We start from the raw sequence: 57,671 nt of genomic DNA on the forward strand, positions 1-57,671 counted from the left end.
TCGCCTACATCGAGGTGGTGCGCGGCACCAACGATCCGCGCTACGGCCTGCACAACATCGGCGGCAACTTCAACATCGCCACCCGCCAGGGCGGCGACTACCAGGACCTGCGGCTGAGCTACGGCAGCTTCGCCACGCGCGCACTGCAGTACGCCGTCGGCCATGAAGCCGGCGGCCTGGCGCAGAACTATTTCGTCGGCGCCCAGGCCACACAAGGCGAGCGCGCGCACGACAGCGCGCGCAAGTACACGCTCGGCGGCAAGTGGTTCTACGGCGAGGACGACGACACCGCACGCATCGGTTTGATCGCCCGCGCCTACCATCTGAAGGCCGATGCGCCCGGCTTCCTCACCGCCGCGCAATGGGACGACGACCGCGACCAGTCGCCGCCACAGAATGCCAACGACGGCGGCGAGCGCACCCTGCGCCAGGCCAGCGTGCATGCCGACTTCAAGCTCGGCGACGGTGTGCAGCTGCGCAACACGCTGTACGTCAACCGCTACGACGAGGAACGCCGCGTCACCTTCACCCCCTACCCGGTCGGCAACGCACCGCGGCAGCGCCGGCAATGGGACGAAACCCAGACCGGCCTGCTCAGCACCGTCACCTGGCAGGCCAGCGACCTGCTGAGCGTGGAAGGCGGCCTCAACGCCGAGCACCAGAACAACCGCTATCGCCGCTACCGCTATGCCTACGCGGTGCCGACCGATTTCTGGAGCGCGCCGGCGCGCGTGCAGAACGACGACCGCTACACGCTCGACAACTTCGGCCTGTACCTGCAGGCGGTATTGCAGCCGACCGACGCGCTGAAGATCGTGCCGGCGTTCCGCGTCGACCGCTTTTCCGGCGACACCACGCTGCCCGGCGGCGTGCACGCGCCGCTGCAGCGCTACGGCTGGATCGACCAGCCCAAGCTCAGCGTGATCTACGCGCTGACGCCGCAGCTGAGCGTGTACGCCAACTGGGGCCGCACCTTCCAGATCCTCACCGGTTCCACCGCGCCGGCCTACCTGACGCCGGGCCAGCCGGGCGTGCGGCCGTCGATCAACACCGGCAAGGAACTGGGCCTGAAACTGCAGCCAGCCGCCGGTACCGAGGCGCGCGTGGCGGTCTGGCGTCAGGACGCCACCGACGAGGTGGCCAACAACGTCAGCTCCGGCACCACCGTGGGCCTGGGCCAGACCCGGCGCCAGGGCGTGGACCTGCAACTGAGCACGCAACTGGGCGAGCACTGGATGCTGTGGCTGTCGCAGGCGCTGCAGGAGGCCAAGGTGGTCAGCGCCTACAACGCCTCGGGCGAATCGCTGCGCGGCCGCGAGGTGTTCTCGGTGCCGCGCTACATCAGCAACGCCGGCGTCGACTACCGGCCCGATGCGCGCTGGACCTTGGGCGTGCAGGCGCGCGCGCAAGGCGACTACTACATCGACGAGCGCAATGCGCAGGGCAAGTACGGCGGCTTCCGCGTGGTCGATGCCAGCGTGCGCTATCAGCTCGGTCCGCGCACCAGCCTCGACCTGCAGGTCAAGAACCTCACCGACGCTCGCTACGCCTACGTCTGGTACGACAGCTTCTTCTGGGGTGGCAACAATCAGGCGATGTTCTCGCCAGCGCCCGGGCGTTCGGCCTATCTCGGGTTCGAACTGCGGCTGTAGGGCACCTCGCATCACCTGCATCCGCCACAGCGTGCTGCGCAGGCGCGGCTTCAACCGCGACGGGCTTCACGGGAACGCCCCTGTCACGGCTGAAGCCGCTCCTTGTATCTGGACATGCCCCCGGCGAGATGAGAGGTGCCTGTCACGGTGTTGCCTGGCCAAGGACGACCGTAAGTCGCCGGACGCGGCGTCCGCCGCGCTGTGGTACGGTTCCAGGCGTCGCCAGCCTTCGCGCAAGCCTCCCGCTCGTTCACAGGAGTGCTTTGCGATGATCTCTCCCGCTTCGCTCGACCACGGCGTCTTCCGCTTCCGGGAGACATCGCCATGACCGACTTCGTCACCGATGCGATGCAGCTGCAGGACTGCGTGGGCCGCCTGCCCGGTCCGCGCGACCTGAAGGTGATCGACCACCTGGACGCGCATGCGCTGCGCTGGCTGGCCGCCAGCCCCTTGCTGTTCGCCGGCTTTGCCGGCCAGCGCCTGGCATTGAGTGCGGGCAGCGGTACACCCGGCTTCGCGCGCGGCGATACGCCGCATCTGCTGTCGATCCCGCTGCAGGCACTGGACACCGCCCACGCGCACGTCGGCGCCGGCTTCGGTTCGCTGTTCCTGGTGCCCGGATTGGGCGAGACCCTGCGGATCAATGGCCGCATCGCCGGCGACGACGGCACCCGCTTGTTCGTCGCCGTCGAGGAATGCTATCTGCACTGCGCCAAGGCCCTGCTGCGCGCCGACTGGTGGCACGCGGAGGCACGGGCCGGCGCCATGCCGCCGGAGACGCCGGAAGAATTGCTCGCCAGTTGCCGACTGCTGATCCTGGCCACCGCCGATGCCGAGGGCCACGTCGATGTCAGTCCGCGCGGCGATCGCGCCGGGGCCTTGCTGCAAGCCCACCGCGATGCGTGGTGGTTCGCCGACCGGCCGGGCAATCGTCGCGTCGACAGCCTGGGCAATCTGCTGGCGCGGCCGCAACTCGCGCTGCTGGCACTGCGCCCCGGCAGCGCACGCTGCGTGTGCATCGAAGGGCTCGCCCGCCCCAGCACCGACGAGGCGATCCGCAGCGCGCTCGCCGTCGATGGACGCGTTCCGCATCTGGCGGTGCGGGTGCTGCCGGCGCTCCTCGAAGAGACGCACAGCCGCGCGCTCGGTCGCTTCGACCGTTGGCCGCCCGCCGCCATCGCACACGACTTGGACCCGCCGGCGATCTTCCGCGACCACGTCCGGCTCAGCGGCGCGCGCGGCGCACAGGCCACGCTGATGCGCGCGGCGGTCTCGGTGCCCGGCGTGGTGCGCAAAGGACTGCAGGCCGACTACAAGAAGAACATGTACTGAGCATCCAACGCCACCGGCTCACCCGGCGGCGTCGGTCACGCCGGGCGCGCTGAGGTGATGCACGGCATAGCGGTGTGCGGCGGCGTCTTCCGGCGGCAGATCGCGCCACAGGTGAAAACGCAGCCGCGTCCATCCCTGCGGTTCGTAGCCGCACACCGTGGCCAGCACGCGTTCGTCAGGCACGTCCATGTCATCGGTGTCGTTTCCGCAGGCAGGCGATGGCGCCGGAAGCGCGCGGGTGGCGTAGCGCGCCGAGCGCAGCGCCGCGGACGTCCACGCCGTGCCGACCATCCACGCCTGCACGGTCGGGCGTCCGAAGGCCTCGCACAGCGCGGCGAACGCGGGGCCGGCGAGGAACGCGTGCATCGCCGCCGCATCGCGCCACAGATAGAACGGCGCATACAGGTTCTGCCGGCCGGGCAGCAGCGGATCGCTGCGATCGGCGACCAGGTAGGCCTTGAACTGCAACCCCGGCAGCGTGTCGAGCAACCGGCCTTTGTCGGCGATGCGGCGGCGGATGATCGCCATGTCGTAGTCCGCCGGCAACGCGATGCTGTATTGCATGGCGATCATGCCGGCACTCCGCGGGCCGTGATGCCGGCGCGGCCGCCGCCGAACGACCAGTCCTGCGCCGCGGTGGTGACGATGGTGACCATCACGTCCTCCGGCGGAATTCCAGGCGCGATCGCCAGCAGCTCGACCAGGCGCCGATAGAACGCCTGCTTGCAGGCAGCGCTGCGTTCGCGGCCGGCGGTGATGGCGATCAGCACGAAACGATCCGAGCGCGGCCCGCCCAGGTAATGGCGGTCGAACACCAGTTCGTCCGGGTCGTGCTGATGGATGACCTGGAAGCAGTCGCCGGCCGGCACCTCGAAGGCGTCGTGCATGGCCTGGTAAAGGCTGGCCGACAGCGCGCGCAGGTAGGCGGACGCGTGGCCGCGCAGCAGCGAGATACGGGCGTACGGCATCAGCGCGGCTCCGTCATGGCCGGCCGCGCCGCGGCAGCGGTGCGCAGCAACGGCAGCGCGGACGCCGCACACGGCCAGCCGGCGTAGAACGCCAGGTGGGTGATGGCCTCGGCCAGGGTGTCTCGGTCCAGACCGCTGTCCAGTGCGCGCGCCAGGTGCAGCGGCAACTGCTCCAGTCGCGACAGGGCCACCAGTGCCGCCACCGTGATCAGGCTGCGCTCGCGCGGCGACAGCCCGGGGCGCTGCCACACCTCGGCGAACAGCACCTCGTCGGTGAGGCGGGCGAAGGCCGGCGCGATGTCGCCGAACGCGGCCTGCGGGGAAGGAAACGGCGTGGATGGGTCGGACATCGGAAGGTCTCGCAGGGGGAACGGGCACAGCCTAGTCGCGCACAACCTTTCGAAAAATCGGAAAATATCGAAACGACCGTCCGGAAAATCAGGATCGACCGATGCGCCCCATCACCTTCGACCTCGACGCGCTGCGCAGCTTCGTCGCCGGCGTGGAGTTGGGCAGCTTCGCCAAGGCGGCCGAGCGCCGCGGGCGCTCCACCTCGGCGATCAGCGCACAGCTGAAGAAGCTGGAGGAGCAGGCCGGGCAGCCGGTGCTGCGCCGCCAGGGCCGCGGCCTGGCCCTGACCGAGGCCGGCGAAGCCTTGCTGGGCTACGCGCGGCGGCTGCTCGAGCTCAACGATGAGGCGGTCGTGGCCCTGCAGGACACGGCGCTGCAGGGCTGGGTGCGGCTGGGGCTGCAGGAGGACTTCGGCGAGCACATGCTGCCGGACGTGCTCGGGCGTTTCGCCCGCGCCCACCCGCAGGTGCGGATCGAAGCGCGCATCGCCCGCCACCAGGAACTGCTGGCGCGGGTGGAGGCCGGGCAACTGGATCTGGCCCTGGCCTGGGACTCCGGCGCGGCCTCGGCGCATCGGCAGGCGCAAGCGGCGTGGCCGCTGCGCTGGATCGCCGCAGGCGACCGCAGCGCGCCGGACGTGGCCGACTGGAGCGGCGCGGCGCCATTGCCATTGGTGATGCTGGAAGCCCCCTGCCTGCTACGCACGGCCGCGACCACCGCCCTGGACCGCGCCGGCATCCCATGGCGCATCGCCTTCACCAGCGCCAGCCTCGGCGGCGTATGGGCGGCTGTCCGCGCCGGATTGGGCATCACCCTGCGCACCCCGGCCGGGGTGCCGGCCGGACTGGCCCTGCTCCCGCCCGGCGCCGGCGGCCTGCCCGCGTTGCCGGCGTTAGGGCCGAGCCTGCATCGCGCGGCCGCCGTGCCGCCGCCGGCGGTGGCGCGGCTGGCGGAGATCCTGCAACAGCGCCTGCAGGCGGCGCATGCAGCGCTGGTCGGGGATGGCTGAGACGTCCCGCGCGCTTACTTGCCGCCCTTGCAGGGCATCCTCCTGGCGATCAGGACGCCGGCGAGCATGTGGCGCCGCCGCTGGCCACGGTCTTGAGGGATTGCCATCGCTCTTCACCGGGACGTGCCGCGCGGATCGGAAACCGTGCGTTCAACCATGCGCGGTCGCGACAGCCGCGGCGCCGCGCCGCTCGCGCAGGCGCAGGAACGGCCGCTCCACCGCGTAGTGCAGGACAGCCGCGAACAGCAGCGCCATGCCGGCATAGACGGCGAAGGCGAGCGGTCCACGCCCGTCCAGCAGCGCGCCGAACCACGCCTGGGTCAGATGGAACGCCGCCTTGTGGCTCAGGTACAGGCTGTAGGACACCGCGGCCAGCCAGGCCGCGCCCGGCACCCGGCAGCGCCCCAGCCATCCCTGGGTGGAGGCGCCGGCGCCGACCAGCAGCGCCAGTCCCAACGACAGCACCGGCCAGCCGATGGCATTGCCGAGCAGGCCGGTGCGGTCGCGGAACAGCCACATCGCCAGCGCACAGACCACGATGCCGGCAAGCGCCACGACGCTGGCGTGACGCTGCAGCCGCTGCCAGTGCTGCGGCCGGAAGGTCTTCAGCACCGCCAACGCCACCCCCGCCAGCAGGCCGTCCAGGCGGTTCCAGGTCGGGTAGTAGAGATCCTCGATGAACCAGTTGCGCTGCAGCCCGGCACCGATGCGATCCAGCGCGCTGTCGTGCATCCAGATCGCACTGCGCAGGCCGATGCCGGCCAGCACCACGGCCACGCACAGCGCCACGAAACGCGGCGCCGATGGCCGCCGCAGCATCCACGCCGCCAGCAGCGGAAACACCAGGTAGAAGTGCTCTTCCACGCACAGCGACCACGCATGCGAGAACGCCTGCTGGTTGGCGTAGTCGATGCCCAGGTTGAGGGTGAAACTGGCGAACAGCCACCACGGCGCGATCCCGGGCGTTTCGCGGAACCCGGGCCATGCCAGGTACAACGCCAGCACCACTGCGTACGCCGGCAGGATGCGGTAGGCGCGGCGCCGGTAGAACTCGCCGTAGCGCAGCCGCTCGCCGCGGGCCAGCGGCGCCAGCACCTGGCCCCCGATCAAAAAGCCGCTGAGCACGAAGAACAGATCCACGCCCATCCAGCCATAGCGCGACAGCCACTCCCAATCCGGGCCCAGCCCACCGACCACGAAGGAGTGGAACAACATCACCCAGACGATGGCGGTGGCGCGCAGCAGGTCGAGGCCGGGATAGCGCATCGCAGGGGTTGGCGGTGGGGAGCGAGCAGCTTACTGGCTGCATCGCCGGTTGCGGCGGCGGGCGTCTATCGACGCCCAAGCGATCGCGCCTGGAAGATGCAAGCCGCGGCACCAGGCGGCCAACCCCAAGATTGCGTGCACGGGCGTACCCTCACCCCAACCCCTCTCCCGGGGGGAGAGGGGCTTGCGTGGGTCGCCACTGTCAGCCCAGCGGTTCGTCCGACAGGTAGGTGTAGCCGGTCAGGCCGGCCTCGAGCGCGTCGGCCAGTTCCGTGGCCTGCGCGGCCGGCAACTGCGCGGCGGCGACGCGTTCGGCGTAGGCGGCGCGCAGGTCGTCCAGGCGGTAGCCGACGTAGTCCAGCATCACGTCGGTGGTATCGCCGCGGCGCTGCTGGGCGATGCGGTAGCCGTCGCCATCCACCGCCACTTCCACCGCGTCGGTGTCGCCGAACAGGTTGTGGATGTCGCCCAGGATCTCCTGGTAGGCGCCGACCAGGAAGAAGCCGATGCGGTAGCTTTCGCCCGGGCGCAGCGCGTGCAGCGGCAGCGAGCTGTCCAGGCTTTCGTTCTCGACGTAGGTCTTGACCATGCCGTCGGAATCGCAGGTCATGTCGCAGACCACGCCGCGCCGCGCCGGCGCCTCGTTCAGGCGCTCGATCGGCACGATCGGGAACACCTGATCGATCGCCCACACGTCGGGAATCGATTCGAACACGCTGAAGTTGACGAAGTACTTGTCGACCAGACGCTCGTTGAGCTCGTCCAGCACCGGACGGTGGCTCTTTTCCTCATGGCTCAGCCGCGCCCGCACGCCATGGGCGATGGCGTAGAACAGGTCGTCGATGCGCGCGCGATGGGTCAGGTCGATCTGGCCCAGGGCGTAGCCGCTGAGGCCTTCGGCATGGAAATGCTGCGCCTCCTGGAACAGTTCCACCGCCGGGCGCTGGTCCAGTTCGGCATGGATCTCGCGCAGGTGGCGGATCGCCGCCGGTTCGTCGTCGTGCGCGTCGGGCACGCGGCCTTCCGGCGCCTGCTCCACCTCGGACACGTTGGCGATCAGCACCGCGTGGTGCGCGGTCATCGCACGCCCGCACTCGGTGACGATGCGCGGCGGCGCCAGGCCGTGCTCCTCGCAGGCGCTGGCCAACGGCTGCACGATGTTGCTGGCGTAGGAGTGCAGGCCGTAGTTGATCGAGCAATAGCTGCGCGAGCGGGTGCCTTCGTAGTCAATGCCCAGGCCGCCGCCGACGTCGACGTGGCTGATCTTCGCGCCCAGCTTGGACAGCTCGACGAAATAGCGGGTGGCCTCGCGCATGCCGTTGGCGATGTCGCGCACGTTGGAGATCTGCGACCCCATGTGGAAGTGCAGCAGGTTCAGCGCGTCGGCGTATTCGGTGTCGCGCAGGGTCTTCCACAGGTCCAGCACCTGCCGCGGCGACAGCCCGAACTTGGCCTTGTCGCCACCGCTGTTCTGCCACTTGCCCGCGCCCAGCGAGGCCAGGCGCATGCGCACGCCCAGGCCCGGCTTCACGTCCAGCGCGCGCGCCTCCTCCAGCACCAGCTTCAGCTCCGAGGGCTTCTCGATGACGATGAAGGTCTGCAGCCCGAGCTTGCGCCCGATCAGCGCCAGACGGATGTACTCGCGGTCCTTGTAGCCGTTGCACACGATCAGCCCGCCCGGCCGCGACAGCGCCAGCACCGCCATCAGTTCCGGCTTGCTGCCCGCCTCCAGGCCGAAGCCCTCGCCCTGGTGGCTGGCCAGGGTGCCGGCCACGCCGCGGTGCTGGTTGACCTTGATCGGGTACACGGCGGTGTAGCCGCCGCTGTAGTCCCAGTCGGCCTGGGCCTGGGCGAAGGCGGCCTGCAGCTTGCCCAGGCGCTCGCCGAGGATGTCCGGGAAGCGCACCAGCATCGGCAGCTTGGCCCCGGCCGCGCGCGCGGCGTCCACCACCTCCGGCAGCGCGATCGCCACGCCGTCGGCGCCCTGCGGCCGCACCACCACCCGGCCGGCCGCGTCCACGTCGAAGTACCCGTCGGCCCAGTGCGGGATCGAGTAGGTCTTGCGGGCTTGGTCGAGGGACCAATCGCTCATCGTGGCGGCTCGGCTGAGGGAAAAAGGGCGTGGATTGTAACCCCTGCTACGCGTGGGGTCCGTTACAATCCGCGCCGTTCCGACGCCCTCGGCTCCTGGTGGAGCCGGGCCGGGTTCGCGGGCGCCTGGCGTGGCTTCAGTGCGCGAGGCCGCGTCCGGAGGGTGCGGCGACAGCATCGGGTAGCTCGGCTGCACGTGCTGCGCCCGACCCTCATCCGGGGAGGTGTCGTAACAGCCTCGTGTGACCTGGCTGCATGAGGCTGCGCCCGACCCTCATCCGGCGCTACGCGCCACCTTCTCCCGGGGGGAGAAGGAATCGTCGCTTCTTTTCTTGCTTTCCTAGGACATCTGCATGAGCGCCAACGACAACTGGTACATCGAACACTTCCAGCCCACCGGCTCGGCCATCGGCTACCGCATCACCGGCAAGCTGGACGAGGTGCAGTCGCCGTTCCAGAAGATCGAGATCTACGACACCACCGACTGGGGCAAGCTGATGGTGATCGACGGCGCGGTGATGCTGACCACGCGCGACAACTTCTTCTACCACGAGATGATCAGCCACCCGGCGCTGTTCACCCACGCCGCGCCCAAGCGCGTGGTGATCATCGGCGGCGGCGACTGCGGCACCCTGCGCGAAGTGCTCAAGCACCCGGGCGTGGAAAGCGCCACCCAGTGCGACATCGACGAGCAGGTCACGCGCATGGCCGAGAAGTACTTCCCGGAGCTGTGCGACTCCAACAACGACCCGCGTGCCGAGCTGCTGTTCGACGACGGCGTGGCCTACATGGCCAACTGCCCGGCCGGCAGCGTGGACATCGTCATCGTCGACTCCACCGACCCGGTCGGCCCGGCCGAAGGCCTGTTCAACAAGGCCTTCTACGAGAGCTGCTTCAAGGCGCTGAAGGACGACGGCATCCTGGTGCAGCAGTCCGAATCGCCGCTGGCGCTGCTGGACCTGATCAAGGAAATGCGCGCGGAGATGGGCAAGGCCGGCTTCGCCAGCTTCCACACCGTGCCGTTCCCGCAGCCGTGCTACCCGACCGGCTGGTGGAGCGTGACCATGGCGCGCAAGCAGGGCGGCTTCGACTTCCGCCAGGACGACGCCGCGGCCAAGCCGTTCGCCACGCGTTACTACAGCGCGCACCTGCACACCGGCACCCAGGTGCTGCCGCCGTTCGTGGCCGAGGCGCTGGGCGGCTAAGCCCCCGGTCCTCTTCGGCATCGGCGCGCGCCTGACGTGCGCCGATGCCGCGGATCGCCGGCGCAGTCGGGGCCCTCGGTAAGGCCGGCCCCCAACGCGTGCGCATCCGAATCGACAGGCGCGCTGCATCGCGCATGGCATCGCCTCGCCGGTTGCCGCGATCGCGCGCTGTAGGCGCCAAACGATGCCGCACGCCATGGCCGGCGCGTGCGACGATGCGCCGGCCTCCATCGCACACACCGCGAGCCTGCCATGCGCTCCCAGACGACGTCGCCGTGGACCCTGTGCGCGCTGGCCGCGATCGGCTTCGTCGTCGCCTGCGTCGCCCACGAAGCGGTAGGCCATGGCCTGGCCTGCCTGGGCAGCGGCGGCACCGTCCGCTGGCTCACGTCGGTGTACTTCCGCTGCCAGCCTGGGCGCCCCTTCGTCGATGCCGCCGGCCCGCTGGCGAATCTATGCGTGGCCGCAGTGTGCATCCTGGCGGCACGCCGCCGTCGCGCGGACACGCCGCGCCTGGCGCTCGCGCTGATCGCCGCCTTCAACGGACTGTGGGGCGCCGGCTACCTGCTGTTCTCCGCGGTCACCAATGACGGAGACCTCGCCTTCGTCCTGCGCGATCTCGCCCTGCAGCCGGCCTGGGCCTGGCGGCTGGGGATGGGACTGGCCGGCGCCTGGCTGTATCTGCAGGTGCTGCGCGCCATCGCCCCGTGGCTGCCGAAAGGCAGGCCAATGCTGGCGGCCTACGCCACTGCCGGCACGGTGGCCTGCGTGAGCGTGCTGTTCCATGCCGGGCCGGTGCTGCCGGCACTGCGCGAGGCGGCGCAGGAAGGCCTGTTGGCACCGATCGGCCTGGTGGTCATCGCGCTGTCGCGCCGGTCGCGCGCGCCACTGCCGCTACCGTCCAGCCGCGCCACGGTCGTCGTGGCGGTGCTGGTGGTGGCGACGTTCTGGCTCACCCTCGGCCGCGGCTACGGCGGCGTCTGAGTCGGCGGCTGACGCGCAGCGTGCCTGACCTATCCAACGGGCCCGCCACGCCTGCAGGGGCGGCTTCAGCCGCGACAGGTTCTATCGGGAACGCCCATCGCGGCTGAAACCGCTCCTACACGACACCATCCATGCCACGGCGATGCAGGCGCGGTGACTGCGTTACAGCGCGTCCGCGTCCAGTTCGCCGGTGCGGATCCGCACCACCGTGCCCAGGTCGTAGACGAACACCTTGCCGTCGCCGATCTTGCCGGTGGCGGCGGCCTTGACGATGGCCTCGACCACGCGCTCGACCTGGTCCTCGCTGACCGCCACTTCCAGCTTCACCTTGGGCAGGAAATCGACCACGTACTCGGCGCCGCGATACAGCTCGGTGTGGCCCTTCTGCCGGCCGAAGCCCTTGACCTCGGTGACGGTGATGCCGGCCACGCCCTGCGCGGCGAGCGCCTCGCGCACGTCGTCGAGCTTGAACGGCTTGATCACGGCCATGATCATCTTCATGCGGCGTTCTCCAATCACAATGGCGTCAGGATAGCGCGGTTGCGCGATTCCCGGCCGTCGGGTTCAATGGCCGCGCGCCCCCAACGCCGGAATTTTCCGACAGCGCGCCGCGTCCGATCCCGATGGTCCCGACCCGCCGGATACCGCAGTCTGACGCCACCTGCCGGAGCACAGCCATGATCGACCTCAACCATCTCGACGACCTCGCCCGCCGCCTCAGCGATCTGGTGCCGCCGGGCCTGCGCCAATCCCGCGACGAACTGCAGAGCACCTTCAAGAGCGCGCTGCAGGCCGGGCTGGGCAAGCTCGACCTGGTCACCCGCGAGGAATTCGAAGTGCAGCGCGCGGTGCTGCTGCGCACCCGCGAGAAGCTCGAAGCGCTGGAGCGCAGCGTCGCCGCGCTGGAAGCGGCGCGCAGCGGGCAGTCGCCCAGCCCCACCGCCTGATCCACCCGCCACCATGAGCCTGGCGCTGGTGCACAGCCGTGCCCGCGCGGGGGTGCTTGCGCCTCCGGTTCGGGTCGAAGTCCATCTGTCCGGCGGCCTGCCGACCACGCAGATCGTCGGCCTGCCCGAGGCGGCGGTACGCGAATCGCGCGACCGCGTCCGCGCCGCCCTGCTCTGCGCGCAGTACGAGTTCCCGGCACGGCGGATCACGGTAAACCTGGCCCCGGCCGACCTGCCCAAGGAGGGCGGCCGCTTCGACCTGCCGATCGCGCTGGGCATCCTCGCCGCCGCCGGCCAGCTCGACCCGCAGGTGCTCGGCCAGTACGAATTCCTAGGCGAACTGGCCTTGACCGGCGAACTGCGTCCGGTCGACGGCGTCCTGCCGGCCGCACTGGCCGCCGCCCAGGCTGGGCGCACCCTGATCGTCCCGGCCGACAACGGCGCCGAGGCCGCGTTGGCGCAACACGTGCAGGCCTACACCGCACGCACCCTGCTGGAAGTCTGCGGCCTGCTCAACGGCAGCAAGACCCTGCCCGCGGCCACCGCGCCGCCCACGGTCGCCGCGCCCTTTCCCGACCTGAGCGACGTGCGCGGCCAGGCGCAGGCGCGGCGCGCCCTGGAGATCGCCGCGGCCGGACATCACCACCTGTTGCTGATCGGCAGCCCCGGCTGCGGCAAGACCCTGCTGGCCTCGCGCCTGCCCGGGATCCTGCCCGCGGCCAGCGAAGCCGAGGCACTGGAGAGCGCGGCCATCGCTTCGGTCAGCGGCCGCGGCGTGGACCCGGCACGCTGGCGGCAACGCCCCTACCGCGCACCGCACCACACCGCCAGCGCGGTGTCGCTGGTCGGCGGCGGCACTCATCCGCGCCCGGGCGAGATCTCGCTGGCGCACCACGGCGTGCTGTTCCTGGACGAACTGCCGGAGTGGAACCGGCATGCGCTGGAAGTGCTGCGCGAGCCGCTGGAATCGGGCCAGGTGACCGTGTCGCGCGCGGCGCGCAGCGCCGAGTTTCCCGCGCGCTTCCAACTGGTGGCGGCGATGAATCCCTGCCCCTGCGGCTGGGCCGGCGACCCCAGCGGTCGCTGCCGCTGCAGCGAGGACGCGGTGCGGCGATACCGCGCGCGCATCTCCGGCCCGCTGCTGGACCGCATCGACCTGCACGTGGAAGTGCCGCGGCTGCCGCCACAGGCGCTGCGCGCCGATGCGCCGCCCGGCGAAGCCAGCACTGTCGTGCGCGAGCGCGTGGAGCAGGCGCGGCAACGCCAGCAGGCCCGCGCCGGCCGGCCCAACGGCCAGCTCGGCCACAGCGAAACCCTGCGCGACTGCCGCCTGCAGCCGCGCGACGAGGCGCTGCTGGAACAGGCCATCGAGCGCCTGCGGCTGTCGGCGCGCTCGCTGCATCGGATCCTGCGCGTGGCCCGCACCATCGCCGACCTGGACGCCAGCGAGCGCATCGCCACCGCGCACCTGACCGAAGCCATCGCGTACCGGCAACTGGATCGTGGCGAGCCAACGGCGAGCGCCGTGGGTCCGACGCCACCCGGGGCACGCCGCCTGGCAGGTTGACGCCGAGCCGCAGCCGGCGTGCGCCGCATCCAGTCTGCACCCAGTCGTGCCCGCTGAGCGCAGCACTCTGCCGTACGCGCTCAGCTCCTCGCCGCAGCGTGCACCCACTCGGCGATCAAGGCATTGCACCGCCTCGCATGGGTAAAGGTCATGCCGTGCGACGCCCCGCCCAGCACCTCATGGCGTGCATGCGGCGACCAGGCCGCCAGCGCGGCGGCGTTGTCGCGGTACTGGGCCGGGCTGCGTTCGCCGGCGACCAGCAACACCGGCATCGCCAGGGCAGCAGCCTGCTCGGGCCGGTACGCCGGCAGCACGTCGGCAATCTGCGGCACCAGGGTCTGCGCGTTGTCGCGCACCATCTGCCGGAAGCTTGTGCTGCTGCGCGCCCAGGCGCCGGGCTGGCTGACCGAATCGACGAAGCATTCCAGGCCGGCCTCCACCTGGCCAGCTTGCAGCAACGCGATCGCTTGCGCGCGGACCGCCTGCACTTCGGCCGGCAGGCCCTGCGGCTGCGGGCCGCCCGGATCGAACAGGGTCAGGCTGGCGATCGCGTCCGGATGCAGCAATGCTGCCTGCCAGGCCACGGCGGCACCACGGGAATGGCCGACCAGATGCACCGGCCGCGCTTCCTCGGCGATGAAGCCGGCGAGCTGCTGCGCATGCCAGCGCCAGCCGAACGCATGCCGCGACGCCGACGGCAGTCGCGGGTAGTACTGGCCCAGGCTCAGCGCGCTGAGCTGAAAGCGGTCGGCCAGGCCGCGCAGCTGCGGCGCCCAGTAGCGGTAGTCGCACAGGGCCCCGTGCACCAGCAGCACCGGCGCGCCCTCGCCCACCCGCAGATAGGCCAGCGCGTCGTCCGCGCCGAGCCGGCGGACGGCCGGCTTGGGCAGGGGCGTGCGCGAACTGCTCGGCGCGATCATGCGTGCGACACCGCGACTACCGCCAGCGACGCCGACAGCCAGCGGCCAACAACACCATCGCCGCGCAAGCAACACGCCGTTTGCGTCGAAAGGGAAGTGGGGAAGCGCTCGGCATCCCGATACGATAGCCGTATCGCCCCGGCGCGGCGACACTGCAGCGATGGGCGGCACAGCATCGCGCTGGCCGCGCGGCACATGCGCCGGAACGGCGGCGGCAGCCTCCCACCCACAAGGCTGCCAGAGCACACTCCCGCATGAGGGCTTGTGCGACGCAGGGTCGCGCTGTGTCGCACCCTGCATGCATCAGGCAATGACACCTCCAGAATGTGGCGCATCCGCGGCGCGACGATGGCGAGGCGATGACCTTGATCTCACCGCAAGGGTGCTCCGCGCTTGCCACCATCGCACCGCGGACGCCGCTGCCTCCGCTTCAGGCGCATCACCCGCGCCGAGACGGTCGAACCCGGCCTGGCCTTTCCCCCGATCAGCCAGGCCGCCGGGACGCAGAGGCGGCAGCCGCCCCTGTGTCCCTCGCCACTCCGTCAGTCGACGAAGCTCAGCACCAGCGCGCGCACCTGCTGCACCGACACGCCCGCCTGCTGTTTCAGCGCGCCGAGCGCGTAGGCGCTGAGCGTTTCGCGGTCCATGCGTGCGGCCGAACGCGGCGCCACCACGTGGAGCGTGCCGTCTTCCAGCAGGGACAGGCGCAGCGTAGCGTTCTCGTCCGCATCGACGGCCACACTGGTCTGGGCGCTGGCGCGAACGTTCTGCTGCAGGTTCGGCGCGGTCGGCGCGCTGCCGTCCAGCGGGTGCAGCGCCAGGCTGCTGCCCAGGTCTTCCACCCGCAGGCGGCCCAGCGCACGGCCTTCGCCGTCGAACACCGTCAGCACCGCCACTTCAGGCTGCGCCAGGGTCTCGCCACCGGTAGCGAGGCTCACGCCGGCACCGTTGCGCAGCACCTGCTCCATCGCCACATCGCCCGGGGCACCGCCGCGCTGGCCGGCACCCTGGCTTGCGCCGCCAGCACCGCCCTGGGCATCGGCGACGTTGCCTGCGCCGTTGCCACCGGCATTGGGGACCGCCGAGCCGGTGGCACCGTCGGCCGCGGTGGTCCCGGTGCCCGTGCCGATCGCAGCGCCGGCAGTGCCGCCGGCACCGCCCGAACCACCGACGATACCGCCAAGGCCGCTACCGCTGCCGCCGGCGCCGCCACCCGATGCCGTGCTGCCGGCGCCGGTCGGATCGAGCGAGGTTCCACCCAGCCGCGGTTGCGCCGATGCGCCCAGTTCCCCCATCGCGCCGGCCGCTGCCGAAATCGCGCCCGCCGCCGTCAACGAATTGCCGTCGGCGGTGCCGCCCGGCTGCGTGCCGTTGCCCCCCATGCTCGGCTGCGAGACCGCGTCCACCGCGTTGCGGCCCGGCAGGTCCTCGATGCCGGCGACGGTCTGCTGACGCGCGTCGGTCAGGCGGTAGTTGCCCGCGTCGGCACCGCTCAGGGCCAGCGCGATCTGCACCGTCTTGCCCGCCGCGGCCGAGGCATTGTCGTACTGACCCCGACCCTGCAGCGCGACCTCGTCGCCAGCGACCACGCCACGCAGCGGCGGCAGTACCAGCACCGCGTCGCTGCCGCCGTCGAAGCGCTTGTCCAGCACGGCCACATTGCCGACGGTCAGCTCCTTCGCCGCCACGTCGCCGCGCGACTGCAGGCTGGTGTTGACCAGGCGATAGTTGCCGGCATCGCCACCGCGCAGGCCCGCGGTCACGTCCACCCGCTTGCCGGTGCCGGCGTTCTTGGTGTCGTAAAGGCCCTGCAAGATCAACGCCACGTCGTCCCCACCGACCGTGCCGACCAGGCCGCTGCTGCCGACATTGGCGGTGCGGTTGCCGTCGTACACCTTGGCGGTCACGCTCAGCGTGCCGGCGTCGATCGTCTTGGGCGTGATGTCGCCGCTGGACTGCAGGCGCGTCGCGAGCAACTGGTAGTTGCCGGCATCGCCACCGCGCAAGCCGGCCGTCACGTCCACCCGCTTGCCCGTGCCGGCGTTCCTGTCGTCGTACTGGCCTTGCAGGACCAGCGCCACGTCGTCCCCGCTCAGCGTGCCGACCGGGCCGTTGCTGCCGACGTTGGCGGTGCGGTTGCCGTCGTACACCTTGGCCGTCACGCTCAGCGTGCCGGCGTCGATCGTCTTGGGCGTGATCGAGGCGGTACTGCCGCGCGGCGTCGAGGTGGCCACGTCCATGACGTAGTTGTCGGCATCGGTGCCGCCGAGTTGTGCGGCGACCACGACGCTCTTGTTGTCGCCGACGTTCTTGTCGACGAACGCGGCCTGGGTGGCGACGGACACATCGTCGCCGACGACGGCATTGCCGAGCGTGGCGTTGCGCACCTGCGCGCCGATCCCGCCGTCGTACACCTTGCCGGCGATGTCGACCGCCACCGTCAGCGTGCGCTTGGCGATGTCGGCATAGGCCGTGCTGTCGACCAGGTAGTTGCCTGCATCGCTGCCGCCGAGCGCGATGCCGGACACGGTGACCTGCTTGTTGACGCCGGCGCGTTTGTCGGCGAACACCGCGCCGGACGCACCGGCGAAGCGCACGTCGTCGCCGCTCACCACGCCGCTCAGGGCCGCCGACCCCAGGCTGGCGATTGTGGTGCCGTCGTAGACCTTGCCCTGGATCGAGCCGGCCCCCAGCTGCAGCGTCTTCTGGCTGATCGTACCGATGTTGGCACTGGCGCTGATGCTGGCCAGACCGTAGCCGTACACGCGCACCGCGCCGTTGCCGGCGTGGTCCACGCTCAGGCCGTCGACGGTGACTGCCTTGCCGTGGCCGACGTTCTTGCTGTCGTAGTGCGCGGCGGTGCCGGTGACGACGACCGTATCGCCGTCGATCGCACCGCTGCTGGCCGTGTAGCCGATCCCGCCCAGTGCGGCAGCGGCATTGCCGTCATAGGTCTTGCTGGCTGCGCCGGTGAGGGCGACGGCAACGGTCGGAGCGACGCGGTAAAGGAAACCGCTGCCCGCATCCAGCACGGTGCTGCCGGTGCCGGCGTTGTACTGCTTGAACTGCGGCGTCAGACCGCCGCGGGTGTCATTGAGCGGCGAGATGGAATACACCAGCCAGCGGCCATTGCCGGTGCTTACGGCGCTGCTGCCTGCCTGATTGATGAAGTTGCGGCCGGCCGCCAGCAGCACGCCGGTCTGTCGCTGCGCGGCATTGCCCGCGCTCACCGCCTGTTGCAGCGTCAGGTCCGCGCTGGCGCCGGTCAGGCGCACGTCCACCGCGCCGGTGGAGGCGATGCCGGCGAGGCCATCGACACTGCCGACCAGCAGGCTGCCGTTGTTGCGGAAAGTCAGGTCGCCGCTCTGCGCCGCGATCGCGTTCACCAGGGTACTGGCGGAGGTCAGCGACACCGCGCCGCTGGAGCGCAGCGCCAGTGCCGCGGCGGTCAACGCGCCGCTGCCCTGGATGCCGGTGCCGGCGACGTCGTTGAGCGACAGCGTCTGCGCGGCGCTGATGCCGTGGTTCAGGCTCAGGCCGCCCTGCGCGGCGCTGAGATAGAGGCTGCCGCCGCTCACGCCGACGTCGTCGGTCTGCTGCAAACGACGCGCCTGCACCTGCATGCGGTTGCCAACGGCGACGTTGAACGCCCCCATCGTCACGTCGTTGCCCGACGCATCCACGCGCAACGTGCTCACGCCGTTGAAGCGCGACAGCATGCTGCCGCTCAGGACAGTGCTGCTGCCGCCGAACGCGAACGGGTTGCCGCCGGACACGGCGAAGGCCACGGTAGCTGCCGTCTGATTGCTCAGCGTGGTGCTGGCCGCATCGAAACCGGTGCCGGCAGTGGCGGCGAGGGTGGCGGCGCTGTTGTTGAAGTTGATCGCGCTGTTCAGGCCCAAGGTTGCTGTCGCGTTCAACCCCACCGTCCCGGTGGTGCCGGCGCGCACATTCAAGCCGGTCAGTGTGTCGGCGAGACCCAGGCCCCAAGTGGCGCTGGAACTGGCGATCTGGGTGGCGCCGCCCACGTCCAGCGCCAGCGTGGTGAAGTTGAAGGTACTGTCGCTGAGGGTGGCGCCAGCGCCGGCGGTGACCGCCAGTTTGGCCGCAGATACCCCGCCGTTGACTCCCAAGACGCGTTGGCCGCTCTTCAGGCTCACGGTGCTGGCGCCAGTGACGATGTCGCTGTCGAACACCAGGTCGCCGCCGTCGCTGCGGCCCACTTCCAGCGTGGCCGCGTTGACCTGGCCGATCGTCGCGTTGCTGAGCCCGGTGCCCAGATGCAGGGCGTTGGCCGCGGTCATCTGCCGGATCGTGACCTTGCCGTTGCCGCCGTTGGCGGTGACATGCTGGCTGAGGTTGATGGTGTCACCGGTCAGGATCACGTCGCCGGTGCTGTTGCTGAGGCTGCCGGCGGTGATGTCCAGGGTCTTGTCGAGCAGTTCGAAGCTGCCGCTGGCGTTGAAGTTGTAGTTGCCGGAGACGCTGATGGTGCCGGTGCCGTCGGCGCGGCCGATGGTCAGGTTGCGGATGCCCGGCAACTTGTTCAGCGTCGCCGCCGAGGCGAAGCCGTTGGCGTCGCCCAGCACCATGTTGACCGAAGGATCGTACGGCTCCAGGCGCATCGACGCGGTGCTGAGGTTGTTGAGGGTCGACGAGCCCCAGTCGATCTTGTTGGCGCGCAGCACCAGCACGCCGCTGCCGGTATCGAGATTGACCGGTACGTTGCCGAACACGATGTTGCCGCTGGTGTAGATGCTCGCGTTGCCCTTCATGGTGAAGGCGGTATCGATGTTGAAGTCCCCACTGGCGTCGATCAGGCCGTTGAGGATCTTCTCGCCGCTGGTGTAGCTGCCATCGGCCTTGAACAGCACGCGCCCGGCGCCGAGGGTCATGTTGGAGTTCAGCGTCACCGCGCCCTGCCCGGTGGACAGGTACACGTTGCCGCCATTGCTGAAGATCGGCGAGTTCAGGGTCAGGTCGCCGCCGCCCATGTTGTCCGAGTCGCCCCAGATGCGCACGTAGCCGCCATTGGTGGTCAGCGCGCCGCTGACCGAGATGCCGTCGGCGCCGTACAGGGTGATCGAGCCGGCGCCCGGGGTACCGTTGCCGTTCTGGGTGACGTCGTGGGTCGGCAGCGTGCCGGGATTGGTGCCGGAGCCATGTGCGATCAGGTTGCCGATGCTGCTCAGGAAGCCGGTGTTGGTGCGTCCGCTCTGCATGTAGATGCTGCCGGTCCCGAACACTTCCACCGTATTGGTCGGATTGGCGAAGCTGATGGTGCCGTTGGTGTTCTCCAGACGCAGGCTGACATTGTTGGCCATGCTCAGGCGGCCGTTGCCGCCGTTCAGCGACAGGTCGCCGAAGGTGATGCCATTGTCGGCCACCAGCATCACGTTGGCGTTCTGCGCCTGCAGGTCCCGCACGTATACCGTGCTTCCGCCCAGGGAACCGATGCCGGTGCCGCCGCCTTGGATGCTGATGGTGTCCGGATCCAGCAGCAGGTCGCCCATCGCGCCGCTGGCCGCGCTGGCATCGGTGCGACCGCTGTAGGCGAGTTGCTGCTTGCCGGAGACTTCGGCGCGACCGCCGTTGCCGCCTTGCGCGCCACCGCGCACGGCGATGCTGCCGGCGAACCGGGTGTCGCCGTCGGACCAGACCACCGCTTCGCCGCCGTTGCCGCTGCTGCCGGCGCTGGCGTCGAGCACGACGCTGGCATCGGCCTCCACGTGGGTGGCGTTACGCAACGCCGGATCGTGCCCCTGCCAACCGCCGCCGACGTGGATGGCGCCACCGCCGGTCGCGCCGCTGGCGTCCAGGCGCGCGTCGCCGTCCAGGCGTAGCTGTTGGCCGAGCACGTCGATGCGGCCGCCCTGGCCGGCCGCCGAACTGGCGTCGAGGCGGCCGCTGACGTGGACCTGGCCGGCGTCGCCGCCGTCGAGCAGGATGCGACCGCCATGCGCGCCCAGCGAGGTCGCTTCGACCACGCCATCCATGTTGATGACGCTGGAGCGCAGCGCGCTGGCGCCGGCGGCGCTGAGCACCACGTTGTTGCCGCGGATGGTGCCGCTCTGCGCCAGTTCCGCCTTCAGCGCGTCCTGGGCGACCGCCAGCGACAGCAGGCCGTCGCTGCCGAAGTCCACCGCAACGCGATCGCCTGCGGCCAGGCCGACCTGGCCCGCCGCGATGCTGCCGGTGTTGCTCACCGCCGGCGCCAGCAATGCCACCACGCCGCCGTTGGCGCGGATCGCGCCCTCGTTGCGCACCGCGCCGGCCGCACCGCTGGCGGCGAAGCGCGCGTGTCCGCCCAGGAAGTCGCTGTCGCTGATGCCAAGCGAGCTGACCAGCAGCCCGCCCACGTCCACCTGCGCGCCCTTGCCGAAGTACACGCCGTTGGGATTGACCAGCCAGACCTGGCCGTTGCCGCTCAGTTCGCCCAGCACCTGGCTGGGGGTACCACCGAGCACGCGGTTCAGCGCGATGGCGGTGCTGTCGGGCTGCTCGAAGCGCACGCTGGCCTGGTTGCCGATGTCGAAGCTGTTCCAGTTCAGGATCAGCCGCTGGCTGTCCTGATGCACGGTCAGGTTGGCGCCGTGCTGGTCCAGGTGCGCATTGCCGGCGGCGATCTGCGCGCCGTCGGGCAATGCGCCAGGATCCACGGCATAGGCCGACAGCGGCACGCTGCCGATGGCGATCGCGGCGGCGGCAGCGCGCACGACGGTGCCGCTGCGCTTGCCGCGGCGGCGGGAAATTTCGGCGGCGACAACGTAGGCGCCACGCAGTTCGTCCCAGATCAAACGGTAGATGTGATTCATGCGAATCGTCCTCAGAAGGCGTGGAGTGGCGGCGTCAGAAGCGCAGGCTGGCCTGCAGCCACAGGTAGTGGTCGTCGCGCAGGCCGTCGGCGTTCAGGCCGGCGGCGCTGCGGCCGGGGTTGTCGCCCAGCCGGTGCGCCCAGGCACCGCGCAGCGACCAGCGCTCGCCTTGCAGGTTCAGGCCGATACCAGCGCTGGACAGGTCGTACGCATTGCCCGACCACGGCATCACCGACCCTGCCCACGGATCGATGTGCTGGCGCACGTGGCCGTGATCGGCGAACAACAGCGCCTGCGCACGCACGTGCCTGGCGACGAGAAAATCGCGGCGCAGCTCGGCATTGACCAGCCAGCCGTTGTCGCCGCTGCCTTCGCCGACCGCATGCCCGCGCACCCCGGACGGGCCGCCGAGCAGGAACTTCTCCGACGAATCCAGGTTCTTGCTGGCGAACTGGCCATTGGCACCCACGTACAGGCCCCAGTTGCTCAAGCCGCCCAGGCTCTGATTGCGCTCCACGCGCCAGACCAGCTTGTTGTAGCTGCCGCGGGTGCGCGCGCTCAGCCCGTCGGCGATGCGGTCGGCCGCGTTGTCCAACTCCACACGGCCGGCGACCCAGCCCAGGCTGGCGCCGAAGTAACCGCCGCCCCACCAACCGTCCCAGGCGTTGCCGCTGAGCATGGTGGTGAGCCGGTCCAGATTGCGCTCGCGCAGGACCTGGCCCAGCGCCTTGTCGACCAGCTCGCGACGCTCGGCGTCCATGCTGATCCACAGGCTGCGCTTGCGCGTGCGCAACAGCGGATAGCTGAGGCCGGCGCTGACGGTACGCGCGCTGCCGCGCAGGTCCAGCGGCTTGAACTCGGCGCCAACCGCGTAGTGCATCGACGAGGCGGCGACGTTGGCGCGCAGACCCGACGGGGTCAGGCCGATGGCGTAGTTCAGACCCAGCAGATCACTGCCGCTGCTGTGGCTGAGGTTCACGCCGAGCAGGTCCTCGTGCTCGAACGGCCGATTCACCGCGCCCCAGGCGCTGCTGCGCCACGCGCCGGTGTAGCGGTTGGCGAAGTTGTCCACGCTCGCGCCGCCGATCCACGCCGGCGCACTATCGGCACGGATCAGCAGGCGGCTGCTGCCGGGCTCGGCGCCCTTTTCCAGCGTCGCACGCGCGCTCACGCCTGGCACGTCGTTGATCAACAGCAGCGCGCGCTCCAACTGGTCGTTGCGCACAGGCCCTTCGGGCAAGGCCGCATCGGCGATGCCGGTCGCGCGGGCGCGCAGCGCGGCATCGTCGGACAGCACCTGCACGCGGCCGGGCGCGTTCTGCAGACGCCCGATCATGATCGCGATCTCCAGCTCGCCGTTGCTCAGGTCCTGCCGCGGCAGATAGGCGCGCGCCAGCAGATAACCCTGCGCCTGCAGCGCGGCACTGACCCGCTGCGCCAGCGCCTGCAACTGCGCGTGGGTCAGCGACCTGCCCAGCGCATCGGCAACCACCGCCTGCAGCGCCTGCGTGTCGATCGCGCCCTCGGCTCCGCTGAAGCGGACGCGGTCGATGCGTGCGCTGAAGCCGCCATCCGGCGCATCGGGCAACGGCGCCTGCAGCAACGCGGCCGCATCGTCGGCCGGCGGCTGCAGCCGTTCCTGGCGCTGCTGCTGGTTGAGCAGCGAACCCGCGTCCGGCGGCGCCGTCTGCGCAAGAGCCAAATTGACAGCGAGTGGCAACGAGCCGAGGCCAAGAAGCTTGGCCAGCCGCGTGGTATTCATGCAATGTCCCCGTGTGGTGCGCAGAACGCGCCCTTGTTGATCGGCGCCATTCTGGAGATCACGAGGGTGTGAAAACTTACGAGTTCTGACACGCCCGCGTAACGTCAGAAGACCGCATACGCATCCCGCTCGCGCCGCAGAATTGCAGGCTTTTTCGGCGGATTTTTGGCGCACTCAAACGGTCGGCGCCCGGCACGCCACCCTCATCGGCGGCGGAATTCTGACGCGCATCGCCGGCGCCACAGCGTGCGCGCACTCGATTGCGCAAGATCGCCATCGCACGCTCGCCTTACGGTGTGGCGCAGTCACTCCACACGCACGGGCTCGGTCGTCAGGTAGCCGCGCGCGTGCTCGGTGCGGATCGGCAGTTCTTGGCGGCAGGCGTCGCGGCAGCGCCGACGCAGTCGGCTGATCAAGGTGTCGAGGCGACGCTGGTCGAAGGACATCCAGTCCCAGCCCAGCGCCTCGGCCACCTCGCGGCGGCCGGCCATCTCGCCGGCGCGCACGGCCAGCACCCGCAACAGCGCGAACTCGCGCGCGCTCAGTTCCAGACGCGCATCCTCCGGCGTGTACAGGCAGCATTCGCTGGCGACCAGACGCCAGCCGCGCGGCAGCCGCCGCAACAGCGCACGCACGTGCGCCGCCAGTTCCGCCAGGCGCACCGGCTTGACCAGATAGTGGTCGGCCCCGTTCTCCAGGCCATGGATGCGGTCCTCGCTGGCACCGCGTGCGGTCAACATGATGATGCCGACGCCCGGGGAGGCGCTGCGCAGGCGCTCCACGATCTCCAGGCCATCGGCATCGGGGAGCCCGCGATCGAGGATCACCACGTCGAAGCGCAGCCCGGCACTTGCGGCGAAGAAGGCCGCGGCCGAGCCAGCGGATACCACGCGGTGTCCGGCGCCGACCAGATAACTCTGCAGTTCCTCGCACAGATCCACTTCGTCTTCGAGCAGACCGATCAATGCCATGTCAGCGTGCCTCCCCGGCGCGGCGGCGGCGCGCGACGCCATGCCGTGCGCCGCATGTGCGGTGCGTGCGCATGCTCACCGCCCCTCCGCGGCGACGGCCTGGGGCAGGCGCAGGCTGAAGGTCGCGCCGCGGCCGTCGCTGTCCAGGGTCAATTCGCCGCCCAATCGCAGGGCGATGCGCTTGACCAGGTACAGCCCCAGCCCCGCGCCGGCAGTGCCGCCGCTGCCGCTGCCGCGCGCGAACTTGCGGAAGATCCCGGTGTGCTCGTGCTGCGGAATGCCGGGACCCTGATCGGCGACGCCGAGGATCAGGGTCTGCGCCTGCGCCGTGGCCGTCAGCCGTACCGGTTGTCCCGGCCCGGAGTACTTCAGGGCGTTGCCCAACAGATTGTCCAGGGCGATCCGCAGCAGGCCGCGGTCGCAATCCACCCGCAGCGGCGCCTGGGCCAGTTCGACCCGCACGCGCTCGCGTGACGGATCGAGCGCGCCCAGCACCTCGTCGATGAGCGCAGGCAACGCAAACACCTCGCGCTTGAGCGCGCCTTCGTCCGAGAGCACCTGTTCATCGTCGAGGAAACGTTCGATCAACTCGGACATGCGCTCCACCGATCGCTGGATCTTCTCGATGCGGCGGCGTCCTGCCGGTTGCAGCGCGGTCTCCGTGTCCTGCAGCATCTGGCCACTGGCATGGATGATCGACAAGGGCGTGCGGAACTCGTGCGACAGCAACGTCACGAATTCGCGCTGCTCCTCGCGCAGCCGCTGCTCGGCGACCAGTGCCTGCCGCAATTGCGTCTTGCTCTCGCGCAGGCGCTGCTCGGTGGCCTGACGCTGCACGATTTCCTCGGCCAGTTCGCGGGTGCGTTCGCGCACCTTGTGCTCCAGCGATGCCTCGGACTGCTGCGAGAGTTCTAGCGCCAGGGCCAATGCATCTTGGCGCTGCTTCTCCAGCGCGTAGAAGCGTTGCGCGAAACTGAAGGTCAGCAACAACAGGTGCAGGGTCAGGCCCACCGCCAGCGGCGCGCCATTGCGCAGCCACGGCGTGTTCGGCAGCAGGCCAAGGTTGATCAGGAAGCCGCGGAAGAATGCGATGTACAGCACCAGGAACGCCACCAGGTACAGCTTGGCCATGGCCTGGCCGCGCCAGCTCAGGTAAGCCGCCACCAGCAGCAGCAACGGTACGCTGACCAGGCTCAGCCCCTGCACGAACGGCATCACCGTGCCGAACCTGCCAAGCAGGAATCCGCTGCAGGCGACGCCGATCACCAGCCACACGAAGGTTTCGTAGGCGCGCGACAGCCGCGGGAAATGCGTGTGCAAAGCCATCAACCGCACGCTGAAGGACACGGCGATGGCCACGCTGAGCGCCAGCACCACGCCGAGTACGGTGTCGCCGCCGTCGTGCGTGTCCAGACGAAAGAACGGGCCGACCAGGCCCCGGGTCTTGTACACGCTGTAGCCGCTGGTGGCGATGTAGGCGACATACCAGCGCACCGGCCCCACGCCGCTGCGTCGCCAGATGAAGGTGCCGGCCATGCACAGCGCGAGGATGAAGCCCAGGAAGATGCTGTCCTGGCTGGCGGACAAGGCCTCGTGGGCGAGCAGCGCCTGCGGCTCCCACAGCTTCAGCGCCACCGTCATCGCATTGCGCTCGGTCAGGCGCAGGTAGACCTCCGGATAGCGTCCATCCGGCGCTTCCAACTGGAACACCGGCGTCCGCAGCAGGTAGGGGTACTCGCGCCGCGACACGTCCTCGCCGCGACGCAGTTCGCGGAAGCCACCGCCCGGCTGCGGCACGTATAGGCGCACGGTATCGGCCAGCGGCGCGTCCACCTGCAACATCAGCACCCGAGGCAGGCCGGTCATGCGATCCAGGCGCAGGCGCAGCCAGACCGCATCAGGGATGTAGCCGAGACTGAACTCCGGCGACGTCGGCTGCAGGTCGCCGCGCGCCGCCACCGCGTGCACGTCGAGCGTGCCGGCACGGTCGCGCAGCATCTGTACGTGCCCGTTAAGGGCAATGGAGCGGCGGCCCTGCTCGGAGACCGACTGGATCCCGCCGCACCCGCCAAGCAACAGGACGATCAGGAGCAACAGGGGCGTGAGCGTCGAGCGGCGGCGCATGAAGAACCCGGCGTTGTATCCGAACGTGTGCGTATGCAGGTGGCGGGCGTCACTGAAAGCACTGCGAGCGGCATCCCCATGCCGGCCCTGTGGCGGACACTACCCTGGCCGCTTCGAAATTCTACACAGGGAGACATGTAATGTGAAATTCATCAACCTATGACGTTGCGCAACACCTCGTTCCGTGCGTTTCGGCGCACGTCCCGTCTCCGAACACGCACGCACCCATGCCACGTACCGCAGCCAGTACCACGCCTGGCGCCCTGCTCGGACACCGCGCAAGCGGCTCCAGCAGAGCACGCCGCGCACCATGCTTCTGGGAGCGGATGGGACGCTGGCCAAGCGCTGGCACAAGGTCGGGATCGCGCGGGCATGACGCATCGGCGCCATAGCGCCCGGCAGCGAGCAACGCATGCGTTCGCACGGCCGCAGGGCGGCGGAAGCGAAAGAGGAGAGAGGAGCCTGCGCAGATGGCGGACAGGACGCGGGCGATGCCAGACAGGATTGGCATGCACGGCGTGGGATGGCGCGCCCGGAGGGATTCGAACCCCCGACCAATGGCTTCGGAAGCCACTACTCTATCCGGCTGAGCTACGGGCGCAACGGACGCGCATTCTAACGGCATTCGTGGTCCGCGTCTCCCCCATTCGCACGGCCCGGCGACGTCGCGCGCGCCGTGGGCATGCGGCCGCCGCCGTCCGCTCACCGGCACCTTGCGTCGACATGCGGCGCGGCGGCCACCTCGCCGTGGACGCCTGGCGCCCGTCCGCGTCCTGCGGCGCTCGGCCAACCAACGCAGGACACGGCGCATCCACCTCCGCGACGCACCGCCGGCACCACGCGGCTGCTACCCTTGCGCGATGGGTTACGAACGCTACGAAACGCCTGCCGCGCTGCCGCCGCGCGCGCGCCTGGGCCAGTATTGGAAACTGCTGCGCGGCGACCGGCCGATCGGCGTGCTGCTGCTGCTGTGGCCGACTTGGTGGGCGCTGTGGCTGGCCGCCGATGGGATACCGCCGCTGTGGACCTTGTTCGTGTTCACCGCCGGGGTGTGGCTGACCCGCTCGGCCGGCTGCGTGATCAACGACTACGCCGACCGCTGGCTGGACCCGCAGGTCGAGCGCACCCGCAGCCGGCCGCTGGCCACAGGCGCGGTCAGCGGCCGCGAAGCGCTGGCGGTGTTCGCGGTGCTGATGCTGGTGGCGTTCGCACTGGTGCTGACCATGAACGCGCTGACCATCGGCCTGAGCGTGGTCGGGCTGTTCCTGGCCGCCAGCTATCCCTACCTGAAGCGCTACACCTACCTGCCGCAGGTCTACCTGGGCATGGCTTTCGGCTGGGGCATTCCGATGGCCTTCGCCGCGGTGCGCGGCGAGGTGCCGGCGCTGGGCTGGCTGCTGTACGCGGTCAATATCCTGTGGGCCACCGCCTACGACACCTGGTATGCGATGGTCGACCGCGAGGACGACGTGCGCGCCGGCTCCAAGTCCACCGCCATCCTGTTCGGCGAACTCGACCTGGTCATCCAGGGCGTGCTGTACGCGCTGATGTTCGTCGCTCTCGCCTTCGTCGGGCATCGCGCGGACCTGGGCGTGTGGTACTGGGCCGGGCTGGGCGTGGCGGCGTTGCTGGTCGTCGTCGAATTCCGCATGGCCCGGCACCGCGAACGCGCCGCGTGCTTCCGCGCCTTCCTGCACAACAACTGGGTCGGCCTGGCGATCTTCGCCGGCATTGCCGCGGCGCTGGCACTGCGCGCCGGCTAGGGACCGTCATCGATCACGCACAGGGCGCGCCGGACTGTGAAACGTGCTCCATGGCCCTCGCAAAAGATCGGCGTCTAGGACGCGCCCTGCCGACATTGTCACTTTCCGGCGCGCCCCGCCGTCAGCCAGGCCATCGACTCGACCCACGCATGACCTGACAAGGAGGCGGCATCCGCCGCTCCTCCTCGCCCCGATGCGTTCTAGCGCTTGGCGTCCTGCGCTGGCGCATCCGCGGCCGGCGCGTGGGTCAGCAGCGCGAACACCCGTTGCTGTTCCTGCACGTCCTGCAGCCCGCTGATCCGCAGGCTGTCCCCCGGCAGCGGCGCCATGATCGTGGCCACGGTCAGCACCTTGCCGTCGGCCAGCAGTGCGATCGGCTTGCCGACGTTCTGCTCGGTGGCCTGGGTCAGGCGTTGGCCATGTCCAGGAAAGCGCAGGTCCAGCGCTGGCTGGCCATTGCCGCTGTCGGCGGACGCCACGGTCGCCGCATCCTCCACGACCAGCAGGGTCCGTGGCGCCAGGTACACCGGCTGCCCGTGATAGTCGGCCTGTACATAGCCGGCGGTGGGCGCATGGCTGACCAGGCGCCATTCGAGCTTCGCCTTGACCGGGCTGGCGTCGGCGACATCCGGGGCTTTGTCATACCCACACGCGGCGACACCGAACACACACAGCGCCATCGACAGACCCAACGCCTTCCAGCGCATCGCAAGCTCCTTTCGTTGTTGGCTTCCTCACGATCATAAAGCCGGGTGCGTCCGCCGACCGTTCATGCGCACAAGCGCGAGCATCCGGCAGATCGCCGCTGCGACGCGCCGGCCGATTCGCAGGCAAGACATGCGCGGCCCGGTCGCGCGCTGTCCAGCGACGCCAACCGCCCGCGCCCGCGCCCGCGCCCGATGGACGACCACGCTCACGGCACCCGCGCCACCACCCAGGCATCGACCCGTTCCACGCCGGCGCGGCGCAGCGCCTTTGCCGCGGCGTGGAGGGTCGCGCCGGTGGTCATCACGTCGTCGATCAGCGCCACGTGCGCCGGCAGCGCCGCCGAATCCGGCACCGCGAACGCACCACGCAGGTTGCGCCGGCGTGCGCGCGCATCCAGTTCGGATTGCGCCGCGGTCGCCCGCACCCGCTGCAATTCCAGGCACAGCGGCAGCGCCAGCGCGCGCGCCAGTGGCCGCGCCAGTTCCAGCGCCTGGTCGTAGCCGCGTTGGCGCAGCCGGGCCGGATGCAGCGGCACCGGCAGCAGCGCCTGCGGCCGCGGCAAGGCCGCGCAGCGTGCCTGCAGCAGCGCGGCGAGCAGGCGCCCGGCGGCCAGGTCCTGATGGAACTTGAAGCGGCGCAACAGGCCATCGACCGGCGCGGCGTACACGCAGGCGCTGACCACCCGCTCCAGCGGCGGCGGCCGGCGTTGGCACGCGCCGCAGACCTGCTCGGCATCCAGCGCCTGTAGCGGCAGTGCACAGCGGCAGCAGGCCGCCGCATTCCAGGGCACATCGTCGCGACAGGCGGCACACAGGTCCAGGCCCGGCGCGCCGGGCTCCCCGCACACCAGGCAGCGTTCCGGCAGCAGGCGGCCCTGCAGCCAGCGCCAACCGCCGTCAACCAAACCAGCCATCGCGAAGTTGACAGGACGTTGCATGCTTACCAGACTGCCCGCTTTCCCAGCCGCTGACCGTCAGGAAACCCCCATGTCCGCTGTCGTCCGACACGACTGGCAACGCCAGGAATTGCTCGCCCTGTTCGACCTGCCGTTCCCGGAACTGCTGCACCGCGCCGCCGCCGTGCATCGCGAACACTTCGATCCGGCGCAGGTGCAGGTGTCCACGCTGCTGTCGGTGAAGACCGGCGGCTGCCCGGAAGACTGCGCGTACTGCCCGCAGGCGCAGCGCTATGCCACCGGCGTGGAGGCGCAGAAGCTGATGAGCACCGAGGCGGTGCTGGACAAGGCGCGCCAGGCCAAGGCCGCCGGCGCGTCGCGGTTCTGCATGGGCGCGGCCTGGCGCTCGCCCAAGGACCGCGATATCCCGAAGGTGGCGGAGATGATCCGCGAGGTGAAGGCGCTGGGCCTGGAGACCTGCGCCACCCTGGGCATGCTCGACGGCACCCAGGCGCAGGCGCTGAAGGCGGCCGGGCTGGACTACTACAACCACAATCTGGACACCGCGCCGGATTTCTACGACTCGATCATCCACACCCGCCAGTATCAGGACCGCCTGGACACCCTGACCCACGTGCGCGACGCCGGCCTGAAGACCTGCTGCGGCGGCATCGTCGGCATGGGCGAGTCGCGCGACCAGCGCGCCGGCCTGCTGCAGGCGCTGGCCAACCTGCCGGTGCATCCGGACTCGGTGCCGATCAACCGCCTGGTGCAGGTCGCCGGCACCCCGCTGCACGGCACGGTCGAGCTGGACCCGTTCGAGTTCGTGCGCACGATCGCCGTCGCCCGCATCGCGATGCCGCGGGCGATGGTGCGGCTGTCGGCCGGGCGCGAGAGCATGAGCGACGAACTGCAGGCGCTGTGCTTCTGCGCCGGCGCCAACTCGATCTTCTACGGCGAGAAACTGCTGACCACCGGCAACCCGGACACCGAGCGTGACCAGGCGCTGTTCGCGCGGCTGGGGCTGCGGCCGATGCAGGTGATGGTGGATGCCGACGCGCACGACCATCCCGGCACCGTGCACGCGGACATCACCGCCCAGCCCACACCGGCGATCGCCGCCGCGCTGGTCTGAGCCTGGGGCGTCCGTCCGCCGATCCGGCCGTCCATCGCCGGCGGCGCCCGGCCCGGCCGGGGACGCGCTACGCTAGCCCGCCAGATGCCCGTCCCGCGCCCATGGCCCGTCCCGACCTGCACGACCGCATCCAGTCCGCGCGCGCCCTACGCGAAGCGCAGGGGCGCCTGCGCGTGCGCCGCAGCGTCGGCCGCCGCGACGGCGTGCGCCTGGAAGTGGACGGCCGCTGGCTGACCGGCTTCTGCAGCAACGACTATCTGGGCCTGGCGCAGCAGTTCGAAGTGGTCGCCGCCCTGCAGGACGCGGCCGCGCGCGAGGGCGCCGGCGCCACCGCCTCGCACCTGGTGTGCGGCCACCACGCGCTGCACGAGGCGCTGGAACGCGAGATCGCCGACTGGCTCGGCTATCCGCAGGCGCTGCTGTTCGGCAGCGGCTTCATCGCCAACCTGGCGGTGCAGCAGGCGCTGCTGAGCGAGGAAGAGGACGTGTGCGTGCAGGACCGGCTCAACCACGCCAGCCTGCTCGACGCCAGCCGCCTGGCCGGCTGCCGCCTGCGTCGCTATCCGCACCTGGATGCCGAAGGCGCGATGCGCCAGCTCAAGCACGCCGCCGACGGTGCGGCGATGCTGGCCACCGATGGCGTGTTCAGCATGGACGGCGACGTCGCCCCGCTGCGCTCGCTGGCGCTGGTGGCGCGCACGCAACAGGCGCTGCTGTACGTGGACGACGCGCACGGCGTCGGCGTGGTCGGCCCGCAGGGGCGCGGCAGCGTCGCCGAGGCCGGCCTGGGTGTCGACGACGTTCCGCTGCAACTGGTGACCCTCGGCAAGGCACTGGGCGGCTACGGCGCCGCAGTGGTCGGCGATACCACGCTGATCCGGCATCTGGCCGAAACCGCGCGGCCGTATCTGTACACCACCGCGCTGCCGCCAGCGCAGGCCGCGGCCTCGCTGGCGGCGGTCAAGCTGGCGCGGCGCGACCAGTGGCGGCGCGAGCGGCTGGTCGAACTGATCGCCCTGTTCCGCGGCGGCGCGCGCCGTCACGGCCTGGAACTGATGGCCTCGGACACGCCGATCCAGCCGCTGCTGTGCGGCGAGGAGCGCACCGCACTGGCGTGGTCGGCGGCGCTGGAACAGGCAGGCCACCTGGTCTCGGCGATCCGCCCGCCGACCGTGCCGGAAGGCAAGTCGCGGCTGCGCGTGACCCTGTCGGCGCTGCACACGCCGGCGCAGGTGCAGGCGCTGCTGGACGCGCTGGCGCTGGCGCGCGATCGCGTGGCCGCGCACCCGCCCGGCGTGCCGGCATGAGCGCAACCGACCTCGCCGCGCGACGCGCGGTGTGGGACGCGCTGGCCGAGTTGTACCTGGACGATGCGGTCGACGCGCGGCATGCGCAGATCGCCGCGGTACTCGCCGCCTCGCCGTTCGCCACCGACACGCTGTGGCAGATGCTGCGCGAGGACGTGCATCCGCGGCTGGCGCCGAACCTGCTGACCACGGCCGGCGCCTGGCAGGGCATCGACGGCGACTGGCTGAGTGCGGCGATCCAGCAGCGCCGCGGTGCGCATCGCGTATCCGCCTGGTGCACCCGCGGCTATCCGCGCCGACAGTGGCGCCTGCTGCTGCCGCAGGTGCTGGCGCAGCGCGCGGCGCACTGACGCGACGGCCGACGCGGCCTTTCCTGTTCCTTCGTGACGACGGACGACGATGCATATCGACACCCTGGGGCAGGGCCCCGATCTGGTCCTGCTGCACGGCTGGGCGTTGAACGGCGGCATCTTCGCGCCCTTGGTCGAGCGCCTGACGGCGCAGTACCGCCTGCACCTGGTGGACCTGCCCGGGCACGGCCACAGCCGCGGCGACGACACGCCGCTGGCATTGCCGCACGTGGTCAGCGCGATCGCCGCGGCCACGCCGCCGGCCGTGTGGCTGGGCTGGTCGCTGGGCGGGCTGTTCGCGCTGCACGCCGCCGCCACGCAACCGCAGGTACGCGGGCTGGCGATGCTCGCGGCGACGCCGCGCTTCGTACGCGGCAGCGACTGGCCGCACGCGGTGGAGCCGCAGGTGTTCGAACAGTTCGGCCGCGATCTGGCCGAAGACTATCGCGGCACCCTCGAGCGCTTCCTGGCGCTGGATACGCTCGGCTCGGCGCACGCGCGCGCCGAACTGCGTACCCTGCGCGAGGCGCTCGACGCCCGCGGCACGCCCGACCCGCACGTGCTCCAGGACGGGCTGACCCTGCTGGAACGTACCGATCTGCGCCGCGCCCTGCCCGGCCTGCGCGTGCCCAGCCTGTGGATCGGCGGCCAGCGCGACCGCCTGGTCCCACCCGCAGGCATGGAGGCCGCCGCCGCGCTGGCGCCGAACGCGCGCGCACTGATCGTCGCCGGCGGCGGCCACGCCCCGTTCCTCGGCCATGCCGACACCGTGGCCGAAGCACTGCGCGGATTCCTGGCAACGCTGGACTAGCGGCGTCGTGCCGCGCGTTCCATGGTGCTGTCGTAGCAGCGGCTTCAGCCGCGACACGCCTGTTGCGTCGGGTCGCGGCTGAAGCCGCTCTACAAGCGCTTGCGTCGAGCCCGCCGGGTGCACTGTGGGAGGGACTTCAGTCCCGACGCATTGCGCCATCGGAAAGCGCACACCGTCTCGCGCGTCGCACGCTGCATGACAGTTGACTCCCACAAGGCATCACGCGACCCGCACCGACGTCAGAAAGACGCAAGCGGCTCCGCCGTGGGACTCAACTGTCGTGCCGCCGCGACAAGCGAAGCCGGAAGCCGACCGACACCCTCCGTCGTCGGGACTGAAGTCCCTCCCACAAGGACGCCCGGCTCATCCCTGTGGGAGCGACTTCAGTCGCGACGCATGGCAGTCGAACGCAGCGCAGCGACGTCGCACCAACACGTGTCTTGCCTGCTCAATCGTCTTGCAGTCGCGATGTGACGAAGCCCAAAGCCGGCCGACACCCTCCGTCGTCGGGACTGACGTCCCTCCCACAAGGATGCCGGCCACCCCTGTGGGAGCGACTTCAGTCGCGACGCATGGCAGCAAAACGCTACGCAGCGAAGCCGCTCCTGCACCTGCCGTACGTGCCAGTGTCCTCAACGTCGCGGAGCGAGGCTGGCCGCCACTGCGCCGATGTCCGATCATCGCGGTTCCTTCGAACGAGAACGCAAGCATGGACCTTGGAATCGCCGGCAAATGGGCGCTGGTCTGCGCCGCGAGCAAGGGGCTGGGACTGGGCTGCGCGCAGGCGCTGGCCCGCGAAGGCGTGCATGTGGTGATCGTGGCGCGCGGCCAGGCCGCGCTGGAGGCGGCCGCGGCGCAGCTGCGCGCGCTCGATGGCGGTGGCGAGGTGGTCGCGGTGGCGGCGGACATCGCCACCGAGGCCGGCCGCGCCGCCGCATTGGCCGCCTGCCCGCAGGTCGACATCCTGATCAACAACGCAGGCGGACCGCCGCCCGGCGATTTCCGCGACTGGGAACGCGAGGACTGGCTGCGCGCGCTCGACGCCAACATGCTGGCACCGATCGCGTTGATCCGCGCCACCGTCGATGCGATGCAGGCGCGCGGCTTCGGCCGCATCGTCAACATCACCTCGGCCGCGGTGAAGGCGCCGATCGACAGCCTGGGGCTGTCCAACGGCGCGCGCGCCGGCCTCACCGGCTTCGTCGCCGGGCTGGCGCGGCGCACGGTGGCGCACAACGTGACCATCAACAACCTGCTGCCCGGGCAGTTCGACACCGACCGGCTGCGCGGCAACATCGCCCACGCCGCGCAGCGCGAGGGCATCGATCCCGCCGACCTGGCCGAACGCAAACGCCGGCAGATTCCGGCCGGGCGCTTCGGCACCGCGGAAGAATTCGGTGCGGCCTGCGCCTTCCTGTGCAGCGCGCAGGCCGGCTACCTGAGCGGGCAGAACCTGCTGCTGGATGGCGGCAGCTATCCGGGGACGTTCTGAGAAGCCGGGAGTGGGGATTGGGGAGTCGGGATTCGTAAGCCGAGATTGGCGACGCGTGCGCAGAACGCGGTGATGCAGGTGGCGCTGCTGGCCGCGGCACAACGCGGGCGGCGATAATGCGCGGATGGATCCTTCCGCGTTCGACTCCCAGCACATCCGCCGCGCCTTCGCGCGTGCCGCCGCCAGTTACGATGCCGCCGCGGCGCTGCAGCGCGAGGTGCAGGGGCGCTTGCTGGAATCGCTGGACTACCTCGGCGACCGCGTCCCGCAGGTGGTGCTGGACGTGGGCAGCGGTCCGGCGCATGCCGCCGCGGCGATGAAGAAGCGCTGGCCGCGCGCGCAGGTGATCGCGCTCGACCAGGCGCTGCCGATGCTGCAGCAGGCCAAGCGCCAGGCCGGCTGGTGGAAGCCGTTCGGCCGCGTCTGCGCCGATGCGCGCGCGCTGCCGCTGGCCGAGCACAGCGTCGATGTGATCTTCAGCAATCTGTGCCTGCAGTGGGTCGAGGACCTGCCGGCGGTGTTCGCCGGATTCCGCCGCGTGCTGCGCCCCGGCGGCCTGCTGCTGTGTTCCAGCTTCGGCCCGGACACCCTGATCGAACTGCGCGAGGCCTTCGCCCAGGCCGACCGGATCACGCCGCACGTGAGCCGCTTCGCGTCGATCGCGCAGTTCGGCGATGCGCTGATGCTGTCGGGCTTCCGCGATCCGGTGCTGGACCGCGACGTGTTCAACCTGACCTATCCGGACCTTGCCGCGCTGATGCGCGAACTGCGCGCGATCGGCGCCACCAACGCGCTGCAGGCGCGCCGCCACACCCTCACCGGCCGCGGCCGCTTCGCCGCCGCCAGCGCCGCCTACGAGCCGCTGCGCGGCGCCGACGGCACCCTGCCCAGCACGTGGGAAGTGATCTACGCGCACGCCTGGGCGCCGCCGCCGGGCGCGCCGATCCGCGAGGGCGGCGGCGAGATCGCCGCGGTGCCGCTGTCAGCGATCCCGATCCGCCGCCGCGGCGACTGAGCCAGGCAGCACCCGGAACAGCACCCGACCCTGGTAGGGCATCCCCAACGCTTGCGCCTGTGCGCCCTGCGCGGCGATGCGCGCGGCGACCTGCGGCCAGGCCTCCTGCTTGCACACCCACACCCGCCCGGCGCGCGGTTGCCGCAACACCGTGAGCAGATCGGCGTCGTATTCGGGACCGAAACGCGGCGCGGCGCGCACTGGGTCCAGGCGGATCTTGCGTACCTGCGCGCCCAACTCCAGGCGCAGGCCGTAGCGCGCCATGTCCTCGACGAACACCACCTCGCGCACCGGCGCATCGGCACGCTGCGCGATCGCCTGCGCCCAGGCGCCGGCATCCTTGTGCGTGGGCAGCAGCGCCACGGCCAGTTCGAGCGCCAGCAGCAATCCGCACCAGCCCAGCAGCCACGGCCAGCGCCACGGCGCCCGGCCCTCCTGCGCGCGCTGCCACGCCGCCAGCAATGCCAGCGGCACGAACAGCGGCAGCACGTACAGCGGCAGCCGTGAGCGCGATAGGCACAACACCAGCAGCGGCAGCAGCAGCCACAGGGTCAGCAACAGCGGCGCGGCCTGCTGCAGGCGCAACGCCGGATCGCGCCACCACTGCCGCAGTTGCCGCTGCAATTGCCAGGCCCAACGCGCCAGCGCCGGCGTCCACGGCAGCGTGCCCAGGACCAGGATCGGCGCATACGCCACCGCCCAGCCGTACCACTGCGCGTTGCGCCCGAACGCATCGCTGGCCACGCGCTTGACCACCTCGTCGCCGACGAAGTACTGCAGCAATCCCGGATGGCCGTGGATCACCGCCAGGTACCAGGGCAGCGCCAGCACCACGAACAGGACGATGCCGGAGAGCTGCAGCGCGCGCCGCGGCGGCCCTGGCGTCACCGCGTTGAACAGCAGTAGCGCCGGCAGCGGCAGCAGGCCAGGCGGGCCCTTGGTCATGAACGCAAGGGCGAAGCCGGCCCACATCGCCGCGATCCAGCGCTTGCCCTGTCCGGGCGGATGCGCCCGCGCTTCGACGAAGGCCCACACCGCCAGGGTCTCGCAGGCGGCGAGCAGGAAGTCGGTGGAAATCCATTGCGCCGCGCCGAACGGGGCCAGCATGGTCGCGTACAGCAGCGCCGCCTGCGCCGGCAGCTCAGGGCGTTCGGGAAACAGCCGCGCGGCCAGGCGCCACACCAGCAGCACGCACAGCAGGTAGGACAGCGCCGATGGCAACCGCGCCGCCCAGGGCGACGGCCCGAACGCGGCGACGCTGGCGGCGATCGCCCAGTAGGTCAACGGCGGCTTGGTCCAGTGCGCCACGTCCTCGCTGCGCCGGGGCGTGAGCCAGTCGCCGCTGTGCAGCATGTTCAGCGCGACATTGGAGTAACGGCCCTCGTCGGCATCCCAGATGCCGCGGGCGCCCAGCAGGGCCAGCGCGAGCGTGCAGGCCAGCAGCGCCACCGCGACGGCCGGGGAACGAAGCAGCGCGCGCATCGGCAGTCCTCTCGGTCGACGCGGCGACCATAGTCACCGCGCCTGCGGCCGCAGATGACGGCCGGCGGACAGTTTTGCGACAGCGCGAGCGCGCCGGCCTCAGGCCGGCGCGTGGCTCAGGCAGAGACCTGCGCGATCCAGTCTTCCAGGTTGTAGTAGTTGCTCACCCGGGCGATCCTGCCGTCGCGGATGTCGAAGAACGCCCCGCCCGGCAGCACGTAGCGCTGGCCGCGCGCCTCCGGCAGGCCGGTGTCGGTGTGGTGGTATTCGCCATGCACCACGTACTCGGCGGCGGCGCGGCGGCCGTCCTGCGCGGCCAGCACCACGATGTCGTGCAACTGCTCGCGGTAGCTGGCGTTCATGCGCTGCAGGAAGGCGGCGAAGACCTCCTTGCCGGTCTCGCGCGCGCCCTGGTTGAGATCGTGGGCGACATCGTCGGTGAGCATGCCCAGCATGCCGTCCCAGTCGCCGCGGTTGAACGCCGCGTAATAGGCCTGCACCAGGGCGATGGCCTGGTCCTGCGCAGGAACTCCGTGGTTGCTCATGGCTGCCTCCCTCGGGCCGTGGAAAGGCCCATCATACGGCGCGGCACAGCCCTGCGGCGGGCAGCCACCGGCGGCGGCGATGGAGGCACTGGACCTTCTGCAGCCGCAAGCGCCAACGGGGTCGGACACAGCGCGCCAGGCCCGCGATCTTTCGCGACTCGGGACGGCACTGCCACGGGGCACCAAGGCTGCGCGCGCGCTGCGTGGGCGCGCTCCATCGGCCGCGCAGTGCGCGCCTGTTTTGGGCGCCGCCCCATGGGAGCGCCTTCGATGCGACGGCAAACTCGCTTGCACATCCCTCGCAGTCGACACACCCGGCGCTGCGCAACCAATCGGAGGAGTGTGCATGTCTCGCACTGTGGTCCTGTCGCTGTCGCTGTCGCTGTCGCTGTCGCTGCTGCTCGCTGGCTGCTCGTCTGTCCGCTCACCGCCCCAGACTCCAGCCACTGCGGCACCATCGCCCCCGACACTCCTGGACCGCGGCAGTTACGACGTATCGGTGCAAACGCCCTCCCTGGCGCAAAACGAACGCGTCCGTTTCATCGTCCTGCATTACACCGCGCTCAATGACGCCCGTTCACTGAAGGTGCTGTCAGGCCCGGATGTCAGCGCCCATTACCTGGTGCCGGCGCGCCCGGCGCTGGTGGATGGAAAGCCGGTCGTCCTGCAACTGGTGGCCGAACAGAATCGGGCGTGGCACGCTGGCGTGAGCGCCTGGAATGGCCGCAGCAATCTGAACGATACGTCCATCGGTGTGGAGATCGTCAATCTCGGCTTTGCACAGGGCAAGGCCGGCAATCGGCAGTGGTACGCCTTCGCGCCGGAGCAAGTCGCCGCGCTGGTGCCGCTGCTCAACGACCTCATCACCCGCTATGGCATCGCACCGCAGAACGTGCTCGGCCACAGCGACGTGGCGCCCCTGCGCAAGTACGATCCAGGTCCGCTGTTCCCCTGGGAAATGCTCGCCCGGCACGGCATCGGCGCATGGCCGGACCAGGCGAACGTGCGCCGCTACCTGGCCGGGCGCGATCCCAATGCGCCCGGCGATGTACTCGCGCTGCAACGGGCGCTCAAGCGTTATGGGTACAACGAGGTGAGTGTCGACGGGCGTTGGAGCGGAAAACTGCAACGCATCGTCGCCGCGTTCCAGATGCACTTCAGGCCACGCAAGACCAGCGGCATCATCGACGCTGAAACCGAGAGCATCGCCAACGCCCTGGTCGTCCAGTACGTCGACCCGGCATGGTGAGCGCGCGGGCTCGCATCCGCGGGTCGGCGCGCGCAACGCCAAGACATGCAGGAACCGCGCGCGTGCGACGACCGCGATCCAACGAAGCGCCTGCACGCCGATGACCGTCAGGTCGTGACGGGAGCGCTGCTGTAGCGTCGTCGCCTGCAGCGGCCTCGACCCGGCATCGCCGCTGGTTCGACGGATTCACCCTCGATCTCCGCCGGGATCCCTGCTCGTCCGCCGAGACGCACAGCGGCCCTGCTCCGCGATGTGCGCCCTTGCACGGCCGTGATCGCGCCCGGCCAGATGCAGGCCATGGCGCGGCTGCATGACGTGCGCGGCCCGCATGGGCCGCGCGCCGGCCTCGCCATCACCTCGTGTACGCGACCGTTGCGGTGGCGATTGATCCGGGTGCGCTCGGCAGCGGCCGGCACCAGGGAATGCGCCGTTGCGTACCGCACCCCGCAGGTTCAGGCGCCGGGGACCACCAGGTCGCGATGGAAGAAGTACAGCTCCTGCAGCAGGAAGCGCCAGCGGGTCTGGAAGCTGCGGAAACGGCTGCTCGGGGTCGACGACGCCAGGGCGTCGATCTGCAGTTCCTGGCACAGCCGCAGCGCCCGTGCCATGTGCAGCGGATCGCTGACCACGATCACCCGGTGCAGGCCGTGTTCGCGCATCAGCCGCCGCGCCTCGATCAGGTTCTGCCGGGTGGTGCGCGACACCGTCTCGATCAGGATCGCGTCGGCCGGCACGTCGTGGCGCAGCGCGTAGCGCCGGGCCACCTGCGACTCGGCGAAGCGCGCGCCGTTGCCGAAGCCGCCGGTGAAGATCAGGGTCGGCGCGTAGCCGCGCTGGTACAGGTCCAGGCCGTGGCGGATGCGCTCCTCGAACACCGGCGACGGCTTGGCGTCGTAGGCCGCGGCGCCGAGCACGATGATCGCGTCGGCCGGCGCCGCCTGGTCGCGGTCGCCGACCCAGACGATGTAGATCGCCACGCCCAGCAGCCACAGCCCCAGCAGCGCCGCCAGGCGCACCAGCCAGCGCAGCCAGCGGAAGCCGCCCCGCGCGCTCATGCCGCGCCCCATGGCAAGGCGTCCAGGTCGACGTTGCCGCCGGACAGGATCACCCCGACCCGGCGCCCGGCAAAGCGCGCCGGCTGCGCCAGCACCGCCGCCAGGGCGATCGCCGAGGACGGCTCCACCACCTGCTTGAGCACCTGCCACAGCAGCCGCATCGCCGCCACGGTCGCCGCGTCCTCCACCACCAGCACCTCGGCCTGGCCGTGCAGCAGGGCGAAGTTGGGTTCGCCGAGGGTGCCGCGCAGGCCGTCGCAGAGCGTGTCCGGGACCATGTCCAGGCGGCGCTCGCCGGCCGCCAGCGAGCGCGCGGTGTCGGCGGCGCCGGCCGGCTCGGCCAGCAGCAGCTGCGCCTGCGGCGCCCGCGCCGACAGCGCCAGGCGGCTGCCCGCGGCCAGGCCGCCGCCGCCGACCGGCACCACCAGCAGGTCCAGCCCGCCGCTGGCGTCCAACAGTTCCAGCGCCGCGGTGCCCTGCCCGGCGATCACCGCCGGATCGGCATAGGGATGCACCAGGGTCGCGCCGGTATCGCGCTGCACCTGCGCGCACAGCGCCTCGCGCGCGGCGATGCTGGGCGCGCAACGCCACAGCGTGGCGCCGTGGCGGGCGATGTTGGCGAGCTTGACGGCGACCGCCCCCTCCGGCACCACCACATGGCAGCCGATGCCGCGGGTGCGCGCGGCCAGGGCCAGCGCCGCGCCATGGTTGCCGGAGGAATGGGTGACCACCCCGCAGGCCGCCTGCGCCGGGTCCAGCGCCCACACCGCGTTGCAGGCACCGCGGAACTTGAACGCGCCGCCGCGCTGCAGGTGTTCGGCCTTGAAGTACAGCTGCGCGCCGGTGGCGGCATCCAGCGCCCGCGAACGCAGCACCGGGGTTGGCCGCGCGTGCGCGGCAATGCGTGCGGCGGCCGCCAGGACGTCGCCGAACTCGGGCAGAAAACGTGAGACCATGCGCGAAAGGGTAGCGTATCGTCGCCAACGTGCAGCGCCCGCGACCCGCGCCGGTTCGCCGTCGTTGCGCGCAACTTAAGCGTTCAAGTGCAGCCGATGAAGTTAAGGGGGGATTCAATGCCACGGACCGAACCTGTCAGCCAGCCTGCTGGAGGGCAAACGCCATGAAACTGCGCCTGATCTGCGCCGCTGGACTGCTGGCCGCACTGGGCGGCTGCGCCACCTACGATTACGCCGGAGGCGGCGAGGGTGGCTACTACCGTGGCGCCCCGTCGGTCGAATACCGCTACCCGGCCGGCTACTCCGAGTACTACTCGCCCTACGGCGCGGTGCCCTACTACGGTTACGGCCCGTCCTATTACGGCTACTACGGGTACGGCGTGCCCTATTACTACTACCGTGGCTACGATGGCCCGCGCCACCGCCCGCCACCGCGTCCGCGGCCGGACGACGGCGGCTCGCGGCCGCCGTCGCCGCCGCCCAGCGTGGGTGGTCGGGTACCGACGCCGTGGCGCGACATGGACCGCCTGCGGCGTCCGGACGCGCTCAATTCGGCACCGCGGCCGCAATCGATGCAGCCGGCCCGGCCGGCGATGCAGCGGCCCGAGGGCATGCAGCGCCCGCCGGCGCCGCGCCCCGGCAATATGGGTCGCAGCAATGGGACACGTCGCACACTCGAACCCTAAGAAAGGGCTTGCGTTCGCCTGTCCCAGCACGCACTCTACGTCCTACGGGGTGACCGCCTGCGTCGCTTTATGACCCGAAGGGGTCGACCCCACCGTCTATGTCGATGTCCGACAGGGAAATCTGGATCCCCCCTGTTCCGGCCCTGTCGGGCGTCGGCGCCTCACAACGAAAAGCCCCGGTCCGCCGGGGCTTTTCGCGTTGGGGCCTTGCCATTGCTGGCGTGGCGCCGGCGACCGGCGAAAAACGGGCATAAAAAAGGGCCGGTAGTCCCCCGACTACCGGCCCCCAGCTCCCCCAACGTGCGCGTGACTGGCCCCTGTTCCAATTCCAGTCATACGCCCCTGACGCATTGCCACGTTGGGTGCAGTGGGAATATCTGCAGATTGCGTGCCAACTTGAGGCCCGGATCTGCAATTTGTGATGCAACCGCTAAAATTCCTGTTCACACCCTGGGCGACGTCCCGTGTCGCCCCCTGCCGCCGGCCCCGCGCCGGCCGACGAGACCCCGATGAGCGATTCCTTCTACCGCCATGACGTGATCGTGATCGGCGGCGGCCATGCCGGCACCGAGGCGGCGCTGGCGTCCGCGCGTGCCGGCGCGCGCACCCTGCTGCTGACCCACAACGTTGAGACGGTGGGGGCGATGAGCTGCAACCCGGCGATCGGTGGCATCGGCAAGGGCCACCTGGTCAAGGAGATCGACGCGCTGGGCGGGGCGATGGCCCACGCCGCGGATCTGGCCGGCATCCAGTGGCGGACCCTCAATGCCTCCAAGGGCCCGGCGGTGCGCGCGACCCGCTGCCAGGCCGACCGCAGCCTGTACCGCAGCGCGATCCGGCGCCTGGTCGAGGCGCAGCCGAACCTGACCGTGTTCCAGGCCGCGGTGGACGACCTGGTGATGGACGGCGAGCGCGTGCGCGGCGTGCTGACCCAGACCGGGCTGCGCTTCGAGGCCGCGGCGGTGGTGCTGACCGCCGGCACCTTCCTGGCCGGCAAGATCCACATCGGCCAGACCCAGTACGCCGGCGGCCGCGCCGGCGATCCGCCGGCCACCGCGCTGGCGCAGGCGCTGCGCGACGGCCGCTTCGGCGTGGACCGGCTCAAGACCGGCACCCCGCCGCGCATCGACGGGCGCAGCCTGGACTATGCGGCGATGGAGGAACAGCCCGGCGACGATCCGCTGCCGGTGATGTCGTTCCTGGGCGAGGTGGCGCAGCATCCGCGCCAGGTCTCGTGCTGGATCACCCACACCACCGAGCGCACCCACGCCATCATCCGCGGCGCGCTGGACCGCTCGCCGCTGTACACCGGCCAGATCGAGGGCATCGGCCCGCGCTACTGCCCCTCGATCGAGGACAAGGTGGTGCGCTTCGCCGAGAAGGCCAGCCATCAGATCTTCGTCGAGCCGGAAGGCCTGGACGTGGTCGAGATCTACCCCAACGGCATCTCCACCTCGCTGCCGTTCGACGTGCAGCTGGAGCTGGTGCGCTCGATCCGCGGCTTCGAGCGCGCGCACATCACCCGCCCCGGCTACGCCATCGAGTACGACTTCTTCGACCCGCGCGGACTCAAGGCCTCGCTGGAGACCAAGGCCATGCCCGGGCTGTTCTTCGCCGGGCAGATCAACGGCACCACCGGCTACGAGGAAGCCGCCGCGCAGGGCCTGATCGCCGGCCTCAACGCCGCGCGCCAGGTGCGCGGGCTGGAGCCGTGGTCGCCGCGTCGCGACCAGGCCTACATCGGCGTGCTGATCGACGACCTGATCACCCATGGCACCAGCGAGCCGTACCGCATGTTCACCAGCCGCGCCGAGTACCGGCTGCAGCTGCGCGAGGACAACGCCGACGCGCGCCTGACCGGCATCGGCCACGAGCTGGGCATCGTCGACGAGACGCGCTGGGCGCGGTTCCAGGCCAAGCAGGAGGCGGTGGCGCGCGAGAACGAGCGCCTGCGTGCGCTGTGGGCGACGCCGGGCAACGCGCTGGGCCGCGAGGTCGCGGCGACGCTGGGCGTGGCGGTGAGCCGCGAGACCACCGTGCTGGACCTGATCAAGCGCCCGGAGCTGGACTACGCCGCACTGATGCGGGTGCCGTCGCTGGGCCCGGGCGTAGCCGACGCGCAGGTGGCCGAACAGGTGGAGATCGGCATCAAGTACGCCGGCTACCTGGACCGCCAGCGCGACGAGATCGCCCGCCAGCAGCGCCACGAGGACACCCCGATCCCGGCCGCGTTCGACTACGCGCAGGTGCGCGGCCTGTCGGCCGAAGTGCAGCAGAAGCTCGAGCGCGTGCGCCCGCAGACCGTGGGCCAGGCGCAGCGCATCCCCGGCATGACCCCGGCGGCGATCTCGCTGCTGCTGGTGCACCTGGAGCGGGCGCGGCGCAGTCGGGTGGCGTGATCGGTCGCGAACGCGCATCGCGCGCAGCACCCCCACGCAGGAGCGGCTTCAGCCGCGACCTGGGCGTGTCGGCAATGCCCCGTCGCGGCTGAAGCCGCTCCTTTGTTTTTCCCTTCTCCCCTCGGGAGAAGGTGCCCCGAAGGGGCGGATGAGGGTACGGATGGTGCACTAAGGTCCGGAGGCGGCGCTGCGCTCCCGGACCCTCACCCCAACCCCTCTCCCGGCGGGAGAGGGGCTTTGACTACGGAAGCCGACGCATCCGCGCGACTGGCACATGGTTCCAGACGAAGCAGCGCGTGCCAGCGCCGGCGGCGATTGCCGGAAGGGGGTACGCGCTGCGGTTGGGCTCACTCCTGCGCGGCCACCGGCAGCAGCCGATGGCGCAGCAGCAGCGCGGCCAGGTCCAGGGTTTCGCCGGCCACGCGCATCACCCTGCCCATGTTGATGAAGCCGTGGATCATGCCCGGGTGGACGCGCACCAGGGTTTCCACACCCGCCTCGCGCAGGCGCTGCGCGTAGTGCAGGCCTTCGTCGTGCAGCGCGTCGCGGTCGGCGAGCACCACCAGCGCCGGGGCGACGCCGGCCACGTCCGGCGCCACCACCGGGGAGATGCGCCAGTCCGATGCCAGCGACGGGTCCGGCAGCAGCTGGCGGTCGAAGTAGCGCATCGCCGCTTCGGTCAGCGGCGGGATGCCGGCGTTGTGCACGCGCGAGGGAAAGGGATTGTCCGGGCGCACGTCGGTCAGCGGATAGATCAGGATCTGACAGCGCAGGGCGATGCCGGCATCGCGCGCGGCCAGCGCGGCGCTCGCCGCCAGGGCGCCGCCCATGCTGTCGCCGGCGATGGCCAGGCGCTGCGGATCGGCGCCGACCTCGGCCGGGTGCGCGGCCACCCAGTGCACCACCGCGATCACGTCCTCGATGCCAGCCGGCGCCGGATGTTCGGGCGCCAGCCGGTAGTCCACCGCCAGCACCTGGCAGCCGGCGCGCGCGGCCAGTTGTCGGCACACGTCGTCGTGCGAGTCGAGGTCGCCGACCACGCCGCCACCGCCGTGTGCATAGAGGCAAGTGGGGGCGGGGCCGGCGTCGAGGCCGTGCGGGCGGTACAGGCGCAGCGGAATCGGGGCGGCCGGGCCCGGTGCCAGCAGGTCGCGGACCTCGGCCATCTCCACGCGTGGGAAACCGAATTGCGCGGCGACGCCGCGCATCATCGCCCGCGCCTGGGGCAAGGGCAGTTCCTCCATCGGCGGCTGCCCGGACTGCTGGGCCTGGGCGAAGAAACGGACGACGTCTGGATCGAAATACATGGGTGGCCCTCCCGGGGCGGCTGCGCAAGCGGCGTCGGGCGGATTGTTATATCCAATAACCATTTCCGCAAATAAGCGAACCGGAACGCCGATGCGCGGTAGCCGACGGGTCAGCGGCAGGCGGCCGATCGTCACGGCGCGGATGCGCGTGCAATGCAGGCGCGGCGAGGCATTGCGCAGCTTGGAGCACGCGCTGGCGACCGGGCGCGCACGCGTCGCCGCAACATTGCGGCGCAGCATGGACTTGCGCGCCGCGTGCCGGAACGCGGCTCAGTCGTCCTGCGCGGCGGCTTCGCGGCCCTGCTGGCGGATGATGGCTTCCTGCCGCGCGTCCTCGATCGAGGCGCGCACCGCGCGCACGTCGGCGCGACGGGTGTCGAAGGTGAAGCGGCCGGTGAGCGCGCTGTCCGGGCGCAGCGTGCCCTTCTCGTACAGCGCCCACATCTCCTCGCCGTAGTGGGTGGCGTTGAGCTCGGGCGCGAAGCGGCCCAGGCAGTCGCGCAGGTTGTGCACGTCGCGCAGCAGCATGCTGCGGGCGGCGTTGTTGCCGGCGGCGCTGACCACCTGCGGGAAATCGATCACCACCGGACCATCGGCGGCGACCAGCACGTTGTATTCGGACAGGTCGCCGTGGACCAGGCCCAGGCACAGCATCTTCACCACGTCGCCGACCAGCTGCGTGTGGAAGGCGCGCGCCTGCTCCGGTTCCAGTTCCACCTCGCCCAGGCGTGGCGCGCTCTGCCCGTCGGCGTCGGTGACCAGGTCCATCAGCAGCACGCCGTGGAAGTAGCCGCGCGGCTGCGGCACGTGCACGCCGGCGTCCACCAGCTGGTACAGGGTGTTGGCCTCGGTGTCCTTCCACGCGGCTTCCTGCTCGCGGCGGCCGAACTTGCTGGCCTTGCCGATCGCCCGCGCCTGGCGGCTGCCACGCACCTTGCGCCCTTCCTGGTACTGCACGCGGGCCTGGAAGCTGCGCTGCGCCATGTCCTTGTAGACCTTGGCGCAGAGCACGTCGTCGCCGGCCTGGACCACGTAGACCGCGGCCTCCTTGCCGCTCTTGAGCGGGCGCAACACGCCGTCGATGACGCCATCGTCGATCAGCGGCTGCAGGCTCGGGGGGATCTTCATCGGGTGCGGCGTACCTGGAGTGAGTCGCCGCGATTATGGCCCAAGGCTGGCGTGGTGCCCGGCGTGCCGGAGCGGCGTCGACCGTGTCGCCAACGCGCCGGAGATACGCACAACGCGGCTTGCGGCCTGTGCGACGAACGATTGGGCGGCGCGGCGGCGCCCGGCATTTGTCTACGACGGCCGCCGAGGTGTACCGCCGCGTTCAGCTTTCGAGACGGTGGCGCAGGGCTGTCGTGTTGTTTGCGGCGAGGACGCGCGCGAGGCGTTGCCTGGGTGGATGGTTGGATAGGCGTTCGACTGCCGTCGCGTCGGGACTGAAGTCCCTCCCACAGGAATCGCCTCCCGCACTGGGAAACCGGACGTCGCATGCTTGCGCACGGTCAGGTTCCGTCATGAAGACGGCAGTACGGCGGCTGCCGTGTTGGTTGCCACGGGGATGTCGCATAGGGCCTCGCCTTGGTCGACGGTTGGACGGCGTCCAACTGTCCTGCGTCGGGACTGAAGTCCCTCCCACAGAAGAGCGTCGTGCGTGGCGACGCTTCTGCACGCTCAGGCCTGCCGGCCTCGGGCTCGCCGCAGGCCAGCCCAGGCCCGGCCTCGCGCTGCCTCGGTTCCGGCTCAGGGCGAGGCAGCGACCTGGGCCTGGGCGTCGGCGCCGCCGCCGAGCACCTGGTACAGGGTGACGCGGTTGCTGGCGTCCTGCAGGCGCAGCGCGATCAGCGCCTGCTGCGCGGCGAACAGCGAGCGTTGCGCATCCAGCACCGGCAGGTGGCCGTCCAGGCCGGCGCGGTAGCGCGCGTCGGCCAGGGTGTAGCTGCGCTGGCTGGCGTCGACCAGGGCCTGCTGCGCGGTCAGCTGCGCCTGCAGGTGGTCGCGCGTGGCCAGGGCGTCGGCCACTTCGGCGAAGGCCGACTGGATCGCCTTCTCGTACTGCGCCACGGCGATGTCCTTGCCGAGCTTGGAGGCGTCCAGCGAGGCCTTCAGCGCGCCGGCGTGGAAGATCGGCGCGGTGATGCTGGGCACGAACGACCAGGTGCGGCTGCCGGCGGAGAACAGCGTGGACAGCGCATCGCTGCTGCGCCCGGTCGAGGCGGTCAGGCTCAGCGACGGGAAGAACGCCGCGCGTGCGGCGCCGATGTCGGCGTTGGCCGCCTGCAAGGTGTGCTCGGCGGCGAGCACGTCCGGGCGCTGCAGCAATACCGCCGAGGACAGGTGCGCCGGCAGCGGCGCCAGCGCCACGCTGCCCTGCATCGCCTGCGCGGTCGGCAGCAGCGCCGCCTCCACCGGCGCGCCGACCAGCAGTTGCAGCGCATCGCGCGCCTGCGCCAGCTGGGTGGCGGCGCTGGCGACGGCGACGCGCGCCGACTCCACGCTGGTCTGCTGCTGCGCCAGGTCCAGCCCGGACGCGCTGCCGATGCTGTGGCGGCGCTCGGTCAGTTGCAGAGTCTGCGCCTGGCTGTCCAGGGTCTGCTGCGCCAGCGCCAGTTGCGCCTGGTCCGCGCCCACGGTCAGCCACGCCGCGGCGACCTGGGCGACCAGGGTCAGGCGCACGTTGCGCTGGTTTTCCGCACTGGACAGCCAGTTCTGCAGGGCTTCCTGCTTGAGACTGCGCAGTTGCCCGAACAGATCCAGCTGCCAGCTGCTGAGCCCGACCTGCAGGGTGTCGCTGGTGCTGACCTGGGAGACGCCGTCGTCGTTGCTGGCGGCGCTGCTGCGGCCGCGGCTCATGCTGGCGTTGGCGTCGAACGAGGGCAACTGCGCGGCGCGCTGGAGGCGGTACTGCGCGCGCGCCTTGTCGATGGACAGCACCGCCACGCGCAGGTCGCGGTTGTTCTGCAAGGCCAGCGCGATGGTCTGGCGCAGCCGCGGATCCAGGAACACCTGCTGCCAGTCCGGCATCGCCAGCGTGTCGGTGGCGGCGCCGGCGGCGGGCGCCACGTCGACCGCGGCCAGGTCGGCCGGCACGGGTGCCGCCGGGCGTACGTAGGTGGGCGCCAGTGTGCAGCCGGACAGGGCCAACAGCGTGGCCACCGCCACGCTCATGCGGGTCAACGCGCTCATGCCTGCGTCTCCGGGTGGGCGACCGCCGGTCCGGGGAACATCCGGCGCACGATCACGTAGAACAGCGGCACGAAGAACAGGCCCAGGGTGATCGAGGCCAGGGTGCCGCCGGTGACGCCGGTGCCCAGCGAGTGGCGCGCGGCCGAGCCGGCGCCCTTGCTGAACACCAGCGGCAGCACGCCGAGCAGGAACGCCAGCGAGGTCATCAGGATCGGCCGCAGGCGCATCTGCACCGCGTGCAGGGTGGCGGCGAGCAGGCTTTCGCCGCGGTGTTCGAGGTCGCGCGCGAACTCGACGATGAGGATGCCGTTCTTCGCCGCCAGTCCCACCGTGGTCAGCAGGCCGACCTGGAAGTACACGTCGTTCTCCAGGCCGCGCAGGGTCATCAGCAGCACCGCGCCGAACACGCCCACCGGCACCGCCAGCATCACCGCGAACGGAATCGACCAGCTCTCGTACAGCGCCACCAGGCACAGGAACACGAACAGCAGCGAGATCGCGTACAGCGCCGGCGCCTGGTTGGCCGACAGCTTTTCCTGGTAGGCCATGTCCGACCACGCGTAGCCGAAGCCGTGCGGCAACTGCTTGCTGAGTTCGGCCATCGCGTCCATCGCCGCGCCGGAGCTGACCCCGGGCACCGCCTGGCCGGTCAGCTCCATCGCCGACACGCCGTTGTAGCGTTCCAGCGCGGCCGGTGCGCTGGTCCAGTGCGAGCGGGTGAACGCCGACATCGGCACCATGTCGCCGCCGCCGTTGCGCACCGTCCAGCGGTCCAGGTCCTGCGGCGCCATGCGTGCGTCGGCATCGCCCTGCACGTAGACCTTCTTGATGCGGCCCTTGTAGATGAAGTTGTTGACGAAGTCGCCGCCGAGCGCGCTGTTGAGCGTGGCGTTGATGTCGCCCGGGTCCACGCCCAGCGCCTGCGCCTTGGCATCGTCGATCTTGACCGCGTACACCGGCGCGTCTTCCAGGCTGGCGTAGCGCACGTTCATCAGCTTGGGATCGTGCTGGGCCAGCCGCAGCAGCTTGTCGCGCGCGGCGACTAGGGCGGCATGGCCGGCGCCTTCGTAGTCCATCAGTTCGAAGGTGAAGCCGGAGGCGTCGCCGAGGCCGGTGATCGCCGGCGGCGAGGTCACGAACAGTTCCGCGTCGGGCACGTCGGCCAGCGCCTTGTTCAGATGGTCGGCGATGGTCGCCGCATCGTCGTCGCGATCGTCCCAGTCCTTCAGCCGCACGAAGGCCATGCCGACGTTCTGGCCGGCGCCGGTGACGCTGAAGCCGGCCGAGGACAGCACCGAGCGCACGCCCGGGTCCTTCAGCGCGGCCTTGGTCAGCCGGTCGGTCACCGCCAGGGTCTGCTCCAGGGTGGAGCCGGCCGGCAGCTTGACCAGCACGTTGAGCATGCCCTCGTCCTCGTCGGGCAGGAACGCACCGGGCAGGCGCCACAGCAGCAGGCCGGTGACCGCGATCAGCAGCGCATAGGCGAGCAGGCCCAGCGCGCGCTTGCCCAGCACCCGCTCGACCAGCGTGCGGTAGCGCTCGGACAGGTGCCGGAAGCGGGTGTTGAACCAGATGAAGAACCAGCCCAGGCGCCCGTGCGAGCCGATCGGCGCCTCGCCCTGGTGCAGCGGCTTGAGGATGGTCACGCACAGCGCCGGAGTCAGGGTCATCGCCACCAGCACCGACAGGATCATCGAGGCGGCGATGGTGATCGAGAACTGCCGGTAGATCACGCCGGTGACGCCGTTGAAGAACGCCATCGGCACGAACACCGCGGTCAGCACCAGCACGATGCCGACCAGGGCGCCGCCGATCTGCTGCATCGAGCGCAGCGTGGCTTCCTTCGGCGGCAGGCCTTCCTGACCCATCACCCGCTCCACGTTCTCCACCACCACGATGGCGTCGTCGACCAGCAGGCCGATCGCCAGCACCATCGCGAACATGGTCAGGGTGTTGATCGAGTAGCCGAACGCGGCGAGCACGCCGAAGGTGCCCATCAGCACTACCGGCACGGCGATGGTCGGGATCAGCGTGGCGCGCCAGTTCTGCAGGAACAGGTACATCACCGCGACCACGAGCAGCACCGCCTCGATCAGGGTGATGACCACTTCCTTGATCGAGGTGGTGACGAACGGCGTGGTGCTGAAGGCGATGTGGTAGTTGAAGCCGTGCGGCCAGTACTGCTTGAGCTCCTGCAGGCGCTGGTCGATGGCCTTGGAGGTCTCCACCGCGTTGGCGTCGGAGTTGAGCTCGATGCCCAGCGAGGCCGAGGGCTTACCGTTGAAGCGGGTGATGCTGTCGTAGGTCTCCGGGCCCAGGCCGATCCTGGCCACGTCCGACAGGTGCACGGCGGCGCCGCTGGCATCGCTCTTGAGCACGATCGCGCCGAACTGCGCCGGGGTCTGCAGGCGGCTGCGGGTGGTCACGGTAGCGTCCAGGCGCTGCCCGCGCAGCGCCGGCTGGCCGCCGATCTCGCCGGCGGACACGTCGGTGTTCTGCGACTGCAGCGCGTTCTCCACGTCCGAGGGCATCAGCGCGTACTTGCGCAGCTTCTCCGGGTCCAGCCAGATGCGCATGGCGTATTCCGAGCCCATCGGCTGGATGTTGCCGACGCCGCTGACGCGGCTGATCTGGTCGTCGATGTTCGATTCCATGTAGTTGGCGACATCGAAGTTGTCCATGCTGCCGTCGTCGGAGGTGAACGCCACCACCTCGAACAGCGAGCCGCTGGACTTGGTGATGACCAGGCCGTTCTGCTGCACCGCCTGCGGCAACACCGACATCACCGACTGCAACTGGTTCTGCACCTGCACCTGCGCGGTGTCGGCGTTGGTGCCGGTCTCGAACACCAGGTTGACCTGCGCGGTGCCGTCGGAGGCGCTGGTGGAGGTCATGTACAGCAGGTGGTCCAGGCTCTGCTGCGACTGCTCGATCAGCTGGGTGACGGTGTTTTCCACCGTCTGCGCCGAGGCGCCGGTGTAGGTGGCGCGCACGGTGATGGTGGGCGGCGCCATGTGCGGATAGCGTTCGACCGGCAGCCCATGGATGGCCAGCATGCCGATCAGCACGATGACGATGGCCATGACCCAGGCCACCACCGGGTGGTTGACGAAGAAGCGCGACATGCGGGAGTCCTCAGTCGGCCTGGGCGTCGTCGCCCGGCAGCGCCGGCGCGGCATCGAGCTGGGCGGCGGTGACCGGATACGGCTGCGCCGGCTTGCCGAGTTCGGCGCGGCTGCCGTTGACCACGATCAGGCGCTCGCCCGGCTTGAGCCCGGACTCCACCAGCCAGTCGTGGCCGATGGCCTCGCCGGTGCGAATGTGCCGCTCCACCACCTTGTCGTGCGCATCCAGCAGCTTCACCACCGGCTCGCCCTTGCTGTCGCGGGTCACCGCCTGCTGCGGCACCAGCACCGCGCCTTGGTCGGTGGCCATCGGCAGCACCGCGCGCAGGTACATGCCCGGCAGCAGCAGGTGTTCGGGATTGGGCACCACCGCGCGCAGGGTGACGTTGCCGGTGCCGGCGTTGACCTGGGTGCCGACGAACTCCAGCGTGCCGGCGTGCGGATAGGTGCTGCCGTCCTCCAGCCGCACCTGCACCTGCGCCTTGCCGTCGATGGCATGGATCTGCCCGGCGTCGAGCTGGCGGCGCAGCGCCAGCATCTGCGTGCTGGACTGGGTGACGTCCAGGTAGATCGGATCCAGGCGCTGGATGGTGGTCAGCGCCGCGTCCTGCGCGGCGGTGAGCAGCGCGCCGACGGTGTAGGCGGAGGTGCCGATGGTGCCGGAGATCGGCGCGGTGATGCGGGTGTAGTCGAGGTTGATGCGCGCCGCCTGCAACGCCGCCTTGGCCGCGACCACCGCCGCCTCGTCCTGGCGCAGCGCGGACACCGCGTCGTCGGCGTCCTGCTTGCTGGCCGCGTCCATGTCGGTGAGGCTGCGGGTGCGCTCGGCCTTGGGCCGCGCGCTGGCCAGCGCCGCCTCGGCCTGCACCAGGTTGCCGCGGGCGATGTCGTAGGCGGCCTGGTACGGCGCCGGATCGATCACGTACAGCGCCTGCCCGGCCTTGACCTCCTGGCCCTCCTGGAACAGGCGCTGGCGCAGCAGCCCGCCGACCTGCGGGCGCACGTCGGCGGTCTCGTAGGCCACGGTGCGACCGGCCAGGGTGCGCTCCACCGGCAGCGTGCGCGCGCCCAGGGTCAGCACCCCCACCCGCGGCGGCGGCGCGGCCGCCGGCTTGTCGCCGGAGCAGCCTCCGGCCACGGCAATGGCCAGCAATACGGCACAGCGAACGGGACGACGAGGCGCCTGGAAACGGTCGGACATGGGGGAGTGCGGCTGGGAAGAAACGCGCAACGCTACTCCACGGATGTGTCGCATCGCACCATGTCTGTAACAGTGCGTTGTACGGGCTTCACCAAGGTCGGAGAAACGTCGGAAACCGGCACACAGCGTCGCACCGGCGGACGGCGCCATTCGTTCTATTACCGAACACAAATGCGATAATCGCCCAACGTGGCGACGTCCTTTCCAGACGCGGCATGTCATCGTGCGCACGCCCGCCTTCGCCGCCCTCGTGGCCGGCCGCGGGCGCCACGCGCCTACCCTGCTGCAGAGGATCGAAAACGTGCAAACCCAATCGGATGTGTCGGCCGGCGGCCGGATATTGCTGTGGAGCGTCGGCCTGCTGCTGGCGCTGATCGGACTGGCGCTGCTGGTCGGCGGCATCCGCCTGGCCACCCTCGGCGGCAGCCTCTATTTCCTGGCGATGGGCGCGGCCTGCGTGGCCTCGGCGCTGCTGGTGCTGCGGCGGCGCCCGGCCGGCGCCTGGCTGTACGCGCTGGCGTTCGTGCTGAGCGTGGCCTGGGCGTACTGGGATGCGGGCCTGGCGTTCTGGCCGCTGGTGTCGCGGCTGATGATGCCGGCGGTGCTGGCGCTGCTGGTCGCCTTGGTCTACCCGACCCTGCGCCGCGCCCGCGGCCTGCCCGGCGGACGCGGCGCCTATGCGCTGGCGGCGGTGCTGGCGCTGGCCTGCGCCGGCGGCCTGGCCGGCATGTTCGTGCCGCATCCGCCGGTGGTCGCCAGCGGCCCCGGCCCGGCACCGGTGCCGGTGACCCCGGCGCAGGCGCAGCGCGACTGGAGCCACTACGGCAACACCGCCGGCGGCAGCCGCTTCGCCGCGCTGGACCAGATCGGCCGCGGCAACGTCGGCCAGTTGCAGGTGGCCTGGACCTACCGCACCGGCGACATCGCCCTCAGCGACGGCAACGGCGCCGAAGACCAGACCACCCCACTGCAGATCGGCGAGACGCTGTACGTGTGCACCCCGCACAACAACGTCATCGCGCTGGACGCCAGCAGCGGCCGGCAGCTGTGGAAGCGCGAGATCAACGCGCAGTCCTCGGTCTGGCAGCGCTGCCGCGGCCTGGCCTACTTCGATGCCGACGCACCGCTGGCCCAGCCCAGCGCGGCCAACGCCTCGCCGGTGGCGGCGGCGGCGCTGCCGGCCGGCGCCAACTGCCGGCGCCGCGTGCTGACCAACACCATCGATGCGCGGCTGATCGCGCTGGACGCGGACACCGGCGCGTTCTGCAGCAGCTTCGGCCAGAACGGCCAGGTCGACCTGAAGGCCGGCCTCGGCGCCGCACCCGATCCGTTCTACCAGTTGACCTCGGCGCCGACCGTGGCCGGGACCACGGTGGTGGTGGGCGGCCGCGTCGCCGACAACGTGCAGGCCGACATGCCCGGCGGCGTGATCCGCGGCTTCGACGTGATCACCGGCGCGCAGCGCTGGGCCTTCGATCCGGGCAATCCGCAGGACACACAGCCGCCGGCGCCGGGCAAGACCTACGTGCGCAGCACGCCGAACGTGTGGGCGCCGATGTCCTACGACGCCGCCTCCAACACGGTGTTCCTGCCGATGGGCAGCCCGTCCACCGACCTGTACGGTGCCGAGCGCAGCGCGCTGGACCACCGCTTCGGCGCCTCGATCACCGCGCTGGACGCCAGCACCGGCCAGGTCAAATGGGTCTACCAGACCGTGCACAACGATCTGTGGGACTTCGACCTGCCGATGCAGCCAAGCCTGATCGACTTCCCGATGGCCGACGGCCGCAAGGTGCCGGCGCTGATCATCGGCACCAAGGCCGGCCAGCTGTACGTGCTCGACCGCGCCACCGGCAAGCCGCTGACCGAAGTCCGCGAGGTGCCGGTGAAGGCCGCCGACATCCCCCACGAACCGTATGCGCTGACCCAGCCGCTGTCGGTGGGCATGCCGCAGATCGGCACCAAGCACCTGAGCGAAGCGGACATGTGGGGCGCCACCCTGCTGGACCAGATGCTGTGCCGCATCGCCTTCAAGAAGATGCGCTACGAGGGCCTGTACACCGCGCCCGGCACCGACGTGTCGCTGAGCTTCCCCGGCTCGCTGGGCGGCATGAACTGGGGCGGGCTGTCGGTCGATCCGGTGCACGACGTGGTGTTCGCCAACGACATGCGCCTGGGGCTGTGGGTGCAGATGATTCCGCAGAAGGCCGAGAAGGCGGCCGCCTCCAGCGGCGGCGAGGCGGTCAACACCGGCATGGGCGCGGTGCCGCTGAAGGGCACGCCGTACGCGGTCAACAAGAACCGCTTCCTGTCGGCGCTGGGCATCCCCTGCCAGGCGCCGCCGTTCGGCACGCTCAGCGCGATCGACCTGAAGACACGCAGCATCGCCTGGCAGGTGCCGGTGGGCACCGTGCAGGACACCGGCCCGCTCGGCTTCAAGATGCACCTGCCGATCCCGGTCGGCATGCCGACGCTGGGCGGCACCCTGGCCACGCAGAGCGGCCTGGTGTTCATCGCCGGCACCCAGGACTACTACCTGCGGGCCTTCGACAGCGGCACCGGCAAGGAACTGTGGAAGGCGCGGCTGCCGGTGGGCAGCCAGGGCGGGCCGATGACCTACGTGTCGACCAAGACCGGCAAGCAGTACATCGTGATCACCGCCGGCGGCGCGCGGCAATCGCCGGACCGCGGCGACTACGTGATCGCCTACGCCTTGCCGAACGCCAAGTAGGAAAACGGCACGCCATTGCCACCTGCGTGCGGTGGCAATGGATGGACCCGCGTTCGTGAGACCTCACAGCGCCTCGACCGAGGCGCGGCAGGTTGGCCGACACATGGGGTACGGCGCCGGACCCGGCGCCGATCGGGTGACGCAGGCCAGGCCGCGCCGCAAAGCGCATTGTCCTCGAAGACTAGGCAGACCCGCGCCCGCGCCGCCCCGCCCTCACCGCGCCGGCTGCAGCCGCATCGTCAGCACCGCGGCAATGGCCACCAGCAGCGGCAACGCCAGCACGTAGTACAGATTGGCCGGCTGCCAGCCGGCGTCGACCAGCACGCCGACGGTCATCGGCGAAAGAATCGCGCCGACGCGGCCGATGCCGATCGCCCAGCCCAGGCCGGTGGTGCGCACGGTGGGCGCGAACACGATCGGCGCCACCGCATACAGACCGGCCATCGAGCCGAACAGCGCCGCGCCGATCACGAAGGCCACGGGGAAGGCCAGCTGCAACTGCGTGCCGAGCGTGGCGAACGCCGCCATTCCCAGTGCGGCGATCAGGAAGCTGACGGCGGTCAACTGCGGCAGCGCGAAACGTGCGGCCAGGCCGCCGAACAACGCGCCGCCGACGATGCCGCCCAGGTTCAGCAGCACCCCGCCGGTGACGCCCTGTTCGGCCGACAGCCCGGCTTGCACCAGCAGCTTCGGCGTCCAGCTCAGCACGAAATAGAAGGCGAACATGTGCATGAAGAAGCCCAACGCGATCAGCACGCTGTTGCGGCGCAGGCGCGGAGTGAACAGCGCCGCGTAGCCGGCCTTCTCCTGCACCGGCGGCCGCGGCGGCAGGACATCCAGGGTCGGTGCGCGCATGCGCGCCAGCAGCGCGTTGAGCCGCGCCAGCGCATCCGGCGGGCGCCGGCTGAGCAGGAAATCCAGCGATTCGGGCAGCAGCGCCAGCACCACCGGGATGCACAGCAGCGATGCGAGTGCGCCGAACAGGAAGGCCGCATGCCAGCCCCAGCGTTCCAGCAGCATCGCGGCGATCAACCCGCCCAGCGTGGCGCCGATGGGATAGCCGGTGGCCTGCAGCGCCACCGCGGTGCTGCGCCACTTCGGACTGGCGTATTCGGCGGTGATCACGCCGACGCCGGCGAGCATGCCGCCGATGCCGATGCCGGTGAACACGCGCAGCGCGGCCAGTTGCCAGATGTCCTGCGCCAGCGCCGAGGCGGCCATGCCGACGGTCAGGATCACCAGGCAGCACAGGATCATGTTGCGCCGGCCCCAGCGGTCGGCCAGCGGCGCCAGCAGCAGCGAGCCCAGCGCCATGCCCACCAGGCCGGCGCTGAGCGCGATCCCCAGCAGCTTGCCGGACAGGTGCCAGGCCTCCGACACGTGCGGGGCGATGAAGGCCATCACCATCACGTCGAACCCGTCCAGCATGTTCAACAGCACGCAGACCGCGATGGCCGTCCACTGGAAACCGCTCATGCGGTCCAGGACGAGCGCGGTGGGCGGGGCGGCGGCATGGCTCATGGGATCACTCCTGCTGGAACGGCGAACGAGAACCGCGGCGACGCGGCGTCACTTGGCGGGCGCGGCCGCGTGCAGGGCGTCGAGCGCCTGGCGCAGGCGCGCCGCGTCGATCTGCCCCGGCGCCGAGGCGCTGCCGAGCATGCCGAAGGTCAGGCTCTGCCCGAAGGTGCCGCCGGACAGCCGCGACACCGCGCCCAGCGGCCCCATCGCCATGGTCAGCAGCGGCTGCCCGCTGCGCTGGCGCATCTGCCAGGTGGCGTCGAGCAGGTGCAGCACGTCGCCGGGATCGCGCGGCATCACCGCGATCTTCAGCACGTCGGCGCCCAGCGCCTGCTGCCGCTGCAGCCGCGCCACGATCTCCGCCACCGGCGGGGTGGCGTGGAAGTCGTGGCTGGACATCACCACGTACACGCCCTGCCGGTGTGCGCGCTCGACCACCTGCCGCAGCACCGCCGGGTCGCGGAACATTTCCACGTCGAGCAGGTCGGCGAAGCGCGCCTCCAGCAGGCGCGCGTACAGCGTGCCGTAGGCGGCATCGTCGATCGCCACCGCACCGCCCTCGGCCTTGGTGCGGAAGGTCAGCAGCAGCGGCTTGCCGTGCAGTGCCTGCGCCAGGCGCGGCCCCAGGGCCGCCAGCGCGGCGGCGTCGGTGGCGCCGTCCATCAGGTCGATGCGCCACTCGGCCAGGTCCGCATCGGGCGAGGCGGCGATGCGCTGCGCCTGCGCCAGCGCCTCCCCGGCATCGTGCGCGGTGATCGGCACGATGATCTTGGGCAGGCCGGCGC

The 57,671-nt window shown here is 70.7% G+C and carries 42 protein-coding genes and 1 tRNA gene (1 of these 43 running past the window's edge); 18 read left to right on the plus strand and 25 right to left on the minus strand.

The genetic code is table 11. From position 1 onward, the window contains the following. On the plus strand, window positions 1–1,652 hold a 1,652-nt coding region (locus ACHWVH_RS13740; protein ID WP_394687373.1), incomplete at its 5' end, for a TonB-dependent receptor. A 324-nt stretch (window positions 1,653–1,976) separates the two neighbouring features. Next, a complete protein-coding gene (locus ACHWVH_RS13745) occupies window positions 1,977–2,984 on the plus strand; it encodes a pyridoxamine 5'-phosphate oxidase family protein (RefSeq protein WP_394687374.1) in 1,008 nt (335 codons plus the stop codon). Window positions 2,985–3,002: 18 nt separating this feature from the next. Here the strand turns inward: ACHWVH_RS13745 and ACHWVH_RS13750 are convergent, their stop codons facing one another. From ACHWVH_RS13750 to ACHWVH_RS13760, 3 genes are read right to left on the minus strand one after another with little or no spacing between them, the layout of a single operon-like run. Continuing rightward, entirely contained in the window at window positions 3,003–3,557 is a 555-nt protein-coding gene (locus ACHWVH_RS13750) for a DUF4865 family protein (RefSeq protein WP_394687375.1), read from the minus strand. Beyond that, the gene (locus tag ACHWVH_RS13755; protein ID WP_295928971.1) at window positions 3,554–3,952 is read right to left on the minus strand and encodes a tautomerase family protein; all 399 of its coding nucleotides are present in this window, start codon (window positions 3,950–3,952) and stop codon (window positions 3,554–3,556) included. Before ACHWVH_RS13755 ends, ACHWVH_RS13750 begins: the two co-directional genes overlap by 4 nt. After that, entirely contained in the window at window positions 3,952–4,302 is a 351-nt protein-coding gene (locus ACHWVH_RS13760; RefSeq protein WP_295928970.1) for a carboxymuconolactone decarboxylase family protein, read from the minus strand. The genes ACHWVH_RS13755 and ACHWVH_RS13760 overlap by 1 nt, the downstream gene beginning before the upstream one ends. A gap of 101 nt (window positions 4,303–4,403) precedes the next feature. On the opposite strand from ACHWVH_RS13760, the gene ACHWVH_RS13765 reads away from it, so the two are divergent. After that, window positions 4,404–5,312, plus strand: coding sequence for a LysR substrate-binding domain-containing protein (locus ACHWVH_RS13765; RefSeq protein ID WP_394687376.1), 909 nt, complete (start codon window positions 4,404–4,406; stop codon window positions 5,310–5,312). Window positions 5,313–5,462: 150 nt separating this feature from the next. Here ACHWVH_RS13765 and ACHWVH_RS13770 read toward each other — a convergent pair whose 3' ends face one another. Both ACHWVH_RS13770 and speA read right to left on the minus strand, forming a co-directional pair. Continuing rightward, window positions 5,463–6,578, minus strand: a complete 1,116-nt coding sequence (locus tag ACHWVH_RS13770) for an acyltransferase family protein (protein ID WP_394687377.1) — start codon at window positions 6,576–6,578, stop codon at window positions 5,463–5,465. Window positions 6,579–6,780: 202 nt separating this feature from the next. Next, on the minus strand, window positions 6,781–8,670 hold the full coding sequence (gene speA / locus ACHWVH_RS13775) for an arginine decarboxylase (protein ID WP_017908018.1): 1,890 nt from the start codon (window positions 8,668–8,670) through the stop codon (window positions 6,781–6,783). Window positions 8,671–9,022: 352 nt separating this feature from the next. Between speA and speE the strand changes: the two genes are divergently transcribed. Beyond that, entirely contained in the window at window positions 9,023–9,874 is an 852-nt protein-coding gene (gene speE / locus ACHWVH_RS13780; protein ID WP_017916998.1) for a polyamine aminopropyltransferase, read from the plus strand. A gap of 252 nt (window positions 9,875–10,126) precedes the next feature. After that, the gene (locus ACHWVH_RS13785) at window positions 10,127–10,858 is read left to right on the plus strand and encodes a hypothetical protein (RefSeq protein WP_267085575.1); all 732 of its coding nucleotides are present in this window, start codon (window positions 10,127–10,129) and stop codon (window positions 10,856–10,858) included. A 162-nt stretch (window positions 10,859–11,020) separates the two neighbouring features. On the opposite strand, the gene ACHWVH_RS13790 is transcribed toward ACHWVH_RS13785, so the two are convergent. Next, entirely contained in the window at window positions 11,021–11,359 is a 339-nt protein-coding gene (locus ACHWVH_RS13790; protein ID WP_010341856.1) for a P-II family nitrogen regulator, read from the minus strand. 176 nt (window positions 11,360–11,535) lie between these two features. On the opposite strand from ACHWVH_RS13790, the gene ACHWVH_RS13795 reads away from it, so the two are divergent. Beyond that, complete coding sequence (locus ACHWVH_RS13795) at window positions 11,536–11,805, plus strand: accessory factor UbiK family protein (protein ID WP_017908021.1); 270 nt, start codon at window positions 11,536–11,538, stop codon at window positions 11,803–11,805. A 13-nt stretch (window positions 11,806–11,818) separates the two neighbouring features. Continuing rightward, a complete protein-coding gene (locus ACHWVH_RS13800) occupies window positions 11,819–13,372 on the plus strand; it encodes a YifB family Mg chelatase-like AAA ATPase (protein WP_394687378.1) in 1,554 nt (517 codons plus the stop codon). An 80-nt stretch (window positions 13,373–13,452) separates the two neighbouring features. Here ACHWVH_RS13800 and ACHWVH_RS13805 read toward each other — a convergent pair whose 3' ends face one another. From ACHWVH_RS13805 to ACHWVH_RS13830, 6 genes are all read right to left on the minus strand, one after another. Further along, on the minus strand, window positions 13,453–14,292 hold the full coding sequence (locus ACHWVH_RS13805) for an alpha/beta fold hydrolase (protein ID WP_394687379.1): 840 nt from the start codon (window positions 14,290–14,292) through the stop codon (window positions 13,453–13,455). A gap of 542 nt (window positions 14,293–14,834) precedes the next feature. Then, entirely contained in the window at window positions 14,835–21,107 is a 6,273-nt protein-coding gene (locus tag ACHWVH_RS13810) for a YDG domain-containing protein (RefSeq protein WP_394687380.1), read from the minus strand. A 34-nt stretch (window positions 21,108–21,141) separates the two neighbouring features. Further along, window positions 21,142–22,869, minus strand: coding sequence for a ShlB/FhaC/HecB family hemolysin secretion/activation protein (locus tag ACHWVH_RS13815; protein ID WP_394687381.1), 1,728 nt, complete (start codon window positions 22,867–22,869; stop codon window positions 21,142–21,144). Between the two features lie 305 nt (window positions 22,870–23,174). After that, a complete protein-coding gene (locus ACHWVH_RS13820) occupies window positions 23,175–23,840 on the minus strand; it encodes a response regulator transcription factor (protein ID WP_226977772.1) in 666 nt (221 codons plus the stop codon). A 75-nt stretch (window positions 23,841–23,915) separates the two neighbouring features. Continuing rightward, complete coding sequence (locus ACHWVH_RS13825) at window positions 23,916–25,838, minus strand: ATP-binding protein (protein ID WP_394687382.1); 1,923 nt, start codon at window positions 25,836–25,838, stop codon at window positions 23,916–23,918. A gap of 650 nt (window positions 25,839–26,488) precedes the next feature. Then, a tRNA-Arg gene (locus ACHWVH_RS13830) sits at window positions 26,489–26,565 on the minus strand. 259 nt (window positions 26,566–26,824) lie between these two features. Here ACHWVH_RS13830 and ubiA point away from each other — a divergent pair. Next, window positions 26,825–27,727: a 4-hydroxybenzoate octaprenyltransferase gene (gene ubiA, locus ACHWVH_RS13835; protein WP_394687383.1), complete on the plus strand. Its 903-nt coding sequence runs from the start codon at window positions 26,825–26,827 to the stop codon at window positions 27,725–27,727. Window positions 27,728–27,927: 200 nt separating this feature from the next. Here the strand turns inward: ubiA and ACHWVH_RS13840 are convergent, their stop codons facing one another. Together ACHWVH_RS13840 and ACHWVH_RS13845 are read right to left on the minus strand one after the other, a co-directional pair. Continuing rightward, window positions 27,928–28,434 carry a preprotein translocase subunit SecD gene (locus ACHWVH_RS13840; RefSeq protein ID WP_394687384.1) on the minus strand — a complete coding sequence of 169 codons (507 nt, stop codon included), beginning with the start codon at window positions 28,432–28,434 and terminating at the stop codon, window positions 27,928–27,930. 206 nt (window positions 28,435–28,640) lie between these two features. Continuing rightward, complete coding sequence (locus ACHWVH_RS13845; RefSeq protein WP_394687385.1) at window positions 28,641–29,372, minus strand: double zinc ribbon domain-containing protein; 732 nt, start codon at window positions 29,370–29,372, stop codon at window positions 28,641–28,643. Window positions 29,373–29,421: 49 nt separating this feature from the next. On the opposite strand from ACHWVH_RS13845, the gene bioB reads away from it, so the two are divergent. From bioB to bioC, 6 genes are all read left to right on the plus strand, one after another. Beyond that, window positions 29,422–30,465 carry a biotin synthase BioB gene (gene bioB, locus ACHWVH_RS13850; protein WP_017914166.1) on the plus strand — a complete coding sequence of 348 codons (1,044 nt, stop codon included), beginning with the start codon at window positions 29,422–29,424 and terminating at the stop codon, window positions 30,463–30,465. 101 nt (window positions 30,466–30,566) lie between these two features. Further along, entirely contained in the window at window positions 30,567–31,772 is a 1,206-nt protein-coding gene (gene bioF / locus ACHWVH_RS13855; RefSeq protein WP_394687386.1) for an 8-amino-7-oxononanoate synthase, read from the plus strand. Next, window positions 31,769–32,122, plus strand: a complete 354-nt coding sequence (locus tag ACHWVH_RS13860) for a hypothetical protein (RefSeq protein WP_394687387.1) — start codon at window positions 31,769–31,771, stop codon at window positions 32,120–32,122. The genes bioF and ACHWVH_RS13860 overlap by 4 nt, the downstream gene beginning before the upstream one ends. A gap of 49 nt (window positions 32,123–32,171) precedes the next feature. Beyond that, on the plus strand, window positions 32,172–32,933 hold the full coding sequence (bioH, locus tag ACHWVH_RS13865) for a pimeloyl-ACP methyl ester esterase BioH (RefSeq protein WP_394687388.1): 762 nt from the start codon (window positions 32,172–32,174) through the stop codon (window positions 32,931–32,933). Between the two features lie 709 nt (window positions 32,934–33,642). After that, window positions 33,643–34,425: an SDR family oxidoreductase gene (locus ACHWVH_RS13870; protein WP_267093368.1), complete on the plus strand. Its 783-nt coding sequence runs from the start codon at window positions 33,643–33,645 to the stop codon at window positions 34,423–34,425. Between the two features lie 124 nt (window positions 34,426–34,549). After that, a complete protein-coding gene (gene bioC / locus ACHWVH_RS13875) occupies window positions 34,550–35,440 on the plus strand; it encodes a malonyl-ACP O-methyltransferase BioC (protein ID WP_394687389.1) in 891 nt (296 codons plus the stop codon). On the opposite strand, the gene ACHWVH_RS13880 is transcribed toward bioC, so the two are convergent. Then, window positions 35,408–36,922: an ArnT family glycosyltransferase gene (locus tag ACHWVH_RS13880; protein WP_394687390.1), complete on the minus strand. Its 1,515-nt coding sequence runs from the start codon at window positions 36,920–36,922 to the stop codon at window positions 35,408–35,410. The two genes, bioC and ACHWVH_RS13880, sit on opposite strands and share 33 nt — an antisense overlap. A 116-nt stretch (window positions 36,923–37,038) precedes the next feature. After that, complete coding sequence (locus ACHWVH_RS13885) at window positions 37,039–37,467, minus strand: ketosteroid isomerase-related protein (protein WP_017914487.1); 429 nt, start codon at window positions 37,465–37,467, stop codon at window positions 37,039–37,041. A 346-nt stretch (window positions 37,468–37,813) separates the two neighbouring features. Between ACHWVH_RS13885 and ACHWVH_RS13890 the strand changes: the two genes are divergently transcribed. After that, window positions 37,814–38,716, plus strand: coding sequence for an N-acetylmuramoyl-L-alanine amidase (locus tag ACHWVH_RS13890; RefSeq protein ID WP_394687391.1), 903 nt, complete (start codon window positions 37,814–37,816; stop codon window positions 38,714–38,716). Between the two features lie 452 nt (window positions 38,717–39,168). Here the strand turns inward: ACHWVH_RS13890 and ACHWVH_RS13895 are convergent, their stop codons facing one another. Both ACHWVH_RS13895 and ACHWVH_RS13900 read right to left on the minus strand, forming a co-directional pair. Further along, window positions 39,169–39,783 (minus strand): YdcF family protein, encoded by a 615-nt coding sequence (locus ACHWVH_RS13895; RefSeq protein ID WP_017916239.1) that lies wholly within the window; start codon window positions 39,781–39,783, stop codon window positions 39,169–39,171. After that, window positions 39,768–40,727: a pyridoxal-phosphate dependent enzyme gene (locus ACHWVH_RS13900; protein WP_043094300.1), complete on the minus strand. Its 960-nt coding sequence runs from the start codon at window positions 40,725–40,727 to the stop codon at window positions 39,768–39,770. The genes ACHWVH_RS13895 and ACHWVH_RS13900 overlap by 16 nt, the downstream gene beginning before the upstream one ends. Before the next feature lie 164 nt (window positions 40,728–40,891). Here ACHWVH_RS13900 and ACHWVH_RS13905 point away from each other — a divergent pair, with 164 nt between their 5' ends. Together ACHWVH_RS13905 and mnmG are read left to right on the plus strand one after the other, a co-directional pair. Then, entirely contained in the window at window positions 40,892–41,413 is a 522-nt protein-coding gene (locus tag ACHWVH_RS13905) for a hypothetical protein (protein ID WP_043094298.1), read from the plus strand. Window positions 41,414–41,922: 509 nt separating this feature from the next. Then, window positions 41,923–43,812 (plus strand): tRNA uridine-5-carboxymethylaminomethyl(34) synthesis enzyme MnmG, encoded by a 1,890-nt coding sequence (gene mnmG, locus ACHWVH_RS13910; RefSeq protein ID WP_267085562.1) that lies wholly within the window; start codon window positions 41,923–41,925, stop codon window positions 43,810–43,812. A gap of 347 nt (window positions 43,813–44,159) precedes the next feature. Here mnmG and ACHWVH_RS13915 read toward each other — a convergent pair whose 3' ends face one another. The 5 genes from ACHWVH_RS13915 to ACHWVH_RS13935 all read right to left on the minus strand — a co-directional run bounded on the left by ACHWVH_RS13915 (window position 44,160) and on the right by ACHWVH_RS13935 (window position 52,634). Then, window positions 44,160–45,119 carry an alpha/beta hydrolase gene (locus ACHWVH_RS13915; protein WP_394687392.1) on the minus strand — a complete coding sequence of 320 codons (960 nt, stop codon included), beginning with the start codon at window positions 45,117–45,119 and terminating at the stop codon, window positions 44,160–44,162. A gap of 270 nt (window positions 45,120–45,389) precedes the next feature. Continuing rightward, window positions 45,390–46,247 carry a PA4780 family RIO1-like protein kinase gene (locus ACHWVH_RS13920; RefSeq protein ID WP_017909291.1) on the minus strand — a complete coding sequence of 286 codons (858 nt, stop codon included), beginning with the start codon at window positions 46,245–46,247 and terminating at the stop codon, window positions 45,390–45,392. A gap of 618 nt (window positions 46,248–46,865) precedes the next feature. Continuing rightward, window positions 46,866–48,308 carry an efflux transporter outer membrane subunit gene (locus ACHWVH_RS13925; protein WP_267114004.1) on the minus strand — a complete coding sequence of 481 codons (1,443 nt, stop codon included), beginning with the start codon at window positions 48,306–48,308 and terminating at the stop codon, window positions 46,866–46,868. Then, a complete protein-coding gene (locus ACHWVH_RS13930; protein WP_017912444.1) occupies window positions 48,305–51,433 on the minus strand; it encodes an efflux RND transporter permease subunit in 3,129 nt (1,042 codons plus the stop codon). Before ACHWVH_RS13930 ends, ACHWVH_RS13925 begins: the two co-directional genes overlap by 4 nt. Window positions 51,434–51,443: 10 nt before the next feature. Further along, on the minus strand, window positions 51,444–52,634 hold the full coding sequence (locus ACHWVH_RS13935; RefSeq protein WP_394687393.1) for an efflux RND transporter periplasmic adaptor subunit: 1,191 nt from the start codon (window positions 52,632–52,634) through the stop codon (window positions 51,444–51,446). Between the two features lie 301 nt (window positions 52,635–52,935). On the opposite strand from ACHWVH_RS13935, the gene ACHWVH_RS13940 reads away from it, so the two are divergent. After that, complete coding sequence (locus ACHWVH_RS13940) at window positions 52,936–55,365, plus strand: membrane-bound PQQ-dependent dehydrogenase, glucose/quinate/shikimate family (protein WP_394687394.1); 2,430 nt, start codon at window positions 52,936–52,938, stop codon at window positions 55,363–55,365. A gap of 213 nt (window positions 55,366–55,578) precedes the next feature. Here ACHWVH_RS13940 and ACHWVH_RS13945 read toward each other — a convergent pair whose 3' ends face one another. Continuing rightward, on the minus strand, window positions 55,579–56,886 hold the full coding sequence (locus tag ACHWVH_RS13945) for an MFS transporter (RefSeq protein ID WP_394687395.1): 1,308 nt from the start codon (window positions 56,884–56,886) through the stop codon (window positions 55,579–55,581). Window positions 56,887–56,934: 48 nt separating this feature from the next. Further along, window positions 56,935–57,671: the 3' portion of a type I 3-dehydroquinate dehydratase gene (aroD, locus tag ACHWVH_RS13950; RefSeq protein WP_394687396.1), read on the minus strand. It continues 169 nt past the right edge of the window; the window shows 737 of its 906 coding nt (coding positions 170–906); its start codon lies off the right edge, out of view; the stop codon is at window positions 56,935–56,937.

Origin of the sequence: uncultured Xanthomonas sp. (assembly GCF_964278005.1) — a bacterium.
GTDB classification, from domain to species: Bacteria; Pseudomonadota; Gammaproteobacteria; order Xanthomonadales; family Xanthomonadaceae; genus Xanthomonas_A; species Xanthomonas_A sontii.

Coding starts and splice junctions, on each gene's coding strand:
- ACHWVH_RS13745 (WP_394687374.1), top strand. CDS start 1,977: ATGACCGACTTCGTCACCGATGCGATGCAGCTGCAGGACTGCGTGGGC.
- ACHWVH_RS13750 (WP_394687375.1), bottom strand. CDS start 3,557: ATGATCGCCATGCAATACAGCATCGCGTTGCCGGCGGACTACGACATG.
- ACHWVH_RS13755 (WP_295928971.1), bottom strand. CDS start 3,952: ATGCCGTACGCCCGTATCTCGCTGCTGCGCGGCCACGCGTCCGCCTAC.
- ACHWVH_RS13760 (WP_295928970.1), bottom strand. CDS start 4,302: ATGTCCGACCCATCCACGCCGTTTCCTTCCCCGCAGGCCGCGTTCGGC.
- ACHWVH_RS13765 (WP_394687376.1), top strand. CDS start 4,404: ATGCGCCCCATCACCTTCGACCTCGACGCGCTGCGCAGCTTCGTCGCC.
- ACHWVH_RS13770 (WP_394687377.1), bottom strand. CDS start 6,578: ATGCGCTATCCCGGCCTCGACCTGCTGCGCGCCACCGCCATCGTCTGG.
- speA (WP_017908018.1), bottom strand. CDS start 8,670: ATGAGCGATTGGTCCCTCGACCAAGCCCGCAAGACCTACTCGATCCCG.
- speE (WP_017916998.1), top strand. CDS start 9,023: ATGAGCGCCAACGACAACTGGTACATCGAACACTTCCAGCCCACCGGC.
- ACHWVH_RS13785 (WP_267085575.1), top strand. CDS start 10,127: ATGCGCTCCCAGACGACGTCGCCGTGGACCCTGTGCGCGCTGGCCGCG.
- ACHWVH_RS13790 (WP_010341856.1), bottom strand. CDS start 11,359: ATGAAGATGATCATGGCCGTGATCAAGCCGTTCAAGCTCGACGACGTG.
- ACHWVH_RS13795 (WP_017908021.1), top strand. CDS start 11,536: ATGATCGACCTCAACCATCTCGACGACCTCGCCCGCCGCCTCAGCGAT.
- ACHWVH_RS13800 (WP_394687378.1), top strand. CDS start 11,819: ATGAGCCTGGCGCTGGTGCACAGCCGTGCCCGCGCGGGGGTGCTTGCG.
- ACHWVH_RS13805 (WP_394687379.1), bottom strand. CDS start 14,292: ATGATCGCGCCGAGCAGTTCGCGCACGCCCCTGCCCAAGCCGGCCGTC.
- ACHWVH_RS13810 (WP_394687380.1), bottom strand. CDS start 21,107: ATGAATCACATCTACCGTTTGATCTGGGACGAACTGCGTGGCGCCTAC.
- ACHWVH_RS13815 (WP_394687381.1), bottom strand. CDS start 22,869: ATGAATACCACGCGGCTGGCCAAGCTTCTTGGCCTCGGCTCGTTGCCA.
- ACHWVH_RS13820 (WP_226977772.1), bottom strand. CDS start 23,840: ATGGCATTGATCGGTCTGCTCGAAGACGAAGTGGATCTGTGCGAGGAA.
- ACHWVH_RS13825 (WP_394687382.1), bottom strand. CDS start 25,838: ATGCTGCGCGACCGTGCCGGCACGCTCGACGTGCACGCGGTGGCGGCG.
- ubiA (WP_394687383.1), top strand. CDS start 26,825: ATGGGTTACGAACGCTACGAAACGCCTGCCGCGCTGCCGCCGCGCGCG.
- ACHWVH_RS13840 (WP_394687384.1), bottom strand. CDS start 28,434: ATGCGCTGGAAGGCGTTGGGTCTGTCGATGGCGCTGTGTGTGTTCGGT.
- ACHWVH_RS13845 (WP_394687385.1), bottom strand. CDS start 29,372: ATGCAACGTCCTGTCAACTTCGCGATGGCTGGTTTGGTTGACGGCGGT.
- bioB (WP_017914166.1), top strand. CDS start 29,422: ATGTCCGCTGTCGTCCGACACGACTGGCAACGCCAGGAATTGCTCGCC.
- bioF (WP_394687386.1), top strand. CDS start 30,567: ATGGCCCGTCCCGACCTGCACGACCGCATCCAGTCCGCGCGCGCCCTA.
- ACHWVH_RS13860 (WP_394687387.1), top strand. CDS start 31,769: ATGAGCGCAACCGACCTCGCCGCGCGACGCGCGGTGTGGGACGCGCTG.
- bioH (WP_394687388.1), top strand. CDS start 32,172: ATGCATATCGACACCCTGGGGCAGGGCCCCGATCTGGTCCTGCTGCAC.
- ACHWVH_RS13870 (WP_267093368.1), top strand. CDS start 33,643: ATGGACCTTGGAATCGCCGGCAAATGGGCGCTGGTCTGCGCCGCGAGC.
- bioC (WP_394687389.1), top strand. CDS start 34,550: ATGGATCCTTCCGCGTTCGACTCCCAGCACATCCGCCGCGCCTTCGCG.
- ACHWVH_RS13880 (WP_394687390.1), bottom strand. CDS start 36,922: ATGCGCGCGCTGCTTCGTTCCCCGGCCGTCGCGGTGGCGCTGCTGGCC.
- ACHWVH_RS13885 (WP_017914487.1), bottom strand. CDS start 37,467: ATGAGCAACCACGGAGTTCCTGCGCAGGACCAGGCCATCGCCCTGGTG.
- ACHWVH_RS13890 (WP_394687391.1), top strand. CDS start 37,814: ATGTCTCGCACTGTGGTCCTGTCGCTGTCGCTGTCGCTGTCGCTGTCG.
- ACHWVH_RS13895 (WP_017916239.1), bottom strand. CDS start 39,783: ATGGGGCGCGGCATGAGCGCGCGGGGCGGCTTCCGCTGGCTGCGCTGG.
- ACHWVH_RS13900 (WP_043094300.1), bottom strand. CDS start 40,727: ATGGTCTCACGTTTTCTGCCCGAGTTCGGCGACGTCCTGGCGGCCGCC.
- ACHWVH_RS13905 (WP_043094298.1), top strand. CDS start 40,892: ATGAAACTGCGCCTGATCTGCGCCGCTGGACTGCTGGCCGCACTGGGC.
- mnmG (WP_267085562.1), top strand. CDS start 41,923: ATGAGCGATTCCTTCTACCGCCATGACGTGATCGTGATCGGCGGCGGC.
- ACHWVH_RS13915 (WP_394687392.1), bottom strand. CDS start 45,119: ATGTATTTCGATCCAGACGTCGTCCGTTTCTTCGCCCAGGCCCAGCAG.
- ACHWVH_RS13920 (WP_017909291.1), bottom strand. CDS start 46,247: ATGAAGATCCCCCCGAGCCTGCAGCCGCTGATCGACGATGGCGTCATC.
- ACHWVH_RS13925 (WP_267114004.1), bottom strand. CDS start 48,308: ATGAGCGCGTTGACCCGCATGAGCGTGGCGGTGGCCACGCTGTTGGCC.
- ACHWVH_RS13930 (WP_017912444.1), bottom strand. CDS start 51,433: ATGTCGCGCTTCTTCGTCAACCACCCGGTGGTGGCCTGGGTCATGGCC.
- ACHWVH_RS13935 (WP_394687393.1), bottom strand. CDS start 52,634: ATGTCCGACCGTTTCCAGGCGCCTCGTCGTCCCGTTCGCTGTGCCGTA.
- ACHWVH_RS13945 (WP_394687395.1), bottom strand. CDS start 56,886: ATGAGCCATGCCGCCGCCCCGCCCACCGCGCTCGTCCTGGACCGCATG.